Origin of the sequence: Stenotrophomonas sp. (genome assembly GCF_032056425.1) — a bacterium.
Lineage (GTDB): Bacteria > Pseudomonadota > Gammaproteobacteria > Xanthomonadales > Xanthomonadaceae > Stenotrophomonas.
In genome coordinates, this window is record NZ_DAMBCN010000008.1 from 57,672 (window position 1) to 115,060 (window position 57,389).

A 57,389-nucleotide genomic window follows, 5' to 3' on the forward strand; every position below is an offset into this window, starting at 1 on the left:
AGGGGCCCGGCGGCAGGCGCGACAGCGTGCGCTGGCCGTCACCGCCCTGCTCCACCCAGTTCTGGTCATACCCCCCCACGCGGAATCGATACCGGTTGCCGAGCGGGTTGGCGTAGGACAGCAGCCGTGCATCGATCTGCAGGTCGCGGTCGTCAGGGCCCAGCAGCAGCTCGCCGCTGGTCGGCAGCGGCTGCCAGCCACGCGCGTCATCACGGCGCACGCGCACCTGCGCGATCACCAGCTGCGATGGCGGCAGCGCGACATCGGCGGCATTCGGATCGAACCCCACCATGCCGGTCTGGGTAACGGCCAGCACACGGCCGTCCGCCCCGACCGCGGGCGGCCGCCCAGTAAATTCGGCGTCGGGCAGGCCGTCACGTTCATTGATCTGCTGCAGGCGCCGCTGCTTCGGGTCCCAGCGCAGCAGCCCGCGCGGCGATGTGGCCCACACACGACCATCCTTGGCCAGCGCCAGCCCGCCCATGCTGACCGGCGGCATGCCGTGGCTGCCATCCACACGCTGGACCAGGCGCAGGGTCAATCCGTCCCACTGGTAGCGCTCGAAGGCACCCTGGCGGGCAAGCCACAGCTGCTGGGGATCGATCCACGCCAGATCATAGATCGGCCCGCTGGATACGCCGGGCACGGCTTCGAAGCGGTCGGCCTGCTCGCGCCACAGGCCCATTTCGCCCATCACCCACACCCGCCCCCGGGCATCGAAGCGGATCTGTTCGATCGGCACATCCGATGCGCCGTGCAGGGCCGACAGCGGAACGGTGCGCAGCAGCCGACCGTCAGCGGCACGGTGCTGCAGCCCCAGGTTCATCACCGAAATCCATACCGAGCCGTCGTCGGCCTGCCGCATCAGATCGATGCGCTGGCGCAGATCGGCGCCGCCGCCGATCGGCCAGTCGCGCAGTGCACGGGTGGCAGGATCGTAGACGCTCAGGCGTCCGGCCCGCCCCAGCCACAGCTGGCCCTGCGGGCGCGGCAATACCGACCACACCGCCCCGCTGCCCAGCTCTTTGTCGCTGGCCAGCAGACTCAGCGTGCCCTGCGCGTCGATGCGATAGACCCCGTGGGCCGACCCCACGAAGTAGTTCTGCCCATCGCTGGCTGCACTCAGCAGATACTGGCTGTCCAGCGGCTTGCCATCGAGCTGGTACCAGGTGGAGAAGCGCCGCCAGTCCGGCGGCAGGTAGGCCAGGCCCTGGGTCAACAGGCCAACCCACAACCCGCCTTCGTGGTCCTGCAACAGATCCAGCACGCCGCTGTGGCCGGTCAGGAAGCCGCTGCCGCGATCCCCCTCCAGACGCCGCAGTGCATCGGCATCACCCCGCAGCAGTCCGTCGGCGGTGCCGGCCCAGTACCCCCCCTGGCGGTCGGGCACGATCAGAGCCGCGCGCAGTGCCGGGCTGTCGGGCCATGCGGGGCGGCTGACCGCGTCGTCGTTGCCGATCCGGTAGAGCCCATCATTCTGTGTACCGACCCAGATCGCGCCATCGGCGTCGCGGCCCAGCCGCAGCACGCTCACATGACCGAGCAGATGTGCTGCGATGGCCTCGAAACGGGATCCATTCCAGCGCGCCACACCTGCCTCGGTGCCGATCCAGAGGCGCCCCTGCCCATCCACCAGGCTGCTGTAGATCGTATCGCTGGGCAGGCCGGACGCGTCTGACGGGTCATGCTGGAACACCTGCAGCCGACCTGCTTCATCCAGCCGGCAGACGCCATGGGTACTGGTGCCGATCCACAGCGCATCACCGGCGTAGGCCAGTGTCCAGAACTGCCCCTGGCACTGCGCGTCAATGCCGTCGAAGGTACGGAAACGCACGCGATCGGCATCCAACCGCGCCAATCCCTTGCCGTTGATGCCCACCCAGACGCGGTCGCGCGGGTCGATCAACAGGGTTTCGATCTCGTTGCCGGGCAACGACCCGGCCTGTTCGGGGTCGTGCTGCCAGACGCGCAGCATGCTGCCGTCGTAACGCGCCAACCCGCCATCGGTGGCGGCCCAGATGTGCCCCTGGCGATCTTCCGCAAGCGCCACCACCATCCGCGACGGCAAGCCTTCGGCCGCACCGAAGCGGCGCAGCCGCGGCGTCTCCCCCGCCATGTCCTGTGGTGTGGCAGCCGTCGCGAACGACATCATCAGCAGCACGCTTGCTGCCAGGCCACGGCACCACCTGTGCCAACCGGTCGTCATCCTGAACCCCCTGTCCTGGCGCCGATTGTCACACAGCACTGGCAGCGCCGCTGCAACAGCGTGTTGCCAGCGGCATTGCCACCACGAACTGTTGCAGCCGTGCACACATCACGGCGGCAGCGCTGTGCGTATGATCGAGGCCTCTTTCAACCGAGTCCGCGCCGGATGCGCCCACTACTGGCCCTGCTGCCCCTGCTGCTTGCGGTCACGCCCGCCCGGGCCGCACCCGACGCCTGGCGCATCGATCCGGTGCACACCCGCGTGCTGTTCGCCATCGACCACGCCGGCTACTCGCAGGCGCTGGGCACCATCTCCGGCAGCCAAGGCATCGTGCAGTTCGATGGCGACAGTTGGCGCGAGGCCACGCTCGAGGTCGAGATTCCCGTCGCGCGGCTGGACCTGGGCGACGCGAAGTGGAACCAGGCCACGCTGGCCAGCAGCCTGCTGGACGGCGAGCGCTTTCCCAGCGCGCGCTTCGTATCCACCCGGGTGGAGCCGATCGATGCCACGCATGCACGCGTCGTGGGCACCCTGACCCTGCGCGGGGTCAGCCAGGAAGTGGTGCTGGAGGTGACCCTCAACGCCGTCAAGCGCTACCCGCTGCCGCCGTTCCGCCGTACCGCCGGCTTCTCGGCCACCACCACGCTCAGCCGCCGCGCGTTCGGCATCACTGCCTGGCCGGGTGTGATCGGTGACAGCGTACAGATCAGGATCGAAGCCGAAGCCGCGCTGGACCGCAGCGCGCGCCCGGGAACTCCTGCCCCCGACAGCCACTCCGACAGCCCGACGGCCCCGAAGGACACGCCATGACCGCCAAGAACACGCCCGCCGCCTGGGGCAGCGTCAGCCAGACCCTGCACTGGCTGATCGCCCTGCTGATCCTTGCCTTGGGCATCGTCGGCCTGACCATGGGCGAGCTGCCGAAGACACCGAAGTACTTCTGGGTCTACACCGCGCACAAATCCATCGGCATCACGGTGCTGGCGCTGGTGGTGCTGCGCCTGGTCTGGCGCCTGTATGCCGGCGCCCCCAAGCCGGTGCCGGGCACGCCCAGCTGGCAGGAACGCATTGCCAACGCCACCCACGTGCTGCTGTACGTGCTGATGTTCGCCATTCCGCTGTCCGGCTGGCTGTACGACTCGGCCAGCGGCCTGCGTCCGTTCCGCTGGTTCGGCCTGGTGGATGTGCCCAAGCTGAGCGGTCCCGACCCGCAGGTGGTGGCCGTGTCCCACGCCCTGCACGAATACGGTTTCTGGCTGTTGATCGCGGTGGTGCTGGCCCATGCCGGTGCCGCCTTCTACCACCACCTGTTCCAGCGTGATGCCACGTTGTCGCGGATGTTGCCGCGCGGCTGGCTCGCCTCCCCCCAGAAGGACTGACCGATGACCCTGAAACTGACCACTCCGGCCGCCGTGGCCGCAGCCCTGGCCGGCGTGCTGGCCACTGCCCCGGCGATGGCCGCCGATTACACCCAGGCCGCCGGCGCCGGCTCCATCCTGGTGTTTGCCAGCAAGTACGACGATGAAGTGTTCACCGGCAGCTTCCCCGGTTTCAGCACCCGGCTCAGCTTCGACCCGGCCAATCCGGCCGCCGGTTCGCTGGACGTGACCATTCCGCTGGCCGGGGCCAAGAGCGGCAACAGCGACCGTGATTCCACGCTGCAGGGTGCGGACTTCTTCAACGTCGGCAAATTCGCCACCGCCCACTTCACCGCCAAGGGCTTCCGCGCCCTCGGCAACGACCAGTTCGCCGCCGATGGCACCCTGGAACTGCGCGGGGTGAGCAAGCCGGTCACCTTCACCTTCAGCTGGAAGCCGGGCACCCAGCCGGTGCTGACCGGCAAGGCCACCGTCAAGCGCCTGGACTTCGGCGTGGGCGGCGGCGATTGGGCCGATACCAAGACCATCCCCGACGAAACCGCGATCAGCACCATCGTCAAGTTCGACGCGAAATAATGTTGGACCGCCGCCGGGCATGGCCCGGCGCTACCGTGGAACGGAGGCACAGGGTAGCGCCGGGCCATGGCCGGCGGATTCAACCTGCCGCCAGCCAGGCCTGCACGGTGGCGGCATCGAACGGCCAGTCCAGTTCGCGGCCGCTGCCCTCATCGCGCAGCACAGGCACCCGCGCGCCGTAGCGGCTTTCCAGCGCCGGGTGGTCATCCAGGAACACCGAATCGAACTCCGGCGCCCGCGCCTTGGCCAGTTCGGACAAGGCCAGGTCGCACAGGTGGCAATCGTCACGCTGGAACAGGGTCAACACGGTTCAGGCTCCGAAGGCGGAAATGCTGCGCCGCAGCCATGGCCGCGCAGCACGAACGGCTAGAATAGCGGCCTCTTCCGGTACCCGCAGTACGGCAACCATGGCTGTCAGCACGTTCGACGTTTTCAAGATCGGCATTGGCCCGAGCTCCTCCCACACCGTCGGGCCGATGAAGGCCGCCGAACGCTTCATCCACCGCTGGCTGCTGGACCCGGGCCGCCTGCACGAAGTGGCGCGCATCCGCGCCGATGTCTACGGCTCGCTGGCCCTGACCGGGCGCGGCCACGGCACCGACAAGGCCATCCTGCTCGGCCTGGAAGGCCAGCGCCCGAACCTGATCGATCCGGACATCATTCCCGCCACCCTGGAACGCATCCGCAGCACCAAGCGCATCGTGCTGATGGGCCAGCACGAGATCGCCTTCGACGAGAAGCGCGACCTGGGCATGAACAAGCGGCAGAAACTGCCCTACCACACCAACGGCATGCGCTTCACCGCCTACAACGCCGACGATGAAGTGATCGCCACCCGCGACTACTACTCGGTGGGTGGCGGCTTCGTGGTCAACCAGGACGATGCTGCCGACGACCGCATCGTGCCCGACGAGACCCCGCTGCCCTACCCGTTCAAGAGCGGTGACGAACTGTTGGCGCAGACCGCGCGCAGCGGGCTGAGCATTGCCCAGCTGATGTTCGAGAACGAGAAGTGCTGGCGCAGCGAAGAGGAGATCCGCGAGAAGCTGCGCGAGATCTGGAGCGCGATGCAATCGTGCGTGGCGCGCGGCATCCGCGAGGAAGGCGTACTGCCCGGTGGCCTGAAGGTCGGCCGTCGCGCACCGGCGCTGTACCGCGAACTGTCGTCCAAGCCCGAAGCGGCCATGCGCGATCCGCTGACCACGCTGGACTGGGTGAATCTATACGCGCTGGCCGTGAACGAAGAGAACGCGGCCGGTGGCCGCGTAGTGACCGCGCCGACCAACGGTGCCGCCGGCGTGCTGCCGGCCGTGCTGCATTACTTCGACCGCTTCTGCCCCGGCGCCAACGAACAGCGCGTGTTCGACTTCCTGCTGACCTCGGCGGCGATCGGCATCCTGTACAAGGAAAACGCCTCGATTTCCGGAGCCGAAGTGGGCTGCCAAGGTGAAGTGGGCGTGGCCTGCTCGATGGCCGCCGGCGGTCTGGTCGCTGCGTTGGGCGGCAACCCCAGCCAGATCGAGAACGCCGCGGAAATCGGCATGGAGCACAACCTGGGGCTGACCTGCGACCCGATCGGCGGTCTGGTGCAGATTCCGTGCATTGAACGCAATGCGATGGGCGCGGTGAAGGCGATCAACGCCTCGCGCATGGCCATGCGTGGTGACGGCAAGCACAAGGTGTCGCTGGACAAAGTGATCAAGACCATGCGCGATACCGGCCGTGACATGCAGGACAAGTACAAGGAAACCAGCCGCGGCGGGCTGGCGGTGAACGTGATCGAGTGTTGATCGCGGCTGCAACGTTTTGCGGTTAGGCTCGGTCTTCCCCACTCCGGAGAACCCCATGCGACTGGTCGCTGCTGCCCTGCTTGCCTGTCTGCCCCTGTCCGCGCTGGCCGCGCCGCCGCCCACCTACGGCGCGCGGCTGGAAGGCTTCGACTACGGTTACCCGGTAAAGACCTTCACCCTGGAATCGCAGCAGCAGACGCTGGAAATGGCCTACCTGGACATCGCGCCGAAGAAGAAGCCGATCGGTGTGGTGGTGCTGCTGCATGGCAAGAACTTCTGCGCCGCCACCTGGAAAGAAACGATCAAGCCGCTGGTGGCCGCGGGCTACCGGGTCATCGCCCCGGACCAGGTGGGCTTCTGCAAGTCCAGCAAGCCTGAGCGCTACCAGTACTCGTTCGGGCAGTTGGCGGCCAACACCCATGCGCTGCTGCAGCACCTGCAGCTGGGCGACCTGCCGGTGCACCTGGTCGGCCATTCCATGGGCGGCATGATGGGCGTGCGCTACGCACTCACCTACCCGCAGGACCTGCGCAGCCTTTCGCTGGTCAACCCGATCGGGCTGGAAGACTGGAAGGCGCTGGGCGTACCGTGGCGCAGCGTCGATGCCTGGTTTGCCGGTGAGATGAACATCAGCTACGACAGCATCCGCCGCTACCAGCTGGACGTCTACTACGACGGCAAGTGGAAGCCGGCCTATGAAACCTGGGCACGCATGCAGTCGGGCATGTATGCAGGCCCCGGCAAGCAGGCGGTGGCCTGGAGCCAGGCGCTCACCTCGGACATGGTGTTCAACCAGCCGGTGGTCTACGAGCTGAAAAATCTGCAGGTTCCCACCACGCTGTTCATCGGGCAGAAGGACCGCACCGCGATCGGCCGCGACCAGGCACCGGCGGAACTGAAGGCCACCCTGGGCAACTACCCGGCGCTGGGCAAGGCCGCCGCAGCGGCCATTCCGGGCGCAACGCTGGTCGAATTCGCCGCATTGGGGCACTCGCCGCAGGTGCAGGATCCGAAGCAGTTCAACGCGGCGTTGCTGAAGGCATTGAAGGCGCGTTGATGGCGTTCCGCCGGGCATGGCCCGGCGCTACCGTTGCGAGATCCGGGTAGCGCCGGGCCATGCCCGGCGATCCTTCAACCTGCTATACGCAGCACATCGTCCAGCAGGGCAGCGGCCGTCACTTCGGCGCCCGCGCCCGGCCCCTGGATCAGCAGGGGTTGCTGGCGATAGCGGTCGCTATGGATGGCCACGCGGTTGTCGGTGCCAGCGCCCTGCGCCAACGGATGATCGGCAGCCAGCTCGCGCAGGCCCACCTGCGCCCCCTGTGCATCCACGCGGCCGACAAAGCGCAGCACGCGGCCCTGCGCCTGCGCCTGCTGCCAGCGCGCCTGCAGCGGCGCATCCAGCTGCTGCAGTGCAGCCAGTGCCTGTTCCAACGGCAGCTCTGCCAACGCGGCAGGCACCAGGGAGTCCACCTGCACCTGTGCGGCGTCCAGCGCCAGACCGCTGCTGCGCGCCAGGATCAACAACTTGCGCCGCACATCCTCACCAGACAGGTCCACCCGCGGGTCCGGCTCGGTGTAGCCCGCCGCCAGCGCTTCGCGTACCGCGGCCGAGAACGGCGATTGGCCATCATAGCGATGGAACAGCCAGGCCAGGGAACCAGACAGCACGCCTTCGATGGCGTGGATGTGATCGCCGCCAGCCACCAGTGCGCGCAGGCTGCTGAGCAGCGGCAGGCCCGCGCCCACCGTGGCACTGTCGCCGTAGCGTGCGCCACTGTCGGCGCAACTGCTGGCAATGGCCTGCGCACGCGCCAACTGCGCGCCACGGCCCAGCTTGTTGGCGGTGACCACATGCACACCCCGCGCAAGCCACTGCACGTGGCGTGCTGCCACCTCTTCACTGGCGGTGGCGTCGACCACCACATCGCCCCGCTCCAGCCCTTCGGTACCGGCCCAGCGCGGCGCGCCCTGGCCATCGCGTGGGGCACGCCGTGCCAGTTCCAGCGGCACCGCCAGGTCACGATCGATCGCCAGTGCGGTGCGCGAATTGGCCAGCCACTGCACGCCGGGCAGCAGCAGTCCACGCGCCTGCAGCGCCTGGTAGCGCTGCACGAAGGCCGTGCCAACCGTGCCGGTACCGAGCAGTGCCAACCGACCCGCGCCGAAGGCGGGCACTTCAGCGGCGACTGCGCTCATGCATCCACCACCTGTTTGCGGCGCGCGGCATGGTCGATCACAGCGGCCGCGCGCTGCAGCGCTGCGTCCAGATCCGCCAGCAGGTCACGCTCGGCCTCGATACCCACCGACAGACGCAGCAGGCCCTCGCTGATACCCGCCGCTGCACGGGCCTCGGCGGTCATGGCGGCATGGGTCATGGTGGCCGGGTGCGCGACCAGGCTTTCCACGCCGCCCAGCGATTCGGCCAGGGTGAAGCAGCGCAGGCCATCGACGAACGCACGCACGGCCGCATGCGGATCATCGCCTTCGCAGCCGGCCAGTTCGAACGACAGCATCGCGCCGAAACCGCTCTGCTGGCGGGCGGCGATGGCGTGGCCGGGGTGATCGGCCAGGCCGGGGTAGTAGACCTGCGCCACGGCCGGATGCGCATCCAGCAGACCAACGATGGAAACGGTGTTTTCCTGGTGCACGCGCAGGCGCGCATCCAGCGTGCGCAGGCCGCGCAGGGTCAGGAACGCATCGAACGGCGATCCGGTCAGGCCCAGCGCGTTGCCCCACCACACCAGCTGCTCGTGCACGGCCGCATCGCGTGCGATCACCGCGCCGCCGACCACATCACTGTGGCCATTGATGTACTTGGTGGTGGAATGCAGCACCAGATCGGCACCAAAGGCCAGTGGCTGCTGCAGCGCCGGCGACAGGAAGGTGTTGTCCACTACCACCAATGCGCCTGCCTTGTGCGCGGCATCGATCACGAAGCGCAGGTCGGTGATGCGCAGCAGCGGGTTGGACGGGGTTTCGATCAGCACCAGCTTCGGCTGGGTGGCCAGGGCCTGGGCCAGCGCGCGCGGATCGGTCAGGTCGGCGGTGACCAACTCGAAGTGACCCTTCTTCGCCAGCGCGTTGAACAGGCGCCAGCTGCCGCCGTAGGCATCGTGCGGCACCACCAGGGTATCGCCCGGCTGCAGCAGCGCGTTCAACACCAGGTTGATCGCGCCCATGCCGGTGGCGGTGACCACACCGCCCACGCCGCCTTCCAGTTCGGCCAGCGCCTCACCCAGCAGGTCGCGGGTCGGATTGCCGCTGCGCGTGTAGTCATACTGGCGCTTGTTGCCGAAGCCTTCGAAACTGAAGTTCGACGACAGAACGATCGGCGGGGTCACGGCACCGTGGGCGGTATCGCGATCAATGCCGGCGCGGACCGCGGCGGTGGTGCGACTACAGGACGGCTCGTTGGCGTGCAGGCTCATGCGGACTCTCCAGAAGTGCGGAAGGCGGTAGCGAGGATCGCGTCGATGCGATCGGTTTCTTTCAGGAAGGCATCGTGGCCATAGGGCGAGCGCAGCACGCGCAGGCTGCCGCGCGGGCCCAGGCCCTCGACCAGGCTGACCAGATCGGCCAGCGGCACCAGGCGGTCGCCTTCCACGGCCACCACCACGGTGGGCAGCAGGAGGGCGGCGGGGTCCACCCGGTGCAGGTCGATCGATTCGGACAGGCGCAGATAGGCGGTCACCGGCGTGCGCGCCACGTACTGCGCACCGGCGGCATCCAGATAGTCTTCGGCGGCCACCCGTACGCGCCCATTGATCACTTCCGGCGCGGCGTCGAAACGTTCGCCGAATTCCTCCGGGGTGCGGTAGCTGAGCATCGCGAACTGGCGGGCCAGGGCCAGGCCATGGTCTTCGCCGCATTGCAGCTGGCCCAGTGCAACCGCACGGCGCTGCAGCGCGCGCCACGCGGCGGCATAGGGATGCGGGCGATGTGCACCGCTGGCCAGCACCAGCTGGCGCACCCGCGCACGGTGGCGTACCGCGAACTGCTGGCCGACCAGCGCGCCATACGAGTAACCCACGAACGCCTTCAGCGTGCGCACTCCCAGATGGTCCAGCAGCAGCGCCAGCGCGTCGGCCTGGTCGGCGGTGTCGATGGGCACGTCCAGCGCGCCATCGGCACCGATGAAATCGAAGGCCAGCACGCGCAGCTGCTGCGGGTCCAGCGCGCGCCCGGCGCCAACCAGGCCTTCGGCCCAGCCCTTTTCACTGAACTGCGGGTTGCTGGCTACGTGGCGGTGCGCGGAAATGCCGCCGGCCAGCACCACCACCGGCGCGTTGGCCGGGCCCACCCATTCATAGCGCAGGCGCACCGGGCAGGGGCCGGCGTGGCGCATCGACAGCACAGCGGCGAACTCGCCGCGCTCGGCGTGCACGCGGTGGTCGACCGGCACGCTGACGGGGGCAAAGGGTTCGGGGCGGAGCACGGTGCTGGGGGCGAAGCTCATGGCGGGATCCAGTTGGGAATCGGCCATCGAGCCTTCGCGGGGCTCGCGTTCAAGATGCACGGCGGTGCACGCTCGAACCATCTTTCGGTGGACGCCACGGTCCCCGCAGGATTTGGCACCTACGCCGGCATTTGCATGCCTGCGGGCTGCCCCGGCTTCAAAGGGCCTGTCCCTCTGCCGGTCTCGATGGTGGAACCACGATGCCAGCGGATTCCGGGCATGTCAATCCCTTCATGCGGATAAAGCGATGAATGAACCCAGGCACCGAACCGGGAAGCAGTACCGTCGCCTCTGTTCAGGATCGGCTACAGTCCCGCCGCCCCTCTGCCGCTGGAACCGCTGATGCCACGCCCGGCCCTGTGCTGCCTGATGCTTGCCCTGCTGCCCCCCCCAATCGCCGACGCCAGCGACTGGCGGCAGGGCTGGGGTCTGGTGCCGGCGGGCCCGACCCGCGCAGCACCCGCAGCGGCGCCCTCGGCCGCGCCACTGGCGCAGTTGCGCCTGCAGCCCGTTGGCGAGCACTGGCAGGCACGCATCGACAATCCGCTGGCCGGCCCGCTGCAGATCGAACTGCGCGCCGCGCCCGGCCAGTCCATCGACGGGCTGCCAGTGCAGTCGCTGGTGCAGGGTGGCGGCACGCTGGTGGTCGGCCACCTCGCCGCCCCGACCGATGGACGCGCCCTGGAAGTGCGCATGAACGCCGTGCCGGGCGCGCCGTCGGCGCAGGCCGAGGATGTGGCCTATCGCCTGCCCTTCGAAGCGGCGCACCTGCGCGTGGACCAGGCGCCGAACGGGCGCTTCAGCCACCAGGACGAAGAGAACCGCGATGCGGTCGATTTCGCACTGGCCGAAGGCACCCTGGTCATGGCCGCGCGCGAGGGCACGGTGATGCAGGTGCAGGACGGCTTCCAGGCCAATGGCCAGGACCGCCAGCGCGATGGCGGCCGGGCCAACTTCATCCGCGTGCTGCACAGCGACGGCAGCATGGCGCTGTACGCGCACCTGCAGGCAGGGGGCATGCGCGTGCGGGCCGGCCAGGCGGTGCAGGCCGGGCAGCCGCTCGGGTTGTCGGGCAACAGCGGCTTCAGTACCGCCCCGCACCTGCACTTCGTGGTCCAGGTGAACCGGGGCATGGGCCTGCGCTCGGTGCCGGTGCGCATTTTCACCGCGCGGGGGCAGCTTCAGTTCGCCCGCGAAGGCCACAGCGACGGCAGCGCCGGGCGCTGAGCGGCGGCGGCCGGTATAATCGGGCGCTTATCTCTTTGAAAAGCGCCCCGGGCGGGCGCCACTGCCATGTCCGAAGTCGCCAACGAAGCGTCGCGCCGCCGCACCTTCGCCATCATTTCCCACCCTGACGCCGGCAAGACCACGCTGACCGAAAAGCTGCTGCTGTTCGGGGGCGCGATCCAGATGGCCGGTTCGGTGAAGGGCCGCAAGGCCGCCCGCCATGCCACGTCCGACTGGATGGCGCTGGAAAAGGAGCGCGGCATCTCCGTCACCTCCTCGGTGATGCAGTTCCCGTACGAAGGCAAGATCGTCAACCTGCTCGACACCCCCGGCCACGCCGACTTCGGCGAGGACACCTACCGCGTGCTGACCGCGGTGGACTCGGCGCTGATGGTGATCGACGTGGCCAAGGGCGTGGAAGAGCGCACCATCAAGCTGATGGAAGTATGCCGCCTGCGTGACACCCCCATCATGACCTTCATCAACAAGCTCGACCGCGAGGGCAAGGACCCGATCGAGCTGCTGGATGAAGTGGAAACCGTGTTGGGCATCCAGTGCGCCCCGGTCACCTGGCCGATCGGCATGGGCCAGCGCCTGAAGGGCGTGGTGCACCTGCTGACCGGCGAAGTGCACCTGTACGAACCGGGCCGCAATTTCACCCGCCAGGATTCGACCATCTTCCCGTCCATCGATTCACCCGGCCTGGCTGAAAAGATCGGTGCGCAGATGCTGGCCGAGCTGCGCGACGAACTGGAACTGGTGCAGGGCGCAAGCCACCCGTTCGACCTGGATGCCTACCGCGCCGGCAAGCAGACCCCGGTGTTCTTCGGCTCGGGCGTGAACAATTTCGGCGTGCAGCCGCTGCTGGATTTCTTCGTCGAGCACGCCCCGGCCCCGCAGGCGCGCGCTACCACCGGCCGCGAGATCGCCCCGCAGGAAAACAAGCTGACCGGCTTCGTGTTCAAGATCCAGGCCAACATGGACCCGCAGCACCGCGACCGCGTGGCCTTCATGCGCATCTGCTCGGGCCGTTTCAACGCCGGCATGAAGACCTTCCACGTGCGCACCGGCAAGGAAATGAAGCTGGCCAACGCGCTGACCTTCATGGCCAGCGACCGTGAAATCGCCGCCGAAGCCTGGCCCGGCGATGTGATCGGCATTCACAACCACGGCACCATCTCCATCGGCGACACCTTTACCGAAGGCGAAGCGGTCACCTTCACCGGCATTCCGAACTTCGCCCCGGAACTGTTCCGCCGTGCACGCCTGCGCGATCCGCTCAAGCTCAAGCAGCTGCAGAAGGGCCTGGCCCAGCTGTCCGAAGAAGGCGCGACCCAGTTCTTCCGCCCGCTCACCAGCAACGACCTGATCCTGGGCGCGGTGGGTGTGCTGCAGTTCGACGTGGCCGCCTACCGCCTGAAGGACGAGTACGGCGTGGAAGCCACCTTCGAGCCGGTCAGCGTGACCACTGCGCGCTGGGTCACCTGCAGCAACGAGAAAAAGCTGGAAGAGTTCCGCGAGAAGAACGCGCTGAACCTGGCCCTGGATGCGGCCGGCCAGCTGGTCTACCTGGCCCCGACCCGGGTGAACCTGCAGCTGGCGCAGGAACGTGCGCCGGACGTGCGCTTCTCCTCCACCCGCGAGGCCGCCCACACCGTCTCGGTGGCCTGATGCCCCGGGGTCGGATCGGCGCCCGGTAGATCCACGCCATGCGTGGATGGGCGCCGGTTCACCCACCATACGGCGACGGGGGTGCAAGCAACCGCCATCGCGGCGATGATAGGGGGGCTGCGGGTCCCCCCTCCCCGCGAACCCCCTCATCGCCATGTCCTCCACGACTGTTGCTTCCATCCGTGAAGAAATTGCCAGCGCCCTGACCCACGGGCTGGGCGCCGTGTTCGCATTGGCCGCCGGCGCCGTGCTGATCACCCTGGCCGCCATCTACGGCGACGGCTGGCAGCTGGCCAGCGCCATCGTGTTCGGCATCGCGCTGCTGCTGCTGTACACCGCCTCCACGCTTTACCACGCCATCCAGCACCCCACGGCCAAGGGCCGCCTGAAGGTGTTCGACCACTGCGCGATCTACGTGCTGATTGCCGGAACCTACACCCCGTTCACCCTGATCGGCCTGCGCGGCCCCTGGGGATGGGGCCTGTTCGCGGCCATCTGGGCGCTGGCCCTGGGTGGCGTGGTGTTCAAGCTGTTCTATACCGGCCGCTTCAAGGCACTGTCCACCGGCATCTACATCGCCATGGGCTGGCTGGTGATCGTGGCGATCAAGCCGATGTGGGCCTCCATCGACGGCAGCACCCTGGCCTGGCTGTTCGCCGGCGGCCTGTCCTACACGCTGGGCACCTATTTCTACCATCGCGAATCGATCCCCTATTCGCATGCGATCTGGCACCTGTTCGTGATCGGCGGCAGCGTCTGCCACTTCGTGGCCGTGACCATGCAGGTGCTGTAAGCGCACCCAGTGCCGGGCTGCCCTGTGCACACGATGCACATGGGCGCTTCGCGCCCTGTCCACGATGACAGGGCAACCATGGGCGCGTGAACACCGCCCCTGCCCCCGCCGCGCCTTCCCGCCGTCGCTGGCGCCTGCGCCGCCCCGGCCGTCGCGGCCAGCGTTGGCTGGCCGCGCTGCTGTTCCTGCTGACCGCCCTGCTGATCCTGCTGGCCCTGTGGGACTGGAACTGGTTCAAAGGGCCGGTGGAGCGCGCGGTGCAGGCCCGCACCGGGCGCGCCCTGCATATCGGCAATCTGGATGTGGACCTGGGCCGCGTCACCACCGTTCGCGCCGACACAATCTCCTTCGCCAATGCGGCCTGGGCCAGGCAGCCGAACATGGCCAGCGCCGATCGTGTGGAGATCGACGTGCGGGTCTGGCCCCTGCTGAGGGGCAGCGTGCAACTGCCCGAAGTGCGCCTGACCCGCCCCGATGTGCTGCTGCAGACCGCACCGGGCCAAGGGGATCCCGGCAACTGGGTTTTCCTCGGTGACAGCCGCGGTGGCACGCCGCCGCAGTTGCAGCGCCTGTTCATCGATGATGGACGCCTGCAGTTTTCCGACGTGCGGGGCCGCACCGATATCCGCCTGAACGTGCGCAGCGGTCAGCCGCGCCAGAGCGATGCGGCACCGCCGCTGCTGGTGTCCGGCAAGGGGCGCTGGCAGGGCAATGCATTCACCCTCAGCGGTGGCACCGAATCGCCCCTGCAGCTGACCGACAGCGCCCATCCCTTCCGCATCCATCTGGATGGCCGTGCCGGTGCCACCCACGCCGTGGCCAGCGGCACACTGACCAACCCGTTCGCCCTGCAGGTGTTTGACCTGCAGTTCGCCCTCAGTGGCCAGGACCTGGCCGATCTGTACCCGCTGCTCGGCATCGCCATTCCTCCCTCGCCCCCGTATGCGTTGAATGGCCGCCTGCAGCGCGACCACAACATCTGGCGCTACCAGCGCTTCACCGGCAAGGTGGGTGACAGCGACCTGGGCGGCAACCTGCAGTTCGAAGTGGGCCGGGAGCGGCCGCGACTGACCGCCACGCTGGAATCGCGCCGCCTGGATTTCGATGATCTGGCCGGCTTCGTCGGCGCTCCGCCCAAGACCGGCAGCGGCGAGACCGCCAATGCCGAGCAGAAAGCCGAAGCAGCGCAGGTGGCGGCCAGCAGCCGCGTGCTGCCGGACACGCCTTACAACCTTGGAAAACTGCGCGCGATGGACGCCGACGTGCGCTGGAAGGCGCACCGCATCAACGCGCCGTCACTGCCGCTGGATGACATGGACGCGCACCTGTTGCTGGACGACGGCGTACTGCGGCTAGACCCGCTGAACTTCGGTGTAGCCGGCGGCGATATCCGCAGCACGATCCGCATGGATGCGCGCCAGCCGCAGATTGCCACCTCGCTCAAGGCCAGCGTTCGTGGCGTGCAGCTGGGGCAACTGTTCCCCGATGCGAAACTGGCCGAGCAGGCCAAGGGTGGCATCAGCGGCCAGATCGACCTGAGCGGCCGCGGCAATTCCATCGCCGCGATGCTGGGGGGCAGCAGCGGCGACGTGGGCGTGGCGATGGGCCGCGGCCACGTCGGCAACCTGGTGATGGAGCTGGCTGGCCTGGACATCACCGAATCGGTGAAATTCCTGTTCACCGGTGACCGGCAGATTCCGCTGCGCTGTGCCTTCGCCGATTTCGGCGTGCGCGATGGGCTGATGACCAGCCGCGCGCTTGCGGTGGACACCACCGACACCATCGTCATTGGCGAGGGCACCGTAAGCCTGCGCGATGAATCGCTGGACCTGCTGCTGCGGCCGCGGCCGAAAGACAAGAGCATCCTGGTGCTGCGCTCGCCGCTGCGCATCGGCGGCACCTTCAAGGATCCATCGTTCCGCCCGGACTTCAAGGCACTGGGCCTGCGCGGTGCAGTGGCGTTGGCGCTGGGCAGCATTGCCCCGCCCGCCGCGCTGCTGGCAACGATCGAGACCGGCCCGGGCAAGGACGCCAACTGCGGTGGGCAGTACGCGAAGTAAAAGCGGTGGTTCGCGGCGCGTGCTCTTTCATGGGGTGAGGCGGAGGGCTACCGCAGTCAGGACACGCGGTGAATACATCCATGTAGCTCGTAGGCGCCGTCCTTGGCGCCTACGGTCCTGCCTGCGGTAGCCCTCCGCCTCCGGACAGTTTCCTGCGCGCGCGGAACGAGAGCGGAAATTCAAAATCAAAATCAAAATCAAAAGCTGTGCCAACCAAGGTTGGCACCTACCGGAAGCGGATGATCGGCAGAAGCGGGGCGTCGGCAGAAGCGGATGATCGGCACTGAAATTCACCGCGCTCGCAGGAACGTGTCCAGAGGCGGAGGGCATGGCCGTGCAGGACCGTAGGCGCCAAGGACGGCGCCTACGAGCTACATGGACGTATTTACCGCGTGTCCTGCACGGCCATGCCCTCCGCCTCCCCACGCATCAGCAAGGCGCTGCTCTTGCGCTCTGGCTCTGGCTCTGGCTCGAAAAGCGGGCCGGCGGGCTGCAAGCCCGCCAGCGAAAAACTCACCCGGCCACGATGTACTGCTGCAGATGATCCAGCTCGCGCCGCTGCGCATCGATCACCGACTTCACCAGATCGCCGATGGAAATCACCCCCAGCACCTGCCCGCCTTCAACCACCGGCAGATGACGGATGCGGTAATCGGTCACCAGCTGCAGGCAATGCTCCACCTGCTCGCCCGGCGAAACAGTCACCACCTGCGCGGTCATGATCTCCGCCACCGCGGTATCGCGCGAGGAGCGGTCACGCAGCACGATCTTGCGTGCATAGTCGCGTTCGGAAAGGATGCCGACCAGTCGCGGGCCATCCATGACCAGCACCGCACCGATGCCTTTGTCGGCCATCAGCCGGATCGCATCGATCACCGCCGCGCCAGGCGCGACTGCATGTACTTCAGGGGACTTGCCGTCCAACAGTTGCCGTACCGACGTCATCTGCCTGCCCTCCCAGGGTGGGTTGCAGCGCCGATTCTGCCACGCCCGGCGCCAACCACGCGTCAACCAGATACAGCGGCCGCTGCTTGGACTCCTCGTACAGCCGCCCCAGGTATTCGCCGATCAGCCCCAGGGCGATCAACTGCACCCCGCCCAGGAACAGGATCACCGCCATCATCGTCGGCCAGCCGGCCACGCGGTCACCGTACAGGGCCGCCTTGACGATCACCCACAGGCCGAACACGAACGCCACCGCCGCCGTCGCCAGCCCCAGGTAGGTAGCCGCACGCAACGGTACGGTGGAAAAACCGGTGATGCCTTCCAACGCGAAGTTCCACAAGCGCCACAGGCTGAACTTGCTGGTGCCGGCCAGGCGCGCATGCCGGTGGTAGGGCACGGCCACGCGGCGGAAGCCCACCCAGCTGAAAAGCCCCTTCATGAACCGATGGCGTTCGCGCAGTTCGCGCAATGCGCCCAGCGCGCGCGGCGACAGCAGGCGGAAGTCACCGGTGTCGGCCGGAATCGGCGTGGGCGACAGGCGCCCGATCACGCGGTAGAACAGCGCCGCCGTGGTCCGCTTGCTCCAGCTTTCACCGTCGCGCACCAGCCGGGTGCCGTAGACATTGTCGAACCCTTCGCGCCAGCGCGCCACGAACTGCGGCACCAGCTCCGGCGGGTCCTGGCCATCGGCATCCAGGATCATCGCGGCGCCTTCGCGCACCTGGTCCAGGCCGGCGGTCAGCGCCGCCTCCTTGCCGAAGTTGCGCGACAGGCGCAGTGCCGACACCCGCGCATCCACGGCAGCCAGCCCGCTGATCACCGCCCAGGTGTCATCGCTGCTGCCATCGTCCACGTACAGCACGTGACCGTCGATGTCGGCCAGGCCATCGAGCACCGCACACAGGCGCGGGTGCAGCTGCGGCAACGCAAGCGCTTCGTTGTGGGCGGCAATGACGAACGTCAGGCGGTCACGATTCATGCCCGGATTGTACGTCGCAGGCACGCCTGCGGCCCGCCGCTGCACTACTCCTGCAGATACCCTGCCCCGCCCAGCTGCCGGGCCTGGCGCTGGATCCACGCCGCGCGCCGCTGCACATAGGGGCCCGGCTTGCCCGCGTTGTAACGGCGCGGTGCCGGCAGCACGGCCGCCAGGCGGGCACTTTCAGCCGGGCTCAAGCGCGCGGCGTCCTTGCGCCAGAAGGTCTGCGCCGCCGCCTGTGCGCCATAGACGCCATCACCGAACTCGGCGATGTTGGCGTACATCTCCAGAATGCGCTGCTTGGGCCAGAACGCTTCGATCAGCACCGTGTACCAGACCTCCAGGCCCTTGCGTACCCAGCTGCGGCCCTGCCACAGGAACAGGTTCTTGGCCACCTGCTGGCTGATCGTGCTGGCGCCGCGCAGGCGCCCACCGCGCGCGTTGTGGTCACGCGCCTTCTCGATGGCCTGCAGGTCGAAGCCATTGTGGTCGGGGAAGCGCTGGTCTTCGGCAGCCACCAGCGAAATGGGCAGGCTGGGGGCCATCTGGTCCAGGTCACGCCATTGGTAATGCAGCCGGTAGGACCAGTCAGCCTGGCCCAGGGCTTCGCCGTAGCGCCACAGCATGACCGTGGACAGCGGCGGGTCGATGAAACGCAACACCAGCACCTGCAGGCAGCTGAACCCCACAAACAGCACCGGCAGCCACAGCAGCTGCCGCCAGCGCCAGCGCCGCCGCCGTGCGACCGGAGCGGCCGCCACCTTGTCCTGCTCTCCCCCTGCCCCCATTACTGGTGCATCCTTCTTCTATCTGGTTGTCGGCGCATTATCCGGCAACCACCCCTGTTTCCGCGCGATGTGAGCCGATGACCGCCCAATCCGATTCCCTGATCCGTTTCCTGCTGCCCGACGCCGGCGTCCGCGGCGTGCACGTGCGCCTGCACGCCACCTGGCAGCAGATCCTGTCCCACGCGGTCTATCCGGACAACGCCGCTGAACTGCTGGGCCAGGCCGCCGTGGCTTCGGCGCTGTTCACCGGCCATACCAAGGTTGACGGCCGCCTGTCGATCCAGCTGCGCAGCAACACCGCCCTGCGCGCCCTGTTCGCCGAATGCACCGCCGCCGGCACCCTGCGCGGCATCGCCCAGCTGGCCGAAGGGGGCGACGCGCCACGCGACCTGTCCACCCTCGGCGAGGGCGCGCTGCTGGCCATCACCATTGAAAACCCGGGCCTGGACCCGCGCGAACCGCAACGCTACCAGAGCCTGGTCGGTCTGAGCGCGGCCGAGCTGGACGAGGCCTTCGAAGATTACTTCCAGCAGTCCGAGCAGCTGCCGACCCGCCTGCTGCTGTCAGCCGACCGCGAGGGCGCCAGCGGCCTGCTGCTGCAGAAGCTGCCCGGTGACGAAGGCGACGATGATGGCTGGGCGCGCACCAGCGCGCTGTTCGAGACGCTGGGCAAGGCCGAGCTGCTGGCCACCCCCGCCGAAGACCTGCTGCACCGCTTGTTCCACGAAGAGAAGCCGGTGCTGGTGGGCGAAAAGCCGTTGTCGTTCGCCTGCTCCTGCTCGCGCGAACGGGTCGCGGCCATGCTCGAATCGCTGGGCGAGGAGGAAGCCCGTGCGGCCGCCGAGGACACCGGCGCCGTGGAAGTGCGTTGCGAGTTCTGCGGACAGGAGTATCACTTTCCGTTGACGGAGTTCGGCATACTGTTCCACGGTGCCGAGGGGAACATACCGGCGCCTGAACGGCTTCAGTGAAACAGGCAGGTCTTGTGTTCTGGGGAGGATCAAGGCTTGTTAAGAATTCATAAACGCCCTAGGATCGAGTTCCCGCCCCAGCGGGAACTTCCGTTGTCCGCCCCTGTCTGAACTGGTCCGATGCGTACCTACCTGCGTCTACCGCTGGCCCTGCTGATCGCCCTTGGCGCGATCACGGGCGCGCATGCGCAGAGCAAGGACACCCGCACCGTCATTCCGGTCTGGAACAAGGGCAGTGGCAAGGTCGAGGCCCTGCTGTACCTGGAGCCCACCGGTGAACAGGCGGCAGGCGCACGCTGGCACTTCGGCCGCAATTCGCTGGATGCCGCCTTCGGTCTGTCCTCGGGCGATTCGCTGGGCCTGCTCTGCAACAGCAGCAGTGGCACCAGCATCAGCGGTCTGGCCAGTCATTGCATGCTGGCCAGCCTTGGCGATGAAGACGACGCGATCGGCGCCAACAACCGCCGTTTCACCGGCACGGCCGCACTGAACCGCGGCAGCAACCGTCTGGGCATCACCGCCGGTACCGGCCGTGAGACCCTGCCGGCATGGCTGGCTTCGCCGAACAAGACACCGTCCCTGCGCGCCGAACAGAACGACCTGACCGTGTTCGCCCAGCGCAATATCGGCCGTGAGGGCTTCGTGTCGATCGCCGGTACCTACGCCAAGGCACGCCTGGTGCCGCTGGCCGATGCCGCGCCGGCCATCGTCGACCGCTGGGACAGCAAGAGCCTGAGCCTGGGCGCCGGCTACGGCAATTTCAGCGGCAGCATCATCGGCCGTGTGGTCGACGTTCCCGGCAAGCCGGGCAAGTGGGAAGGCCTGGGCATCGGCCTGACCTGGCGTACCCCGTGGTCGGGCCAGCTGACCGTCGGCGCCGAGAACGTGATCAGCCGCGGCAAGAATCCGTTCTCGCCCCGCAATGAAAGCAACGACGACGGCACCGTGCCGTACGTCCGCTACGAACAGGATCTCTGATCCCTGCAGGGCCGGACGATCCGGCCACGCCATCGACTTCAGGGAAAGGGGCACCGCACGGTGCCCCTTTCTGTTTCTGCGTGCGTCACTGCCGAGCCCCCGTCCCGTGCGGGTTACAGATGGATACATGACGACATGTATCAATTGAAAATTTTTTTTCACGTGAATGCGACGGCGCGCACCTGCCTCACCCTCAGCGCAGCGCAAGCCACTGAAATTGCTACGTATATTTCTCTTCCGCGGGTAACCGAGACAATTCTTAACACAGCTTTAATTTTCCTTGGAGGCTCGTTACTATCGGTTCAGCCTTGCGTTTTTTGGTGCCCGTTTTTGGGAGCCGTCGCACAGGCATTACCCCAGCCAAGATTTCCTTGGAGAGAGAGAGCCAATGAATTTCAAGTCCAACAAGCTGCGCGATGCGGTTGTCATCGCGCTGGTCGCCGGTGCTTCCGTCGCGACCGCCCACGCCCAGGAGGCCACCGGTGCAACCAACCTGGATCGCATCCAGGTCACCGGTTCGCGCATCCGTTCGGTTGACCTGGAAACCCAGCAGCCGGTCCTGACCCTGTCGCGTGAAACGATCCAGCAGACCGGTCGTACCAACGTGGCCGAAGTGCTGCAGCAGATCGCCACCAACGGCGCGGCGATCAACACCCAGTTCAACAACGGTGGTGACGGCTCGGCCGGCGTCGACCTGCGCAACCTGGGTTCCTCGCGCACCCTGGTGCTGGTCAACGGCCGTCGCTGGGTACAGGCGCTGGATGGCACCGTCGACCTGAACTCCATCCCGACCGCCATCGTCGAGCGCATCGAAGTCCTGAAGGATGGCGCGTCCTCGATCTACGGTTCGGATGCGATCGCCGGCGTGGTCAACATCATCACCCGCGACAACTTCAACGGTGGCGAAGCGCACGTCTACTACGGCCAGTTCAGCAAGGGTGACGGCGAACGCCAGGCCCTGGACCTGACCCTGGGCAGCAGCAATGACCGCAGCAGCCTGGTGTTCGGCGCCAGCTACGTGAAGGAAAAGGCCGTGATGGCCGGCGCGCGCAAGATCTCGCGCGACCCGGTGTACGGCCTGGGCGCTTCGCAGTACAGCGGCCAGACCGCTTCGGGCGGCTACTGGGACCTGACCATCGATGACGTCGGCACCGACGATTACGATGCATGGAGCGAACTGGCCGGTAGCGAAGACGAAGCCACCGCCGCGCGCGCCGGCATCAACCGCCGCGTGGTCAATGATGGCGCCGCAGGAAACGTACTCGGCAATTACCACGACTTCACCAGCGCCGACGCTTACAACTACGCCAAGGACAACTACCTGCGCACGCCGCAGGAGCGCAAGTCGATCTACATCCAGGGCCGCTACGACCTGACCGATTCGATCGCCCTGCGCACCGACGCGCTGTACAACCAGCGTCTGTCGGCCCAGCAGCTGGCCGGTTACCCGCTGAGCGCGGGCAGCTACCTGGGCGGTGACCAGGGTCTGTCGGCTGACAGCTACTACAACCCGACCCGCCTGAGCGACAACCCGCGCGAGCTGAACTGGAACCGCCGCCTGGTCGAGCAGGATCGTTACTACGAACAGGACGTCAAGACCTTCCATTGGTATGGCGGTCTGGAAGGCTCGTTCGAATTCGCTGGCCGTTACTTCAACTGGGATGCAGGCGCCGCCTACAACGTCACCGACCAGGTCGACACCCAGGTGGGTGACGTGAACATGGGGAACATGCGCCTGGCGACCGGCGCGTCCTTCCTGGACACCGACGGCGTGGTCAAGTGCGGTGCGCCCGGTGCCGTCATCGCCGGCTGCGTGCCGTTCAACCCCTTCAGCAGCGCCGGCAACATGCCGCAGGAGCAGCTGGACTACATCCTGTTCAACGCCAAGGACAAGTACCAGAACAAGTCCAAGTCGTTCACCGCCAACCTGTCCGGCGACATCGTCGAACTGCCGGGCGGCATGATGGGCTTCGCCGCCGGCGTCGAAAAGCGCAAGGAATCGGGCTACGACATGCCGGACGCCTTCGTCTCGGCCGGCCTGAGCTCGGGCAATGGCCGCCAGCCGACCTCCGGTTCGTATGACCTGACCGACGTCTACCTGGAACTGGCCGTGCCGCTGCTGAAGGACCTGCCGGGCGCCAAGTCGCTGGAATTCAGCGCGGCCACCCGCCGTTCGGATTACAGCAACTTCGGTTCGACGCTGAACAGCAAGTTCGGCTTCAAGTGGAAGCCGATCGACGACGTGATGATCCGCGGCAACTGGGCCGAGGGCTTCCGCGCACCGTCCATCTCCAACCTGTTCGGTGGTGCTGGCGAGTCCTACGACAGCTACGGTGATCCGTGCTCGATCGGCAGCCCGTACATCGGCAATGCCGCCGTTGCCGCCCGTTGCGCCGCCGCAGGTATTCCGGCCAGCTACGAGCAGCGCGAAGGCTACGGCGGCCAGACCGCATGGCCGTTCGAGTGGAAGTCGAACCAGGAGCTGAACCCGGAGACCTCGACCTCCAAGAGCCTGGGCATCGTCTACAGCCCGAGCTTCGTGCGCGGCTTCGACGTGTCGCTGGACTGGTGGAAGATCAACATCAAGGACGTGATCAGCCGCCCGACCGCCGACTACATGCTCGAGCAGTGCTACGTGCAGGGCAACAACGGCTGGTGTGACGTGCTCGGCAACTCGGGTCTGACCCGCAACGCGCTGGGCCAGATCACCTACATGGCCCGTTACCTGCAGAACCTGGGTGAGCTGGAAGTGGAAGGCTTCGACCTGACCATGCGTTACCAGCTGCCGGATACGCGCTTCGGCTCGTTCTCCTTCGTGTGGGACAGCGTCTACATGAGCAACTACCGCCAGAAGGCCACGCCGGAATCGGATTGGGATCCGTCGGAAGTCGGCAGCTACACCCGTGACACTCCGGTGTGGCGCATCCGCTCGAACCTGACCACCAACTGGACCTATGGTGATTTCGGCGTGAGCTGGACCGTGCGTTACTTCTCGGGCCTGAACGAGAACTGCAAGTTCGCCGACGTGGCCGAGCTGTGCAGCAACCCGAACAAGATCGGCCTGGAAGGCCGTGCGGATCCGGAAAACCACCTGGCCGCTACCACCTACCACGACCTGCAGGTGCGCTACAACCTGCCGTGGAACGGTACCGTCTCGGTCGGTCTGACCAACGTATTCGACAAGCAGCCGCCGGTGGCCACCCAGGCCTTCGCCAACTCCTTCGACTACCAGTACGACACCCCGGGGCGCTACATGTACATGGAGTACCGTCAGCGCTTCTGATCGAGGCCTGTTCGCAGCGTAAAACACCAGGACGGGGCCCTTCGGGGCCCCGTTTCTGTTTCTGTGCCGTGCAGCGCGCGACGCATCCCGCGTGCAACGAAAAAGGCCGTGGCACTGCCACGGCCTTTGGCCAGCGCGCGTCGTTGCTTTCGCGATCAGCCGTTCGGGATCAGCGTCTCGATCAGATGCTCGACATAGGCCTCGAAATCTTCGCGCGCCTGCTTGGGCTGCTGCAGCTGCAACGACAGCTGCAGGAAACCGACATAGGCGGCGTAGGCCAGCCGCGCGCGATGGCGGGCATCGGTGGAACTCAGCCCGGCCTGGCGGAACGAGGCGATCAGGTAGTCCAGCCGACGCTGCGAAACGCGGTCGATCACCGGCCGCACCATCGGGTGGTCCAGGGCCTTCAGCAGCTCGCTGTAGATGATGTGCGGCTGCACTTCATGGGCCACCATCTGGAACAGCTGGCGCAGGCGTGCACGCGGGTCGGGCACATCTTCCAGGCTGCCAAACACCTGTTCCTGCTCGAACAACTCCCACCGTTCCAGCGCCGCCTGCAACAGCGCGTCGCGCGAGGGGAAGTGCCAGTAGAAGCTGCCCTTGGTGACACCCAGGCGGCGTGCCAGAGGCTCCACCGCGACGGCACCCACACCTTGTTCAGCAATCAGGTCGAGGGCCGCCTGGGCCCAGTCTTCGGCACTCAGGCGGCTGTTGCGGCCGGCACGCGGTTCGCCGGCGGAAGGGTCAGGTTGATTCATGGGCTGATTTAACCATACGCCGGGGTTCGTTGCAGTATGCCGTTGCGCCAGCAACCGTCTTTCCCCCGGCTACGGCTGTTCCGCAGCGCACCATACCCAGCAGTATTGACTTCCGCCACGGCCAATCCATACTATCAAGTATGGTCACACCTTCTGCCGCTGCCGCGTTCACCGATCTGCGCCTGGAGGCCGCCCACGGCGCCCATCTGGCTGCCATCGCCAATACCAGCGGACGGCGTGGTCGGGTGCTGTTCGCGCACGGCTTCGGCCAGACCCGCCACGCCTGGAACGCGACCGCCCGCGCATTGTCGGCTGCCGGCCTGCAGACCCTGGCCTACGATGCGCGCGGCCATGGCGATTCGGACTGGAATGCCGCCGACCTGCCCTACCACGGCGAACAGTTCGCCGACGACCTGATCGTGCTGGCCGGCGAACAGGCGCGCCCGCCGGTACTGGTGGCCGCCTCGATGGGCGGTCTGTTCGGCCTGCTTGCCGAAGCGCGCTGGCCGGGCCTGTTCTCGGCCATGGTGCTGGTGGACATCACCCCACGCTGGGACACCGCCGGTGTCGAGCGCATCCTCGCCTTCATGACCGCCCATCCCGATGGCTTCGCCTCGCTGGCCCAGGCCGCGGACGTGATCTGCGCCTACCTGCCGCACCGCCCGCGCAAATCCGAGCAGTCGCTGCGTGCGCTGCTGCGCGAGGATGGGCACGGCCGCTGGCGCTGGCACTGGGATCCGCGCCTGGTGGCCGAACTGGCGCGCGACAGCGAGCAGCACCAGGATGCACTGGCCGAGGCCGCGCGCCAGGTGAAGTGCCCGCTGCTGCTGGTCAGTGGTGGTCGCAGCGACCTGGTCACGCCGCAGACCGTCGCCGAATTCCTGGCATTGGCGCCGCACGCGCGCCACGTACAGTTGCCGCAGGCCACGCACATGGTCGCCGGTGATGACAACGACGCCTTTACCGCTACTGTGTTGGACTATCTGGACGTGTTGCCCGCAGCGGATGCTGCAGCTTCGTCCGCCACAAACGAGCACGTCACCGGAGCACGCTCATGAGCATCGTTCTTCCCTTCCTCGCCCTGCTGCTGGCAGGCGCGTTCGTCGCCTACCACCGCATGCGCCTGCTGACCTGGACGCTGATCAGCCTGGCCCTGCTAGCCGTCTGCTGGTTCGTGCCGTACGTCAACCAGACCGCCACGATCGTTGCTGCCGCCGTGCTGGCGGTGATCGCCGTGCCGCTGCTGCTGCCGTTCATCCGCAAGCCGCTGCTGACCGGCCCGATGATGAAGGTGTTCCGCAAGGTGCTGCCGCCGCTGTCGCAGACCGAACGCATCGCGCTGGAAACCGGTTCGGTCGGTTTCGAAGGCGAGCTGTTCACCGGTGATCCGGACTGGAACATCCTGCTGAACTACCCAAAGCCGCAGCTGACCGCTGAAGAACAGGCCTTCCTGGATGGCCCCGTGGAAGAACTGTGCACGATGGTCAACGACTGGGAAATCACCCATGTCCACGCTGACCTGCCGCCGGAACTGTGGGCCTTCATCAAGAAGAACAAGTTCTTCGGCATGATCATCCCGAAGGAATATGGCGGCCTGGGCTTCTCCGCGCTGGCCCACCACAAGGTGATCCAGAAGCTGGCCTCGGTGTCGTCGGTGGTCAGCTCCACCGTGGGCGTGCCGAACTCGCTCGGCCCGGGTGAACTGCTGGTGCATTACGGCACCCAGGAACAGAAGGACCAGTACCTGCCGCGCCTGGCCGATGGCCGCGAAGTGCCCTGCTTCGGCCTGACCGGTCCGTTCGCCGGCTCCGACGCCACCTCCATTCCCGACTACGGCATCGTCTGCAAGGGCGAGTGGAACGGTGAGCAGGTGCTGGGCGTCAAGCTGACCTTCGACAAGCGCTACATCACCCTGGCCCCGGTCGCGTCGCTGATCGGCCTGGCCTTCCGCATGTACGACCCGGACGGGCTGATTGGCGATACCCGCGATATCGGCATCACCCTGGGCCTGCTGCCGCGCGACACCGCCGGTGTTGAAATCGGTCGTCGCCATTTCCCGCTGAACTCGACCTTCCAGAACGGTCCGATCAAGGGCAAGGATGTGTTCATCCCGCTGACCCAGCTGATCGGTGGCGCGGCCATGGCCGGCAAGGGCTGGAACATGCTCAACGAGTGCCTGGCCGTGGGCCGCTCGATCACCCTGCCCTCCACCGCCAGCGGCGGCGCCAAGGCAGGCGCGGCCGTCACCGGCGCGTACGCACGAATCCGCAAGCAGTTCGGCCTGTCGGTCGGCCGCTTCGAGGGCGTGGAAGAAGCGCTGGCCCGCATCGGCGGCAAGGCCTACAAGATCAGCGCGCTGTCGCAGGCCACCGCTGCCGCGGTGGACCGTGGCGACGTGCCGTCGGTGCCGTCGGCCATTGCCAAGTACCACTGCACCAGCATGAGCCGTGAAGTGATCTCGGACATGATGGATGTGATCGGCGGCAAGGGCATCATCCTGGGGCCGCGCAACTTCGCCGGCCGCAGCTGGCAGGCCGCGCCGATCGCGATCACCGTGGAAGGCGCCAACATCATGACCCGCAGCCTGCTGATCTTCGGCCAGGGTGCGATCCTCTGCCACCCGTGGGTGCTGAAGGAAATGAAGGCCGCGCAGGATCCGGACACCCGTGCCGGCCTGCAGGACTTCGACCGCAGCCTGTTCGGCCACATCCGCTATGGCATCTCCAATGCGGTGCGTTCGTTCTGGTTCGGCCTGACCGGTGCGCGTTTCGGCGCCGCCCCCGGCGATGCCTACACCCGCCGCTACTTCCGCAAGCTGGACCGCTACTCGGCAAACCTGGCGCTGATGGCTGACATCTCGATGATGACCCTCGGCGGCAAGCTGAAGTTCAAGGAATCGCTGTCCGGCCGCCTGGGCGACGTGCTGAGCCATGTCTACATGACCAGCGCCATGCTCAAGCGCTACCACGACGAAGGCGCACCGCAGGCCGACCAGCCGCTGCTGGCCTGGGCCTTCCATGACAGCGTGCACAAGATCGAGGAATCGCTGTCGGCCGCCCTGCGCAACTTCCCGATCCGTCCGATCGGCTGGCTGATGTGGGCCCTGATCTTCCCGCTGGGCCGTCGTGCCGAAGCCCCCGGCGACCGTCTGAGCCGTCGCGTGGCTGCCCTGCTGATGGCCCCGAATGAAGCCCGCGACCGTCTGGCCAGTGGCGTGTTCCTGACCCCCTGCGAGAACAACCCGGGTGGCCGCATCAACAGCTACCTGAGCAAGGCGATCATGGCCGAGCCGGTGGAGCGCAAGTTCCTGAAGGCGCTGAAGAGCAAGGGCATCGAGGCGCTGGACTTCAAGAGCCAGCTGGACGAGGCCGTGGCCGAAGGCGTGATCACCCAGGACGAGCGCAGCCTGCTGGAAGAACTGCGCACGCTGACCCTGGACACCATCACCGTGGACGACTTCGACACCCACGAACTGCGCGCGGCCAGCTACTACGACCGCCAGCACAAGGACCCGCATTCGCAGGCGGCCTGATCGCCTGCGTCATGCGCACACGGAAACGGCGGGCCTCGGCCCGCCGTTTTTGTTTGCATGTTGCGGAGCCACGCATGGCGTAGCACTGCTACCGCAGTAGAGCCACCCCATGGGTGGATGCGCGCAGCGCCAACAGACGATTACGCCGGCACGAACCACCAGGCCACAGCAGCCAGCACCGCCGGCACCGCCTGGATGAAGAAGATCCGCTTGTTCACGCTCCACGCGCCATAGCAGCCGGCCACGATCACGCAGCCCAGCGAGAAGTTCACCAGCATCGGCAGGTGGTCGAACAGCCCCCAGAACAGCCCGGCAGCCAGGAAGCCGTTGTACAGCCCCTGGTTGGCCGCCAGCACGCGGGTGATCTCGGCCTTCTCCGGCGTGTTGCGGAAGGTCTTCAGGCCCAGCGGGCGGGTCCACAGGAACATCTCCAGCACCAGGAAGTAGACGTGCAGCAGGGCGACCAGCAGGGTCAGGGCGAGTGCGATCCAGTACATGGACAATTCCTTGGATGGATGGATGGGGTGATGGGGTCAGATCCCTTTCCCTGCGGGAAAGGGATCTGACCCCGCAACATCAGCGGTCGCGCGGCAGCTTCTTCTCTTCGCGCAGCACACCGAACGCGGCGGCGGTCATGCAGGCCGCTGCCAGGATGCCGCCCACGAATACCACGTGTGAACCAAGCAGCGACAGCGCCTTGTGCACCCAGGTGAAGCTGAGGTCGGCGCCGCGGTACACCACCGTGTCGATGGCCGCGCCGGCTTTGTAGCGCCACTGCCGGTCCACGCGGGTATAGATCGTCTCGCGGGCGGGCTTGAACAGGGAAAATTCACTGGCGCGTGTCAGCACCTGCACCACCGCCACCATCAGCGGCAGCGGCGAGGCCGCCAGCACCGAAAACCCGATCAGGATCGCGAACGCGGGAATCAGCAGCGCCGGTGCGATGCCATGGCGCGACAGCAGCCAGCGGGTCAGGCTGAGCTGCAGCAGCAGCGTCAGCGCATTCACCGCCAGGTCGATGCGCGAGAAGAACGCAGTGCTGGCAGCCGGATCGGTGAAGGCTGCACGCACGATGCTGGCCTGCTGGTTATACAGCAGCGTGCCCACGCCCACGCCGAACACCACCAGCACGGCCAGCCAGCGCAGCAGCGGTTCGCGCACGATCAGCTTCAGCCCGTCCAGCACGCTGCCACCCATCGGCGTTTCACCGGACACCAGCTGCTGCTCGCGCTCGCGCAGCACCGCCCAGTGCCGCAGCCGCCAGATGCAGAACAGGCACACCACCAGGAAGCCGGCCGAGACCAGCATCAGGTTGGCGATGCCTACCCGCTGCGCCAGCGCACTGGTGATGATCGGCCCCAGAAACGCGCCCACGGTGCCGGCCGCACCGATGTAGCCGTACCAGGCACGTGCCTGAACGTTGCTGAACACATCGGCCATGAAGCTCCAGAACACCGCCACCGCGAACAGGTTGAACACCATCACCCACAGAAAAAAGGCCATGCCCCGCCCCGGCACGCCACTATCGAACAGCGCGTAGAAACCCAGCAGGGTGACGATGAAGAAGCCATACACCACCGGCAGGAACACCCGCCGCGGGAAACGGCTGACCAGCCAGCCATAGACCGGTTGCAGCACCAGCATGATCAGGAACACGCAGGTGAACAGGAACTGCAGGACGAAGTCCTTCAGGGCGATGCCGTGGCTGGCGAACCAGCCGATCAGCAGCGGCGGGAACACCGTTTCCAGATCGGCCGAGGCAGCCATCGCCTCGCGCACCGGGCGCAGCACGTAGTAGCCGCTGAGCAGGCAGAAGAAATACAGGAATGACCACCACAGCGCGGGCGATTCGCGCAGGGCCGCGACCAGACCGCGCAGGGCACCAGTGTTGCCGGCTGCGGTCACGCGGTTCCCCTCCCCTGCGAACGGCGGTTGGACAGCAGCATGGCAGGCTCCGGGGCGATGGAGCGCGTACGTTAGCCAATGCACTGCAACATCGCCAGCCGGCGGCCGCGCAGCCTGCGGAACCAAGCGTTGCAGCCCCCTCGCCGGCGCCCGTGGCAACGCACGAAAAGCGCATCAAAAATCCAACTTTTTCAACGAGATGCGCATTCATCTTCGCTTTGTTTGTGCACAGGCGAAAAGCGGCGCTAGAATCAACCACAGCAGTCGCGCACGGGTCACCTCGATGAAAAAGAACAGCCTGCGTCGTCCGATCCGATCGGCGACCACTGGTTTGCTGGGCATGCTCATGCCTGTTGCCTTGTCCACCACTGCGCAGACTCCGCCGCCGCTGCCACCGCTGCCGGCCAACATTGAAGGCCACAGCGTCGCCCACACCCAGCCGGCCGCGTACCGCACCGGGCTGGTGCCGCAGGTGCAGTTGCCCGCCGCCGGTTTCAACGTAGCCAACATCGAATCGATGGCACAGCAGCTGACCTATGGCGAGCGCGTGCCGGGCATGGCCGTGGCCATCGTGCAGGGTGGCCGGGTGATCAGCGCGCGCGGTTACGGCGTGACCGATGTCAACAATCCCCTGCCGGTCGATGCGCACACCGTGTTCCGCCTGGCCTCGCTGTCCAAGGCCTTCGCCGGCACCATGGCCGGCCTGCTGGTGAACGATGGCACCCTGCGCTGGGACAGCAAGGTGACCGATTACGTGCCCGGCTTCCGGCTCAATTCGCCCGAAGCGACCGACCGCCTGACCGTGGCCGATGTGCTGAGCCACCGCGTGGGCCTGCCCTACAACGCCTACGACCGGGATATTGAAGGCAACGCCGAGTACTACACGCTGACCCAGAAGCTGGCCAACACCAGCCTGAAGTGCCTGCCGGGTGACTGCTACGCCTACCAGAACGTGGCCTTCAGCCTGATTGGCGACGTGGTCTATGCCGCCTCTGGCAGCTTCTATGAACAATCCGTGGAGCGCCGCATCTTCAAACCGCTGGGCATGAACGATGCCAGCATGGGCCTGGCCGGCATCCAGGCCAGCTCGCGCTGGGCGCGTCCGCATGTGCGCAGCCGCAACGGCTGGGTATCGCTGACGCCGAAGCCGACCTACTACCGTGTGGCCCCGGCGGCAGGCGTGAACGCCAGCGCCAGCGACATGGCGCAGTGGCTGCTGGCCCACACCGGCCACCGCCCCGACGTGCTGCCGGCGCCGCTGCTGGCCACGCTGCATTCGAGCCTGATCAACACCCCCGGCGAGATGCGTTCGGGCTGGCGCCGCGAGCGCCTGCATTCGGCCGGCTACGCGCTGGGCTGGCGCACGTTCGACTACGCCGGCCACGACGTGGTGTTCCATGCCGGCGCCGTGCAGGGTTACCGCGGCCTGGTGGCCTTGGTGCCCGAACGCGACCTGGGCATTGCGATCATGTGGAATGGCGAAAGCAGCCTGCCCAGCGGCCTGCTGCCGACCGTGCTCGATTCGGCGTTGGGTCTGCCCACGCAGCGCTGGCTGGACGTGGATACCGACTTCGGCAGCGACAGCCTGATGGCCGAGGGCGCCGCCCCGGCGCAGGACAAGCGCAAGGGCAAGGGTGCGTCGAGCAACCGTGCGGTGGCCTCGCCGCGCTGATCAGACACGCTGCTGCATGTATGCAGAGGGCGGCCTGCGGGCCGCCCTTTTTGCTTTCGTAGCGTCGAGCTTGCTCGACTGACCAGCAAAGCAGTCGAGCAAGCTCGACTCTACAAAAGCGGTGAAGCAGTCGAGCAAGCTCGACTCTACAAAGGCGAGGCGGCGGTCGCGGGCATAAAAAAACCCCCTCCCTGCTGGGCAACAGGGAAGGGGTTTCAGGGTACGGCGATCGGGATAGTACTTAGATCAGCGGTGCCGGGGTGGCCGGCAGAGCGACCGGAGCGGCCTTCTTCTTGCGGGCGGCCGGCTTGCGCTTGGCAACCTTCTTCACCGCCTTCTTCGGGGCGGCCTTCTTGGTGGCCTTCTTCGCGGTCTTCTTCACTGCCTTCTTGGCCGTCTTCTTGACGGCCTTCTTCACTGCCTTCTTGGCGACCTTCTTGGCCGGCTTGCGGGCAGTGGTCTTCTTGGCAGCCTTCTTGGCAGTCTTCTTCACTGCCTTCTTGGCGACCTTCTTGACGGCCTTCTTCGCGGTCTTCTTCGCAGGCTTCTTGGCTACCTTCTTCGCCGCCTTCTTCACTGCCTTCTTCGCAGAGGTCTTCTTGGCGACCTTCTTGGCGACCTTCTTCACCGCCTTCTTTGCCGTTGCCTTCTTCGCGACCTTCTTCACTGCCTTCTTGGCAGCGGCCTTCTTCGCGACCTTCTTCACCGCTTTCTTGGCGGCGGGCTTCTTCTTCGCAGCTTTCTTGGTTGCCATGGGATGGCTCCTCGTCAGTGATAGGGAGTTGAAACGCCCAGGTGGATCAAACCCGCAAATGCTGCGTGCGGGGACCGCCGGCGCGTCAGGCGCGCCGTTACGGATGCGGCAATGTCGGCCTCGATCGGCGGGGCGGACATCGGAAAGGAAGGTGCCTTGCGTTTCTCCGGGGGAAGCGGGGCCCTGTCCACCGTCATGACGAACGCGGTGGTCGGGAAGGGATTGCTTCGCATCGGACGATTGATTCTGCGCACTCGGTTGGGCAGGCAAGGTCTGCTGAGGCGAAACCTAATCACGGTTTTTTTTACTGTCAACAACCCCCGCGAAAAATTTTCACATCGCCGTGCCCTGCCGACGCGCCCGCTGCCGGTTCTGCAGCACCCGCCACATGCCCGTTCGAGCGCTGCAACGCGCTGCGACGGCACGCGCGTCGACCGACACGTTGAATAAAAAACACTTGAAATAAGCACTCTGCGTTGATAGGCGGCGGCTGGCGCAGCATGTGCGCATGGTCGTCGTTGCGACCGCGCAATGGCCGAAGACGCTCTCGAAACAGACCCGCAACGGGGGCGAAAACTTTTCACATCCCGGTGCAGCTTCGCGGGGGTGGAAACACGGATTTGCGCAAAACTGCGCAAGCCCGAACGCGTCCGTCGAGACCGCCACGCGCACCCGGCACACGCACCTTCGGTCCTGGTCGACACAGGTGCAGAAACAAGAACGGCCACCCGAGGGTGGCCGTTCTTGTCTGCGGAAAACCAGGACTCAGTGGTCCTCGTCTTCCAGCGCTTCGGCGTAGGCGTCCGGATCCAGCAGCTCGTTGAGCTCCTCGGCGTTGGACAGCTCGACCACGAACATCCAGCCTTCGCCGTAGGCATCTTCATTGATGGTTTCCGGCTTGTCGGCCAGTGCCGAGTTCACCTCGACCACCTTGCCGCTGATCGGGCTGTAGACGTCCGAAGCCGCCTTCACCGATTCGACCACGGCGATCTGCTCGCCGGCCTTGGCGTCGGCGCCGACTTCGGGCAGTTCGACATAGACCAGGTCACCCAGCAGGCCCTGGGCGTGGTCGGAAATACCAACGGTGACGCGGCCATTGCCTTCGACGCGGGCCCACTCGTGGGACTTGAGGAACTTGAGGTCGCCGGGGATCTCGCTCATGGAACTGCTCCAGGAATACAGGGGTGTGGAAAGAACGGGGCTAGTGTAACCAACCGGCCGCCACTGCTGTCAGTGACGACCGGCACGTTCGCATCACGCGTCGACCAGCACGCCCGGTTGGGCCTGGCCTTCGCGCACGAACGGGAACTTGACCACGCGCACCGGCACCTGGCGGCCGCGGATGTCCACGGTCACCTGGCCCAGTTCACCGGCCGGCACGCGGGCGAACGCGATGCCCTTGGCCAGGGTCGGTGAGAAGGTGCCGGACAGGATTTCGCCCTGGCCGCTGGCGGTGGTGACGGACTGGCCGTGGCGCAGCACGCCCTTCTCGTCCATCACCAGACCGATCATCTGCCGCGCATCGCCGCGGGCCTTCTGCGCCTCCAGCACATCGCGACCGATGAAGTCGCGACCTTCATCCAACGACACGGTCCAGGCCAGTGCGGCCTCGTACGGGCTGATCTCCTCGTCCATGTCCTGGCCGTAGAGGTTCATGCCCGCTTCCAGCCGCAGCGTGTCGCGCGCGCCCAGACCGGCCGGCTTCACCCCGGCGTCGATCAGGCGGTTCCAGAAAGCGACCACCGCGTCCTGCGGCAGCAGGATCTCGAAGCCGTCCTCGCCGGTGTAGCCGGTGCGGGCCAGGAACAGGTCAACGCCATTGTCGGCCTGCACCTGCTGTGCTGCGAAGCGGCCCAGCTTGGCCACTGCAGCGCGGTCGGCCTCGGCCACCAGGCCGCTGACCCGGTCGCGGGCCTGCGGGCCCTGCACGGCCAGGATGGCCAGGTCGGGGCGCTGTTCGACGCTGACGCCGAACGCGGCGGCCTGCTCGCGCAGCCAGGCCAGGTCCTTTTCGCGGGTGGAGGCGTTGACCACCATGCGGAAGAAGTCGTCGGCCAGGTAGTAGACGATCAGATCGTCGATCACGCCACCGCGGGCGTTGAGCATGCACGAGTAGAGCGCCTTGCCCGGTGCCTTCAGCTTGTCGATGGAGTTGGCCAGCAGGCGGCGCAGGAACGGCTTGACCTGTTCACCACGCAGATCGACCACGGTCATGTGGCTGACGTCGAAGACGCCGGCTTCGCGGCGCACCAGATGGTGTTCGTCCAGCTGCGAGCCGTAGTGGATGGGCATGTCCCAACCCCCGAAATCGACCATCTTGGCGCCGAGGGCGCGGTGGGTATCGTTGAGCAGCGTCTTCTGGGTCATGACCGGGTCCGGCAGCAGAGGAAACAAGAACGCGCATTATCCCAGATCGGTCGACAGCAGGCGTGCCGCAGCGCAGCGGGGGGCTGTGTGTGTTGGGCCGGCCTGCGGCCGGCAGCGCTTTCTACACGCCAGAGCGCAGAGCCAAAGCCAGAGCACTTCGGCTCTGGGTTGATTCGGCTTGGGCGGGGCGGTGTGGGGTGGCGGGACACGCCGTAAACCCGTCCATGGGGGCTCGTAGGCGCCTTGCTCGTGTGCGCAATCCTGCGCACACGGCAAGACCGGGGTTGGGCGTCCTGCCCAACCCGCCCGAGGCATGCCTCGGGCCCATGGCGCCTGCGGTCCCGCCACCCCACACCACCCCACCCTTCCGGGTTCACCGGTGACGGACGGCAAAGGCAGGAGCAAGAGCGGAATGGGATGTCGATATATGTATGGAGAGGGGTCGGAGCCCTTTCCTGCGGAAAGGGATCCGACCCCGGGCGAGCGCTTTTGCTTTTTGCTTTTTATTTCTTTTCCGTGGGCTGGACGCGCACGGAAACTGTCGGGGGTCGGGCGGGTGGGCTGTGCAGGGGCGTGAGCCGCATGGATGCGGCGACCGAGCTTACATGGACGTACTTGCAGCGCCCCCTGCACAGCCCACCCGCCCGACCCAAACAAATGAACTGCGTTCGACGACCACCCCACGAGGGGCTGCGCCGTTGGCTGGAAACCCCTCAGATGCGCGTGGTGGCCAGGAACCGTTCGCGGTCCTGCTGGGTGCGGCGGCGGATTTCTTCCAGGGCCTGGCTTTCGGTTGCTGCCAGCATGGCTTCGAACAGGCGCTGGAAGTGATGACGCATGGCATTGCGGGCGGCCACCGGATCGCGGCTGCGCAGTGCTTCGAAAATGGCCATGTGCTCGTCGGCGCGGCTGGCGCCGTCGTCATGGCAGACCCGCGCGTAGACCTCGGTGACCCGCGGCAGCTCGCTGCGCATGCGCCAGATCTGCTGCACGAAGTACTCCACCACCGGATTGCCCGACAGCCGCGCAATGGTCAGGTGGAAACGGCGGTCGAAGTCGCCCGCCTCGGCATCGGTCAAATCCCGCCGGCACAGCGCTTCGGCCAGCACCTGCAGCTCGGCGATACCGGCATCATCGATGTTGCTGGCCGCCAACGCGGCCGCCTCGGCCTCGAACACAGCGCGCGCCGCGGTAAGGTCGAATGCACTGACATCGGGCAGGCCGCCGGCGGCCTGCGCCGGTCGTGGCTTCACATACACGCCCGAGCCGATGCGGATGGCGATCCACCCCTGCGCTTCCAGCGCGATCTCGGCTTCGCGGATGGTCACCCGGCTGACGCCGAAACGCTCGGCCAGCTCACGCTCGCCCGGCAGGCGTGAACCCGGCGGGAACTCTCCCCCCTCGATCAACGAGCGGAGCTTGGCAGCGATGGTCTGGTAGAGGCGGTTGGCGGACATGCGGCTGACCCTTGGCGGTTCCCTCCGGGCCCGTCCCGGGCCACCGTGCGCGGTGCGGGTCCGGTTGGAGCGACGGCGCGACCTGTAGCCGCGCCGCCCTGTTCAGAACTTGTATCGTACACCGAAATACGCACGCCGCCCGTAGGTCACCACTTCACGGAAGTTGCCGTAAAGCGGCTGGTAGGCCACGCGCGGTTCGTTGGTCAGGTTCATCAGTTCCAACGACAACGACAGTTGTTTGCTGACGCGGTAACGCATGCGCAGGTCCACGCTGGTGTTGTCATCGTAGTAGCGGTTCTGCTGCGCAGTGTTGCCAGTGAAATCCTGGTAGTAGTGCGAGCGGAACTTGCCGATGGCCTGGATGTTGAAGCGGCCGACATCCCAATAGATCGAGCCGGACAGCACGTGCCGCGAGAAGCCGCTCAGGCCGGCCGGCGGCACGATGGCGGGAATGATGCTGCCATCGGCGGCCAGCTGCTCGCCCAGGCGCGAATCCTGGGTCTGGTAATCGGCATCGGCATAGTTGTAGCTGACCTTGAAGCCCAGCCCGTCGAACGGCTTGGGCAGGTAGGACAGGCGGTGGGTGGCGGTCAGTTCGAAGCCGGTCAGCGTGCTGTCCTCATCGGTGGTGACCTGCTGCCGCACCGGCACGGTCACCGTCTGCCCGTTGAGGGTGTAGGTTTCCGGTACCAGCGCGGTGGCGGTGCCGCCGTTGAACTGCTTCCAGTACACCGCGCCGGCCAGCATCGTGTCCGGGTTGGGGTACCACTCCAGCGACAGATCGCCGTTCCAGGACATCAACGGCTGCGCGGCCGGGTTGCCGCTGGCACTGATGTCGTCCAGCGCGTCGGCCAGGTTGCCGTAGGTGGCATCGCTGCTGACATTGATGGTGCGCCCGGCGCCCAGTGCGGCGATATCCGGGCGCGACATGGCCCGGTACGCACCCACGCGCAGCAGCAGGTCCGGCTTCAGTTCGAAGGCGGCGTTCAGGCTGGGCAGCAGCTTGTCATTGCCGGCCTTGAAGACCTGGGTGGTGTAGTTGCCGGTGGGCTGCAGGCGGATCGTGCCGTCGCCGTTGTCCAGCACCTGCAGGTCAGTGCGCACGCCTTCGGAACGCACATCGGTCTTCACCCAGCGCAGGCCGACGTTGCCGGTCACCGGCAGGCCCAGCAGCGTGCTGCTGAATTCGCCCATCAGGTACAGCGCGCGGGTCTTTTCAGTGACATCGACGTTGTTGGGATCCTGGAAGGCCGGATCCAGGCCGCTGGCCAGGCTGCCGCGGAACGACTGGTACAGGCAGTCCGGATCGAAGTACGCCCAGGACGAGATCGTGTTGCCGCTGGCCGCGTCCATGAAATCATCCTGCGGGAACGGCGCCCGGCAGGCTTTGTTTGCGGCGATGATCTTCGCCTTGTCGGCGGCTACGCGCGGGTCGTAGTCGGTGACCAGGGTGTTGTCGCGCAGGCGGTAGTCGGCCTGGCTGGCGCGCAGCCCGCCCTTGATGCGGGTGAAGAAGCCCGATTCGGGCATGAAGCTGGCATCGAAACGCCCGGCCTTGATCTTGTGATCGTTCTCAGTGGCGCTGGAGGTGACCCGCGCCGCACCGGAATATGCGTCCCAGTTGTTTACATCGAAGTTCGGCGCCAGCGCGATGCTGGGGACCTCGCCGTGCCAATCCCAGTCGTAGTCCACGTAGCCGGTGGCGCCGCTGCTGATGCCCGGCACCACGGCATTGTTGACGTCGCGCTGGTTGGCGCGCAGGCGGGTCATACGCTCGCTGTCCAGGCGATTGGTGTGCGAATAGGAAAGATCGGTGGACAGTTCCCAGGCCGCACTGGGCCGCAGGATCAGGTTCAAGCCGCCACCGGTGTATTCCTCGCCGCGCCAGTAGCGGTTGGACGTGGAATCGATGGAGGTGCTGCCGTGCAGGTGGCGCACGATGCCGTTCTCATCCACCTCGCGCTGGGTGATGCCGCGACGCGCGTTGGACAGGCTGAGGTCGCTGCGGTTTTCATACCAGTTGCGGTCGGTGTGCTCGAAATCGACGTTCAGTTCGACCACGTCGTTGGGCCGCCACTGGATCGCGGCGAACTCGCTCTGCCGGTCGTTGCGTTCCTGCTTCAGGCGGTAGATGCGGCTGCTGGGCACCAGGTAGTAAGGCGCGCCGTTGGCGATGGCCTGTGCGCTCACTTCGTTGCAGTTGGCATTGCCCACGTTCTGCGCACCGTTGCAGGCGTACCAGGTGGAGCCGCTGGTGATGCTTTCTTCCGGGTCGGTGCCGTCCAGCCGCTGGAAGCCCAGCGAGATGCCCAGCTTCTGGCCATCGCCGAACTCGAACTGGTCGATGTAGCTGGCGGTGCCGCGGTAGCCGATGCCATCGTCGTCGCGGTACTTCTTGTCATACTCGGCCCAGCTGCCGCGCAGGTCGATCTGCGCGGCGCGCTTGCCGTATTCCAGCGGGCGCACGGTTTCCAGGCCGATGGTGCCGGCCACGCCGCCCTCGATGATGTCCGCACGCTGGGTCTTGTAGATGGCCACGGTGTTGACCAGCTCGGCCGGGAACATATTGAAGTTCACCGAACGATCGCCGCTGCCGTTGGTGATCTCGCGGCCATTGAAGTTGGTGCTGCTGAGGAAGGCGCCGAGCCCGCGGATCGATATTTCCGAGGCGCCGGTCTTGTCACGGGTGGATGCCGCGCCGGTGAGGGTTTCGATCGCATCGGCCAACGACGGTGCCGGCAGGTCGCCGATGTCATCGGCCGACAGCACATCGGCAATGACGGTGTCGTCGCGCTTCTTGTTGATCGAACTCTGCATCGATTCGCGGATGCCGGTGACCTGCACCTGGTCCAGGGTGGTCGCGTCCTGGCCCTGCGCGGCCGACTGCGCCTGTACGGTGGGCACGGCCGCCAGCGCTGCCAGCAGTGCCACGATCAGTGGCGTGGGGCACAACGAGGTGTTGCGTACAGATCCGGCGGTTCGCCGCATGGTCTCCTCCTCCCAAAGGATCGCCTGGATGGCAGGCGTGGGACGCAGCTTCGGCACGCCGATGGCAAGTTGTCAACCAATTGGACTGGGTTTTTCTTAATACCTTTGTTTCAGACCAATTCGCAGGCAACTTATGTGCTCATGCAGCATGACTTTGCGCGAAAGCTGGCTTACAAAAGGCCTCGAAGTGGTATACAAAGCCGCCCCGCAACGATGTTCCCACCGTCCCAGGAAGGTTCGCATGCGCATCGCAACGCTTTCGCACCGACGCTCCACACGATTTCCGGTTTCGTGCCTGGCCACTGGACTGGCAATGTGCCTGTCCACTTTTTCGGCGCAGGCGGCCAGCTGGCTGGTGCACGAGGCCGCCGAGTTCAGCACCGCGGCCGCCGCGCTGCAGCCGGGTGATGAAATCGTGCTGGCCAATGGCACCTGGACCGATACCCGCTTGCTGCTGAAGGGACAGGGGACGGCAGCAGCGCCGATCGTGCTGCGCGCGCAGACCCCGGGCAAGGTGATCCTGAGCGGCCGCTCCGATCTGCGCCTGGCGGGCAGCTACCTGCAGGTGTCCAACCTGGTATTCCGCGACGGCTACGCGCCCGGCGATGCGGTGGTGGCCTTCCGCGAATCGAGCAAGGCCGTGGCCACCCACAGCCGGGTGACCGGGCTGGTGATCGACGATTACAGCAACCCCGATGCCAGCGACCAGGACTACTGGGTGTCGCTGTACGGCAGCCACAACCGCCTGGACCACAGCCAGCTGCGCGGCAAGACCAACGCCGGGCCGACGGTGGTGGTGGTACGCGATACCACCCACGGCCTGGACAACCAGCACCGCATCGACCACACCTGGTTCGGTCCGCGCCCGGCGCTGGGCGCGAACGGCGGCGAGACGATACGCGTGGGCACCAGCGATACCTCGCTGAGCGATTCCAACAGCACCGTGGAAAACAATTGGTTCGAGGGCTGCGACGGCGAGACCGAGATCATCAGCAACAAGTCCGGCGGCAACACATACCGCGGCAATGTCTTCTATCGCTCGGCCGGTGCGCTCACCCTGCGCCATGGCAACGGCAACCGCGTGCTGGACAACGTGTTCCTGGGCGGTGACAAGGCCGGTACCGGCGGCGTGCGCGTGATCAACGCCGACCAGACCGTCAGCAACAATTACTTCGAACGCCTGGCCGGTTCCAGCAACCGCGCCGCGCTGGCAGTGATGGACGCGCAGGCCAACCCGCCACTGTCCGGCTACGCGCCGGTAGTGAACGCCACGATCAGCCGCAACACCTTCGTCGATGTGGCCAAAATCAGCTTCGGCGTCGGCCACGATCCGGCCAAGGGTATCGAGGTGGCCGCCAGCAACAGCCGCTTCAGCGCCAACCTGATCGTCAACCGCAGCAGCAAGAATCCGCCCACCGCCGCCAGTTCGCTCGCCGGCATCACCTTCGTCGGCAACGTGCAGTCTCCGCAGGCCAGCACGGTGTTTCCTGGCGGCGTGGCCAGCAGCACCGTCACCCTGCAGCAGGCTGCCAGCCAACTGTGGGTGCCCAGCCCTGCCCTGCCGTCCGTGGGCGCCGATCCGGCACTGACGATGACCGCACGTGAAGCCACGGGGGTGGACTGGTACCCCAAGGTGGGCGAGGTTGCCCTGTCACGCACCAACACCGGAGTTGATCGATGAGGTTGCAGCCGCTGTTCGTTTCCCTGGCCCTGGCCCTGCCCGCTACCGTGTTGCCGGCCCTGCCGCTGCAGGCGGCACCGGCAGCCGCCGCGCGCCAATCCGACACCGCACCGGTGCTGGTGACCGCCGCGCAATGGCAGCAGATGGCCAGCGAGGGCAGCCGCTACCCCTGGTTCGCCAAAGAGCAGGCGCGCGCGGAAAAATCGCTGAAGAAGATGATGAAGGCCGGCATCGACGTGCCGGTGCCCAAGGACAAGGGCGGCGGCCGTACCCATGAACAGCACAAGCGCAATTACCAAGCGCTGCTGGCCGCCGGCACGCTGTACCGGCTGACCGGTGACAAGGCCTATGTCGACTACGCGCGCGACATGCTGCTGCAGTACGCCAAGCTCTACCCCACCCTGGGCCCGCACCCGGAAGGCCGCGGGCAGATTCCCGGCCGCGTGTTCTGGCAGGTGCTGAATGATTCGGTGTGGCTGGTCAACGCGATCCAGGGCTACGACGCGATCCGCGATGCACTGCCGGCTGCCGACCGGCAGACCATCGAATCCCAGGTGTTCCGGCCGATGGCCGAGTTCCTGGTGAGCGAACCGAAGAACTACGACCAGATCCACAACCACGCCACCTGGGCGGTCGCGGCCACCGGCATGACCGGTTACGTGCTGCGCGACCAGGAACTGGTGGAAAAATCGCTGCGCGGCAGCCAGAAGGATGACCAGTTCGGTTTCCTGCGGCAGATCGACCTGCTGTTCTCGCCCGACGGCTATTACGAGGAAGGCCCGTACTACCAGCGCTACGCACTGGCACCGTTCCTGCTGTTCGCCAACGCGGTGGAACGCAATGAGCCGCAGCGGAAAATCTTCCAGCGCCGTGATGGCGTGCTGCTGAAGGCGGTGGATGTGCTGGTGCAGACCAGCTATGACGGCCTGTTCTTCCCGATCAACGATGCGATCCTGGACAAGGGCATCGACACCGAGGAACTGGTGGCCGGCATCGGCATTGCCTATGCCCGCAGCGGCGATGATCGTCTGCTGTCGGTGGCACAGAAACAGAAACGGCTGCTGCTTTCGCCCGAAGGCCTGCAGGTGGCGCAGGCATTGGCCGCCAACAAGGCCAAGCCGTTCGACTTCCGCCCCATGCTGCTGCGCGATGGCCCGGCCGGTGACCGCGGCGCCCTGGCGATCCTGCGCATGAATGGCGAACGCGGCCAGGCGCTGGTGCAGAAGGACACCATGCAGGGCATGGGCCATGGGCATTTCGACAAGCTCAACTGGCTGTTCTATGACAACGGCAACCCGGTGGTGACCGACTACGGCGCGGCCCGCTTCCTGAACGTGGAAGCCAAGCGCGGCGGCATCTACCTGGCGGAAAACCGCAGCTGGGCCAAGCAGACCGTGGCCCACAACACCCTGGTGGTGAACGAGACCAGCCACTTCAAGGGCGACTGGAAGCGCGGTGAGGAACATGCGCCGCAGGTGCGCTTCTTCCAGGCCGACGCCGATACCCAGGTGGCCTCGGCCACCATGCGTGATGCCTACCCCGGCGTGGTGTTCACCCGCACCCAGGCGCTGCTGCGCCACCCCGAACTGGGCCTGCCGGTGGTGCTGGACCTGCTGCAGGTGCGCGGCGACAAGGCGGCGCGCTACGACCTGCCGCTGCACTTCAACGGGCACATCGTCACCACCGGTTTCGAGGCCGAGCACTTCCCGGCGCAGCGCCCGGTGCTGGGCAGCGACAACGGCTACCAGCACCTGTGGCTGGACGCACGCAGCAAGCCCGGCAGCGAGCCGCGCACGCTGGCCTGGCTGCTGGATGGGCGCTTCTACACCTATCGCTTCGGCAGCAGCGCGCCGGCACAGGCCCTGCTGGTGGAAAGCGGCGCCAACGACCCGGAGTTCAACCTGCGCCGCGAGCCGGCCCTGCTGCAACGCGTGGAAGGCCAGAAGGATGTGACCTTCTACAGCGTGCTGGAGCCGCATGGCGAGTACAACGGCACCGCCGAGTACGTGCACGGCGCCGACAGCCGCATCAAGGACATCGTGCGCAGCCGCGGCGGCGATGCCGAGGTGATCGAGCTGCGCCTGGCCAGCGGTGCGCGCATCGCGCTGGGCGTGGCCGACGACAGCACCGCCAAAGGCGAGCACAGCGTGACCGTCGATGGCCACGTTTACCGCTGGAGCGGCAGCCACGCACGCATGGACCGCAGCAAGGGTGGCGCACGATGAACGGCCCGGCGGTGGTGTCCCGCCTGCGGAAGGTGCCGGTGCGTTCGGCGGTGCGCTGGCTGATCGTCGGCCTGATTGCCGTGGCCACGGTGATCAACTACATCGACCGCAATGCACTGGCGGTGATGTGGCCGGAGATCGCCAAGGAAGTGGGCGCGACCAAGGATGACTACGCCCTGCTGGTGACCGTGTTCATGCTGTTCTACGCCGCCGGACAGTTCCTGTTCGGACGCTTGTTCGACATGATCGGTACGCGGCTGGGCTTCGCCCTCTCAATCAGCGTGTGGTCGATCTCCATCGCCCTGCATGCGGTCACCCATTCGATCCTGTCCTTCAGCCTGGTGCGCGCGATGCTGGGCATCAGCGAGGCCGGCGCATGGCCAGGCGCGGTGAAGGCCAATGCGGAATGGTTCCCGGCGCGCGAACGGGCGCTGGCGCAGGGCGTGTTCAACGCTGGTGCGTCGGTCGGCGCCATCGTCTCGGCACCGGCCATCGCCGGGCTGTACCTGTGGCTGGGCTGGCGCGGCACCTTCGTGCTGGTCGGTGCCATCGGCTTCCTGTGGCTGCTGCCCTGGCTGTTCGTTTACCGCGCCGGCCCGGACAAACACCCGTGGGTGAGCGATGCCGAGCGACGCCTGATCCAGGAAGACCAGGCCGGTCAGCAGGCGGTGGCGGCACCGAAAGTGAGCGTGCGTGCACTGCTGGCGCACCGGCAGAGCTGGGGCATGCTCGCCTGCCGGTTCCTGCTGGACCCGATCTGGTGGCTGTTCGTTTCGTGGCTGCCGATCTACCTGGCCGAAACGTTCGGTTTTGACATCAAGCAGATCGGCCTGTTCGCCTGGGTGCCGTTCGTGGGCGCCATGCTGGGCAGCCTGAGCGGCGGTTGGCTGTCGGGCCGCCTGATCCGCGCCGGGCACAGCGTGGACCGCGCACGCAAGCTGTCCATCACCCTGGGTTGCGTGATCATGGCCCCCGCTCTGCTGGGCGCGGTGCTGGCCAACCAGCCGCTGCTGGCAGTGCTGGCCATTGCCGCGGTGCTGTTCGGCTTCCAGGTAGCGATCGGCAACATCCAGACCCTGCCCGGTGATCTGTTCGATGGCCGTTCGGTGGGCACCCTGGCCGGCCTGGGTGGGCTGGCGGCCGTGGCCGGCACCCTGATCACCACCTGGCTGGTGCCGGTGCTGACCCGCCATTCCTACGCACCCATTTTCATTCTTGTCGCCGCCCTGGTGCCGCTGTCGCTGGCCGCGCTGTGGTGGTGGACCGGACCGATCCACAAGCTGGACCGCCCCGGCCGCTGAGCCCTCTTTTCCCATTCCCCCGCAAACCAAGGAGTTTCCCGCATGTCGTTCAAGGACAAGGTGGCCATCGTCACCGGCGGTGGCCGTGATATCGGCCGCGCCGTCTCGATCAAGCTGGCCGCCGCCGGTGCACGCGTGTGCATCAACTACGCCAACGACGAAGCCAGCGCGCAGGACACGCTGGCCGCCATCCAGGCCGCCGGTGGCCAGGCCATCGTGCACCGCGCCGACGTCACCGACGCGGCCGCCGTGGCCGGCCTTGTCGCCGCAACCCAGGCCGCGTTCGGCGAGCGCATCGACCTGCTGGTGAACGTGGCCGGCGGCATGGTGCAGCGCCGCCCGCTGGCCGAGATCGACCCGGCGTTCTTCCACACCGTGATGGATCTCAACCTGACCTCGACCTATCTGACCACCCATGCGGTGGTGCCGCACATGGGCGAAGGCGCGGCCATCGTCAATTTCGCTTCGCAGGCCGGCCGCGATGGCGGTGGCCCCGGCGCGTCGATCTACGCCACCGCCAAGGCCGCGGTGATGACCTTCACCCGCGCCATGGCCAAGGAACTGGGGCCGAAGGGCATCCGCGTGAACGCGCTGTGCTGCGGCATGATCGCCACCCGCTTCCATGACGAATTCACCAAGCCGGAAGTGCGCACCGCCGTCGCCGGCAACACCCCGCTGCGCCGCCAGGGCGTGCCGGACGAAGCCGCCGATGCGGCGGTGTTCCTGGCCTCCGATGCAGCGGCGTTCATCACCGGTGCGAACCTGGACGTCAACGGCGGCACCTACTTCTCCTGACCTGAGCGGACACTTGCCATGCAGCGCTGGATCACCCTGCTTTCGCTGGCCATCGGCGCTGCCGTGGCCGCCCCCGTCGCCCAGGCCGCACCGGTCTGGGTGACCGCCTGGACCGCTTCACCGGCACCGGATCGCAAGGACGGCACCGCCGATGCTCCGGTGCAGTTTGCCGCGCAGACCGTGCGCCAGGACGTGCGCGTGGGCAGTCGCGGCGATGCGCTGCGGCTGCGCATCAGCAATGAACTGGGCACCACGCCGTTGCACGTGGAGGATGTGCGCGTGCAGGTGAAGGGGGGCAAAGGGGCCGCGCTGCCGTTGACCGTGGATGGACGCAACGCGATCGACGTTCCGGTGGGTGCGGCCGTGCTGAGCGATCCTCTGCCATTGCAGGTGGGCGCACTGCAGGAGATCAGCGTGACCGCCTGGTTCCCGCAGCCGACACGGCCGGCCGTGCGCCGCACGGTGGTGCGGGTGGTGGATGGCCAGCAGGCCAGCGTGGCCGACGCGGTGAAGGTGAGCTACCAGCAGAACGTGTTTTCGGCGGTGCTGGTGCAACGTGCCGACCGCCCGCAGGTGATCGTCGCGCTGGGCGATTCGATCACCGAAGGCGCCACCGCCCGGCGCGGCTCGTTCAACCAGTGGCCCGAACGGCTGGGCGAACGCCTGCAGCAGGCCTGCCCGGATCGTTTCGTGGTGCTCAACCAGGGCATCAGCGGCAACAAACTGCTGGACCACGGCCGCAGCCACAGTGCGCTGTCACGCCTGGATCGCGATGTGATTGCCGTGGCCGATGCCGATCAGGTGATCCTGTTCGAAGGCATCAATGACATCCGCAACGGCGGGGGCGCCAAGCCACTGCCGGGGCGCAACGCAGCGGACATGCTGCTGGGCTACCGGCAGGTGGCGGCGCGGCTGCAGGCGCATGGCATCCGCGCCTGGCTGGGCACGCTGACCCCGTTTGGTGGTTCCGAGCGCTACGAGCCGGTATCGGCTGCGACCCGCACCACCATCAACCAGTGGGCGCGCGGCAAGGACACCGGTTTCGAGGGCGTGGTGGATTTCGATGCGGCGCTGCGTGATCCGGCGGCGCCGGAAGCGTTGCCGGCCAACATTACCCGCGACCACCTGCACCCCAATGATGAGGGCTACCGGCGGATGGCCGAAGCGATCGACCTGGGCATGCTGGGCTGCAAGGCGCCGCGCTGACCGCTGTTGCCTGCTCGACTGCTTCGACGCTTCGGTAGAGTCGAGCTTGCTCGACTGATTCCAGCAAGAGCAGTCGAGCAAGCTCGACTCTACGGAAAAGCAAAAAACAGTCGAGCAAGCTCGACTCTACGGAAGAGCAGAAGCGTCCGAGCAGGGATCGACGCCGCAGCAGAAAACAGCCGAGCATGGCTCGGCTCTACAGTTCACGGGGCGGTGGCGCGCGGGCCGAACATGATCACGGCCATGCCGGCCAGGCACAGGGCGGCACCGAGCAGATCCCAACGGCTGGGGCGGATGCCGTCGACCAGCCACAGCCAGAACAGCGCGGTGCCGATGTAGACGCCACCGTAGGCGGCATACACGCGCCCGCTGGCCGTGGGATGCAGGGTCAGCAGCCACGCGAACAACGCCAGGCTGGCCGCCGCCGGCAGCAGCAGCCACACGCTGCCGCCCTTGCGCAGCCACAGCCACGGCAGATAGCAGCCGACAATCTCGGCCAGCGCGGTCAGCAGGAACAGGCCCAGCGTCTTCACGATTTCTCTGCAGCCTTGGCGCGTTGCCAGAGGGCTTCCTGCGCATCCAGGTCCAATCCGGCCAGCACTTCACCCTGCGCCTCGGCCTGCGCTTCCATGGCGCGGAAGCGGCGCTCGAACTTGTGATTGGCCCCGCGCAGTGCCGCGCCCAGGTCGATATCGGCATGGCGGGCCAGGTTGGCGCATACGAACAACAGGTCGCCCAGTTCCTCCTGCAGCCGTGCCTTGTTGCCGGCAACATCACCGCGCTCGAATTCCTCGCGCAGTTCCTGCAGTTCTTCGGCGGCCTTGTCCAGCACCGGCAACGGGCCCGGCCAATCGAAGCCGACCCGTGCAGCGCGTGCCTGCAGTTTCACCGCACGCTGCCATTCGGGCAGGCCGCGCGAGACGCCGGCCAGGGCCGAGCCATCCTGGTCACCCTTGGCCGCACGTTCGGCACGCTTGATCGCGTCCCAGTTGCGCATCACGCCATCGGCGTCTTCCACGTTCACATCAGCGAACACGTGCGGGTGGCGGCGCTGCATCTTGTCACTGATCGCGCGGGCGACATCGGCGAAGGCGAAGCTGCCCTGCTCTTCGGCCATGCGCGCATGGAACACCACCTGCAGCAGCAGGTCACCCAGTTCATCGCACAGGTCATCGAAGTCGCCGCGGTCGATGGCATCGGCCACTTCGTACGCTTCTTCGATGGTGTAAGGGGCAATCGTGCTGAAATCCTGCTGCAGATCCCACGGGCAGCCGCCCTGCGGGTCGCGCAGGCGGGCCATGATCGCCAGCAGGCGCTCCAGTTCAGCGCTGGCGGCACTGCCGGCGGTGGGGGTGTCGCTCATGCAGCCTCCAGGTTCAATCGGTCAACCAGTCGCGCCACGGCAGGCTGGTGTCACCCAGGGCGATGAAATCGCCATTGAGCAGCGTGCTGCGGCGGTTGTAGCGGAACGGCTTGCCGGTGCGTGCGGACAGCACCGCACCGCCCGCGGCATGCAGCACGCACTGGCCGGCGGCGGTGTCCCATTCCGAAGTAGGGCCCAGCCGTGGATAGACATCCAGGCCACCCTCGGCGATCCGGCAGAATTTCAGCGACGAGCCCTGCACCACCGTTTCAATGTCGCCCATGCGCTGCAGCAGCGCGATGGTTTCCGGCGAGCGGTGCGAGCGACTGGCCGCCACCCGCAACGGCGTGGTGGCCGGCGTGCGGGTGCGCAGCACGGTGTCATGCAGGCCCTGGCGGCGGTAGGCCAGTTCGCCGCGCATGGCGTGCCAGACGATACCGGTCACCGGCGACTGCACCACGCCGAACGCCGGTGCGCCCTGGTAGATCAGCGCGATGTTGACGCTGAACTCGCCGTTGCGCTTGACGAAATCGCGGGTGCCGTCCAGCGGGTCCACCAGCCAGTAAGCGCCCCAGTGCTGCCGCTGCTCCCACGGCACCAGCGCCGATTCTTCGGAAAGAATCGGCAGGTCCGGGGTGAGCTGGCGCAGGCCCTGCTGGATGACGCGGTCGGCAGCCAGGTCGGCCGCGGTGACCGGGCTGTCGTCGGCCTTCAGGGTGACGTCGAAACCGCTGCTGTAGACCTGCATGATCGCCTGTCCGGCCTGCTGGGCAATGGCGATGGCGGTCTCGCGCAGTTCGGTGGTCAGCTTGATCATCGTGCCGCCTGCAGCCATTGCCGCGCGATGAACAGCGCGGCCAGCGAACGACCTTCGGAGAAGTCTTCGCGCAGCATCAGCTGGTCCAGCTCGGCCAGCTTCCACGGCACCACTTCCAGTTCCTCGGGCTCATCGCCGGCCAGCTTTTCCGGGTACAGATCGCGTGCCACCACCAGCCACGACTGGTGGCTCATGTAGGTCGGCGCCAGGGTCATGGCGCGCAGTACATCCACCCGCCGCGCACCGTAACCGGCTTCTTCCTTCAGCTCGCGGTCGGCGGCCTGTTCCGGGGTTTCGCCGGCGTCGATACGGCCCTTCACCAGGCCCAGCTCATAGCGGTGCACGCCGGCGGCGTACTCACGCACCAGCAGAACGGTCTCTTCGTCCAGCATCGGCACCACCACCACGGCGCCATGACCGCGGCTGACCAGGCGCTCGAAGCGCCGGTGTTCGCCGTTGGAAAACTCCAGATCCAGATGCTGGCGCTGGAACGGGCCGTTCTCCTCGTCGGTGATCCGATGGATGATCGGCAGGCGACGGCTGGCGCGGTCATCGGTCATACGGACTCTCCACGGCGGGCGGCGCGCGCACCGGGGCCGATAGAATGGGCAGGCAGCAACATGTTCATGAGCCCGAAATGCTAGCAGACCCAACCCCTTCCCCGCTGGCCCAGCAGTGGCGGCAACGCGACCTGCAGGTGCTGTGGCACCCCTGCACGCAGATGCGCGAGCACCCGCACACCCTGCCGCTGGTGCCGATCGCGCGGGGACAGGGCGCTTGGCTGATCGATCACGATGGCAACCGCTACCTGGATGCGGTCAGCAGCTGGTGGACAAACCTGTTCGGCCATGCTGAACCGCGCATTGGCGGCGCCATTGCCGCCCAGGCCGGGCAACTGGAGCAGGTGATGCTGGCCGGGTTCAGCCATGAACCGGCGATCACCCTGGCCGAGCGTCTGCTGGCGCTGGTACCGCGCCAGGCGGGGCGCGATCCGCTGGCCAAGGTGTTCTTTGCCGACAACGGCTCGGCCGGGGTGGAAGTAGCGCTGAAGATGGCCTTCCAATACTTCCAGAACCGCGGCGAGACCCGGCGCACGCGCTTCATCGCGCTGGAGAACGGCTACCACGGCGAAACCCTGGGCGCATTGGCGCTGGGCGATATTCCGCTGTACCGCCGCGTGTATGCGCCGCTGCTGGCCGAAGGTCTGTTCGCGCCGTCGCCCGATGCCTACCTGTCCGAGCCCGGGCAGAGCGCCGCTGAGCGCGCCCTGCAGGCCGCCGACGGCCTGGCCACGCTGTTCGACCAGCACCCGGGTGAAATCTGCGCGGTGATCCTGGAACCGCGCCTGCAGTGCGCCGGCGGCATGCGCATGTACGACCCGGTGTATCTGAAGCGGGTGCGCGAGCTGTGCGACGCGCACGGTGCGTTCATGATCGCCGATGAGATCGCCACCGGCTTTGGCCGTACCGGCACGCTGTTCGCCTGCGAACAGGCCGCGGTAATGCCCGACCTGATGTGCCTGTCCAAGGGCCTGACCGGCGGCTTCCTGCCGCTGGCTGCAGTGCTGACCACACAGGCGCTGTATGACGCGTTCCTCGACGATTCGCGTGAGCGCGCCTTCCTGCATTCGCACAGCTATACCGGCAATCCGCTGGCCTGCGCGGCCGCCCTGGCCACGCTGGATATCTTCCGCGACGACGACGTGATCGCGCGCAACCGCGGCATCGCCTCGGTGATGGCAACCCTTGCGGCACCACTGTCCGACCATGCGCATGTGGCCGATGTACGCCAGGCCGGCATGGTGGTGGCCTTCGAGCTGTCGCGCGACGGAAACCGGCGCACCCCGTTCAACCCGGCGCTGCGGCTTGGCCTGCACGCCTACAAGGCCGCGCTGAAGCGCGGCGTGGTGCTGCGCCCGCTGGGCGATGTGCTGTACTGGATGCCACCGTATTGTGTGGACGACGAACAACTGGAACTGCTGGCCCATACCACGCTGGCAGCCATCGACGAGGCAATTGCATGCGCGTGACCCGCTGTCCCATCGACCTGCCGCTGCACAGCGGCCAGACCCTGACGCTTCCGGAAGAGACGGCCAACCATCTGGTGCGGGTGATGCGCCTGCGCGAAGGCGATCACTGCGTACTGTTCAATGGCGATGGCCACGACTACAGCGCCGTGCTGACCCTGGCCGGCAAGCGCGAGGTGCAGGTACGCATCGAGACGGCGCAGCCGATCAGCAACGAATCGCCGCTGGCCATCACCCTGCTGCAGGGCGTTGCGCGCGGCGAGAAGATGGACCTGATCCTGCAGAAGGCCACCGAGCTGGGCGTGGCCGCGATCGTGCCGGTGAATGCCGAACGCACCGAGGTGAAGCTGGATGCCGCCCGTGCGGAGAAGCGCGTGGCGCACTGGAACAATGTGGTGACCTCGGCCTGCGGCCAGTCCGGGCGCGCGCGCATTCCGGCGGTCGGCGCGCCGCTGTCGCTGGCACAGGCGGCAGCGACGCTGCCGGCCGATACGCTGCGGCTGACGCTGGACCCGCAGGGGGCACACCGGTTGTCGACGCTGGACGCCGCACCGGCGGGGGGCGTGGTCATCGCGATCGGTCCGGAAGGTGGCTGGTCGCCGCGTGACCGTGACCAGCTGGCCGCTGCGGGCTTCCAGGGCCTGCAGCTGGGGCCGCGCATCCTGCGTACGGAAACCGCCGGGCTGGCCGCGATCGCGGCCGTGCAGGCGCGGTTGGGGGATCTGGGGTAAGAGGAAGGTCCCGCAAGCGAAGTGCCGACCAAGGGCGGCACCTACCAAGGGCGGCGAAGCAGTGCCGACCAAGGTCGGCACCTACCGAGCGCGCGCGTGGGCGCCGGGTCAGGCGGCCAGCGAATCCAGCGCGCTTTCCAGCGCGTCCAGGTTCGGCAACAGGGCGCTCTTTTCGCCCAGCAGCACGCGCATGTGCACGATGTCGGGCAGGGTTTCCTCTGACGCGTCGGCCAGCAGGCCATCGCGGGGCACCGAGATCAGCTGCGGGAAGTTCTGGGTCAGCAGGGCGTAGTAAGGGCGCTGGGCGTTGCCGCTGAGCGCCTTCAGCACCACCACTTTGTTGTGCCCGCCCACCGTCTCGTCGCCGAGGCCGGTCAGGCGCGCAAACGACAGCAGCGGTACCTGCCAGCCGTGCCAGGCGATCTGGCCCAGCAGCCAGCGCGGCGCGTCGGCAATCGGCTCGATCGCTACGCGCGACATCATTTCAGCCACGGTGGCGTTGGGCAGCAGCACGCGCTCGCCACCGGCCTGGATCAGGACCCCGCGGATCTCGTCATTGCTGGCGTAACTCATGCTGCGTCTCCGTCATCGTCGTGCTGGGCCCAGCGGGCGACAATCGCCTGCGCCAGTTCCTGCGGTTCACCGGCGACCATGCCGGCGGCAACCACGGCCGTCGCAGCGGCCGGGTCGTAGCATCCCTCACCAACCTGTCCGGCCACCCACGCGCCTGCGGCGGCGAGGTCCAGTGCCGGCCCCACATGGGCCAGGTCGGCGCCACTGAGCAGGACCACGGCAGTGTGCGCCGGCGGCAGGGCGTCGATCGCGATGCCCTGCGCACGGGTCTGGAAGTACAACCCATCTGCGGCCCCCTGCACCCCCATGTCGTCGGCCAGTACATGCACCTCACCCGGCGTGGCGCGTTGGCCCGGTTCGGCCAGCTGCACCGGCAACGGCGAGATGCGCGCCATCTGCTTGACCAGGTTGCCGTAGCGACCGCCATCCAGGCGCATGTGCACCAGCACCGGCACGCGCAGGCCTGCCGGCAGTGCGGCCAGCAGGCGTCGCAGCGCATCGGGTCCGCCAATACCGGCCAAGACCAGCAGCGCACCGGCGTTGGCACCGGCCGGTGCGGCCGCATCCAGATCGACCAGGCTCAAGTGGCCGGTCTCGAAGCTGGCCGTCGGTGCGGAGGTACTGGCCCGGGCAATCGGTGCCGCTTCTACAGCTGGCTCATCCACCAGTGACCAGGCGGTGTGGTCGCCCAACGTGAGCGCCGGCACCGCGGGCGGCTCCACCGCCGGGCCCGGCGACTCCAGCGGCGCATCGAGCTCGGCGGGCGCCTCGGGCAGCACCGGTTGCAGCGCAGCCAGCGCCTGTTCCAGCGCGATGGGTTCATGCAGGTCCACCGGCGGCACATACAGGCTGTCGGCAGGCACGTTGTCGGCCCACGACAACGCCTGGTCCAGATGGGACTGCAGCGCGGTCTCCTGCGGCTGTGGCGGGGTCAGCGTCAGCCCCGGTTCCAGCTGCAGGCTGGGCTCGTCTTCGGCGCCGGGCGGCAGCACCTGCTGGTGGCCATGCAGCTTGGCAGCCAGATGGCGGCCCCAGCGCTGGGCCTCCCAGCCATCGCGGCGCGCGGCCAGCTCGGCCTCATCGAACACCAGCGTCAGCCCCGGCGCGGACAAGGCCGGCTCCAGACGCTCCAGGGCGTCCTCGATGGCCGCTTCCAGCGCAATGACCACGAACTGCGGATGGGCGTCGGCCAGCGACTGCGGCTCCAGCGTGGTCGGGTCGTCTTCCAGCACGATCTGCACATCGGCATGGGCCAGCGCTTCACGCAGGCGCTCGCGCGCCGCGCCCGGGCGGGCCAGCAGGGCAACGGCCGGAACCGGATTGACGTCACTCACGGACACGGGCGATCCCCAGCAGGTCATACACATTGCGCATCAGGTCCAGCTCCTGGTAGGGCTTGCCCAGGTAGCGCTGCACGCCGATCTCGAAGGCGCGCTGGCGATGCTTGTCGCCACTGCGCGAGGTGATCATCACGATCGGTACGTCCTTGTAGCGCGGGTCGGCACGCATTGCCGTGGCCAGCTCGTAGCCATCCATGCGCGGCATTTCGATATCCAGCAGCATCAGGTCGGGCACGCGCTCTTCCAGCTGCTCCAGCGCTTCCACGCCGTCGCGCGCCACGCTCACTTCGAAGTTGTGGCGTTCCAGGATGCGGCTGGTCACCTTGCGCATGGTCAGCGAGTCGTCGACCACCATCACCAGCGGCACCTGCCGTTCCTGGCGCGGTGCATTGTCCTGCACCGGCACGATCGGGTTGGCCAGGTAGCGGCGCACCAGCGGGGCCACGTCCAGGATGACCACCACGCGGCCATCGCCGGTGATGGTGGCGCCGTAGATGCCCGGCACCGATGCAATCTGCAGGCCCACCGGCTTGACCACGATTTCCCGGTTGCCCAGTACCTGGTCGATGGCCACGGCCGCGCGCAGGTCGCCGGCGCGCACCAGCAGCAGCGGCACCTGCTCCTGGCCGTCGGCCCGTGCCGGGGCCTGGCCGACCAGACTGCCCAGGTCGTACAGCGGGAAATCTTCGCCGCTGTAGCGGTAGCTGCTGTCGGCCGCTTCGAAACGATCGCGCGACAGGCGGCCGATACCGCTGACCGAGGCCACCGGCACGGCAAAGGTGGTTTCTCCGATCTGCACGAACACGGCCTGGGTGACGGCCAGCGTCTGCGGCAGGCGCAAGGTGAAACGCACGCCCTGGCCACGCACCGACTGGATGTCGACCGAGCCGCCGAGCTGGCGCACTTCATTGCGCACCACGTCCATGCCCACGCCGCGGCCGGCCAGCTGGCTGACCTGGTCGGCGGTGGAGAAGCCGGAGGCAAAGATCAGGTTGTCCAGTTCCTGCTCGTTCGGCTGCGCATCGGCGCCCAGCAGGCCACGGTCGATGGCGCGGCGGCGGATCGCCTCGCGGTCAAGGCCGGCGCCGTCGTCGGCCACTTCCAGCACGATTTCCGAGCCTTCGCGGTGCAGGCGGATGGCAACCTCGCCCTCCTCCGGCTTGCCAGCGCTGCGGCGTTGTTCGGGCGCTTCCAGGCCATGGGCCACCGAATTGCGCAGCATGTGTTCCAGCGGCGCGACCATGCGGTCGAGCACGTTGCGGTCCAGTTCGCCGTGGGTGCCTTCCAGAGTCAGGTGCACCTGCTTGCCAGTATCGATACCGGCCTGGCGGACGACACGGCGCAGGCGTGGCACCAGGCCGTCGAACGGCACCATGCGCGCGCGCATCAGGCCGTCCTGCAGTTCCGAGCTGACGCGGGACTGCTGCTGCAGCAGCGAATCGTACTGGCGCGACAGATCGTCCAGCACGCCCTGCAGGCCGCCAAGGTCGGCCGCCGATTCGTTCAGCGCGCGGCTGAGCTGCTGCAGGGTCGAGAAGCGGTCCAGCTCCAGCGGATCGAACTTCTGGTCGGCCTGGTCCTGCTCGCGCTGGTAACGGGCGACGATCTGCGCTTCGGTTTCCAGATCCAGTCGGCGCAACTGGTCGCGCAGTCGCGCATTGGTGCGCTCCAGCTCGCCCATCGCGCCGCGGAAGGCGCCGAGCTGCTGCTCCAGGCGCGAGCGGTAGATGGCCACTTCACCGGCATGGTTGACCAGGCGGTCCAGCAGATCGGCGCGCACACGCACCTGCTCCTGCTGCGGACGGGCCAGCGGATCTTCATCCGGGGCGCCTTCCATCGGCAGCGGTGCCGACAGCGGCGCATCGGCCAGCGCCTGTGGCGCGGCGGGTACCGCAGGTGTTTCGACATCCTTGCTGGAAGCCACGGCGGTGCTGGTCGAACCCACGTGGGTGCGTGCTTCGAACGCTTCCAGCAGGTCCTGCGCCGGTTCCACTGCACGGTGCTCGCCGGTGCGGGTCAGCAGCTGGTGCAGACGGTCGAAGCCACGTTCCAGCAGGTGGACGTCGCGGCGTTCAATGTCGGTGCGACCGGCAGCCACGGCTTCCAGCAGCGACTCGATGCTGTGCCCCAGATCGCCGATGGCATTGATGCCGGCCATGCGCGCACCGCCCTTGAGCGTGTGCAGATCGCGCTGCAGGCCCGCCAGGGCTTCGCGATCATCAGGCGCATCGCGCAGTTCGCTGATCAGGCCATCGCAATGGTCGAGCAGGTCGTTGCCTTCTTCCACGAAGATGTCGACCAGCTCGCGGTCGTAGACGCTGAAGTCGAGCAGGTCGCTCGGTGCCTCATCTTCGTCGCCGGTTGCGATGGCCGTGTCAGCCACGTCGACCGCGTCGACTGCATCAGTGTCGACGGTATCGACGATCGCTGCGGTCATGTGCGCGGCCTGGCCCGGAGCGTCTTCCAGTTCGAACAACGGAACCGGCGGGGTCGCAACCGGCTCAGGTGCGGGCTCGGGCTCGTCCACCGTCGCCGGGGACGGCAGGTCGGCGCTCTCTCCTTCACCGACCGCCGTTTCCCCGTCGACGTCCGCAGCCTCGGCAAAGGCATCTGCCTCGCCGGGCGCGAGTTCGCTGGCCTGCAGGCCGAGCACCGGCCAATCGGCCTGCTCGTCCAGCACCTGCTCCGGCTCGATCACGTGCAGGCCTGCATCCAGCGCAGCCTCCAGAGTGACCGGCTCGGCAAAGCCCGGCGCAGCCATATCATCGTGCAGGCTCGCCAGCGTGCTGTCGAGCGCCTGTTCATCCTCATCTTCGTACAGCGGGGTCTGGTCCGCGCTGGGCAGCGTTGCAGGCTGGTCGATCACGTCATCCGCAAGCGCCTGCGTCGCATCGTCCAGGTCACTGTCGTCCACGGGCAGCGCACTGGCGTCCAGGTACGGCGACAGGTCATCGGCACCGGTCAGGTCTGCATCGTCGGCGTCTGCGGCCGACAGTGCTTCGCTGGATTCCTCGACGACCATCGCATTCGCATCCGCGTCTGCCGGGGTTGTTTCTTCGGTGGCCAGCAACGCGGCCTCGCGCTCTTCGCTCGCCTGCGGCAGCGACGGCCAGCCGGCATCGAAGAACGGGGACAGGTCTTCACCGCCGGTCAGTTCGACGCGCTCCAGCCCGGATTCCCCCGTCAGCGGCGGCTCATTGCTGGCGGCAAGGTCGATTGCCTCGTCGATGACCGGTTCGGCCACCTCGGCCTCGGCATCGACGCGCATCGCATCGCTGCCCTCGTCCTCCTCATCCATCTCCAGCACAGGCCAACGCGCCTCCGGCAGCGCCTCGGCCAGGGCCTGCAGACGCTGCGCCAGCGCATCGTGCGGCTGGATGCGCGGCTGCTCGGCCTGCAGTGCCGTCATCGTGCCGGCAATGGCCTGGGCGGTGTCCAGCAGCGCCGATACACCTTCCTCGGCAGGCACAGCCTGCGCGGCCAGGGCACGCTTGATGTACGACTCTGCCGTGCCGGTGACCGTGGTGATTTCCGGCACCTCGGTCATCGCGAAGGCGCCGTTCATGGTATGCACCGCACGCAGCAGCGCGTCGGTCACCGCGTGCGGTGCCTGCTGTGCGGCCTGCAGCCAGGCGTGCAACGTGGCCAGGTGCAGTTCCACCTCGGCTTCCAGGATTTCCTGCAGCACGCTGTCGATCTGCGCGGGCGTGCCGATCGGCGCGGCCGCCGGTTCCGGCGCGGACTCGACGACGTCGACGGCGGGCACGTCGACCCGCGCCGCAGCGTCTTCGCT

General features: G+C 67.0%; 46 protein-coding genes and 1 riboswitch (2 of these 47 cut by a window edge). Of the genes, 23 read left to right on the forward strand and 23 right to left on the reverse strand.

Annotated features, from left to right (window positions below; translation table 11 throughout):
• A protein-coding gene (locus RTY46_RS07760; protein ID WP_312707603.1) for an ATP-binding protein crosses the window boundary here: on the reverse strand, nt 1–2,206 show its 5' portion. It extends 1,352 nt beyond the left edge of the window; 2,206 of the gene's 3,558 nt are visible here — the first part of the coding sequence; the start codon lies at nt 2,204–2,206; its stop codon lies beyond the left edge, outside the window.
• 165 nt (nt 2,207–2,371) lie between these two features.
• Here RTY46_RS07760 and RTY46_RS07765 point away from each other — a divergent pair, with 165 nt between their 5' ends.
• The 3 genes from RTY46_RS07765 to RTY46_RS07775 are packed head-to-tail and all read left to right on the forward strand — an operon-like array spanning nt 2,372 to nt 4,161.
• Entirely contained in the window at nt 2,372–3,016 is a 645-nt protein-coding gene (locus tag RTY46_RS07765) for a YceI family protein (RefSeq protein WP_312707605.1), read from the forward strand.
• Nucleotides 3,013–3,585: a cytochrome b gene (locus tag RTY46_RS07770; protein ID WP_312707606.1), complete on the forward strand. Its 573-nt coding sequence runs from the start codon at nt 3,013–3,015 to the stop codon at nt 3,583–3,585. The genes RTY46_RS07765 and RTY46_RS07770 overlap by 4 nt, the downstream gene beginning before the upstream one ends.
• A gap of 3 nt (nt 3,586–3,588) precedes the next feature.
• A complete protein-coding gene (locus tag RTY46_RS07775) occupies nt 3,589–4,161 on the forward strand; it encodes a YceI family protein (RefSeq protein ID WP_312707607.1) in 573 nt (190 codons plus the stop codon).
• Nucleotides 4,162–4,240: 79 nt separating this feature from the next.
• On the opposite strand, the gene RTY46_RS07780 is transcribed toward RTY46_RS07775, so the two are convergent.
• Entirely contained in the window at nt 4,241–4,468 is a 228-nt protein-coding gene (locus tag RTY46_RS07780) for a glutaredoxin family protein (RefSeq protein WP_312707608.1), read from the reverse strand.
• A 100-nt stretch (nt 4,469–4,568) separates the two neighbouring features.
• On the opposite strand from RTY46_RS07780, the gene RTY46_RS07785 reads away from it, so the two are divergent.
• Nucleotides 4,569–5,951, forward strand: coding sequence for an L-serine ammonia-lyase (locus tag RTY46_RS07785; protein ID WP_312707609.1), 1,383 nt, complete (start codon nt 4,569–4,571; stop codon nt 5,949–5,951).
• A gap of 55 nt (nt 5,952–6,006) precedes the next feature.
• Nucleotides 6,007–7,008: an alpha/beta hydrolase gene (locus tag RTY46_RS07790; protein ID WP_312707611.1), complete on the forward strand. Its 1,002-nt coding sequence runs from the start codon at nt 6,007–6,009 to the stop codon at nt 7,006–7,008.
• A gap of 74 nt (nt 7,009–7,082) precedes the next feature.
• On the opposite strand, the gene RTY46_RS07795 is transcribed toward RTY46_RS07790, so the two are convergent.
• Genes RTY46_RS07795 through RTY46_RS07805 form a run of 3 tightly spaced genes read right to left on the reverse strand, consistent with a single transcriptional unit; the run spans nt 7,083 to nt 10,410 of the window.
• Nucleotides 7,083–8,150 carry a homoserine dehydrogenase gene (locus RTY46_RS07795; RefSeq protein WP_312707612.1) on the reverse strand — a complete coding sequence of 356 codons (1,068 nt, stop codon included), beginning with the start codon at nt 8,148–8,150 and terminating at the stop codon, nt 7,083–7,085.
• The gene (locus RTY46_RS07800; protein ID WP_312707613.1) at nt 8,147–9,382 is read right to left on the reverse strand and encodes an O-succinylhomoserine (thiol)-lyase; all 1,236 of its coding nucleotides are present in this window, start codon (nt 9,380–9,382) and stop codon (nt 8,147–8,149) included. The genes RTY46_RS07795 and RTY46_RS07800 overlap by 4 nt, the downstream gene beginning before the upstream one ends.
• Nucleotides 9,379–10,410: a homoserine O-succinyltransferase gene (locus RTY46_RS07805; protein ID WP_312707614.1), complete on the reverse strand. Its 1,032-nt coding sequence runs from the start codon at nt 10,408–10,410 to the stop codon at nt 9,379–9,381. Before RTY46_RS07805 ends, RTY46_RS07800 begins: the two co-directional genes overlap by 4 nt.
• A gap of 74 nt (nt 10,411–10,484) precedes the next feature.
• Nucleotides 10,485–10,603: riboswitch (SAM riboswitch) on the reverse strand.
• A gap of 149 nt (nt 10,604–10,752) precedes the next feature.
• On the opposite strand from RTY46_RS07805, the gene RTY46_RS07810 reads away from it, so the two are divergent.
• The 4 genes from RTY46_RS07810 (at nt 10,753) to RTY46_RS07825 (ending at nt 16,161) form a co-directional block, all read left to right on the forward strand.
• A complete protein-coding gene (locus RTY46_RS07810; RefSeq protein WP_312707615.1) occupies nt 10,753–11,637 on the forward strand; it encodes a M23 family metallopeptidase in 885 nt (294 codons plus the stop codon).
• Between the two features lie 66 nt (nt 11,638–11,703).
• Nucleotides 11,704–13,308, forward strand: coding sequence for a peptide chain release factor 3 (locus RTY46_RS07815; protein WP_312707616.1), 1,605 nt, complete (start codon nt 11,704–11,706; stop codon nt 13,306–13,308).
• A gap of 154 nt (nt 13,309–13,462) precedes the next feature.
• Entirely contained in the window at nt 13,463–14,101 is a 639-nt protein-coding gene (locus RTY46_RS07820; RefSeq protein WP_312707617.1) for a hemolysin III family protein, read from the forward strand.
• A gap of 86 nt (nt 14,102–14,187) precedes the next feature.
• A complete protein-coding gene (locus RTY46_RS07825) occupies nt 14,188–16,161 on the forward strand; it encodes an AsmA family protein (RefSeq protein ID WP_312707618.1) in 1,974 nt (657 codons plus the stop codon).
• A 513-nt stretch (nt 16,162–16,674) separates the two neighbouring features.
• Here the strand turns inward: RTY46_RS07825 and RTY46_RS07830 are convergent.
• Genes RTY46_RS07830 through mtgA form a run of 3 tightly spaced genes read right to left on the reverse strand, consistent with a single transcriptional unit; the run spans nt 16,675 to nt 18,873 of the window.
• Entirely contained in the window at nt 16,675–17,106 is a 432-nt protein-coding gene (locus tag RTY46_RS07830) for a CBS domain-containing protein (protein WP_312707620.1), read from the reverse strand.
• Nucleotides 17,066–18,085, reverse strand: a complete 1,020-nt coding sequence (locus RTY46_RS07835; RefSeq protein WP_312707622.1) for a glycosyltransferase family 2 protein — start codon at nt 18,083–18,085, stop codon at nt 17,066–17,068. Before RTY46_RS07835 ends, RTY46_RS07830 begins: the two co-directional genes overlap by 41 nt.
• 44 nt (nt 18,086–18,129) lie before the next feature.
• Complete coding sequence (gene mtgA, locus RTY46_RS07840) at nt 18,130–18,873, reverse strand: monofunctional biosynthetic peptidoglycan transglycosylase (protein ID WP_312707623.1); 744 nt, start codon at nt 18,871–18,873, stop codon at nt 18,130–18,132.
• 77 nt (nt 18,874–18,950) lie between these two features.
• Between mtgA and RTY46_RS07845 the strand changes: the two genes are divergently transcribed.
• The 3 genes from RTY46_RS07845 to RTY46_RS07855 all read left to right on the forward strand — a co-directional run bounded on the left by RTY46_RS07845 (nt 18,951) and on the right by RTY46_RS07855 (nt 24,105).
• Complete coding sequence (locus RTY46_RS07845) at nt 18,951–19,844, forward strand: Hsp33 family molecular chaperone HslO (RefSeq protein WP_312707624.1); 894 nt, start codon at nt 18,951–18,953, stop codon at nt 19,842–19,844.
• Nucleotides 19,845–19,964: 120 nt separating this feature from the next.
• Nucleotides 19,965–20,822 carry a hypothetical protein gene (locus RTY46_RS07850; protein ID WP_312707625.1) on the forward strand — a complete coding sequence of 286 codons (858 nt, stop codon included), beginning with the start codon at nt 19,965–19,967 and terminating at the stop codon, nt 20,820–20,822.
• Nucleotides 20,823–21,210: 388 nt separating this feature from the next.
• On the forward strand, nt 21,211–24,105 hold the full coding sequence (locus tag RTY46_RS07855; protein WP_312707626.1) for a TonB-dependent receptor: 2,895 nt from the start codon (nt 21,211–21,213) through the stop codon (nt 24,103–24,105).
• Nucleotides 24,106–24,260: 155 nt separating this feature from the next.
• On the opposite strand, the gene RTY46_RS07860 is transcribed toward RTY46_RS07855, so the two are convergent.
• Entirely contained in the window at nt 24,261–24,863 is a 603-nt protein-coding gene (locus RTY46_RS07860; protein ID WP_312707627.1) for a TetR/AcrR family transcriptional regulator, read from the reverse strand.
• A 140-nt stretch (nt 24,864–25,003) separates the two neighbouring features.
• Between RTY46_RS07860 and RTY46_RS07865 the strand changes: the two genes are divergently transcribed.
• Nucleotides 25,004–25,921, forward strand: coding sequence for an alpha/beta hydrolase (locus RTY46_RS07865; protein ID WP_312707629.1), 918 nt, complete (start codon nt 25,004–25,006; stop codon nt 25,919–25,921).
• Nucleotides 25,918–28,395, forward strand: coding sequence for an acyl-CoA dehydrogenase (locus RTY46_RS07870; protein ID WP_312707631.1), 2,478 nt, complete (start codon nt 25,918–25,920; stop codon nt 28,393–28,395). The genes RTY46_RS07865 and RTY46_RS07870 overlap by 4 nt, the downstream gene beginning before the upstream one ends.
• 140 nt (nt 28,396–28,535) lie before the next feature.
• Here the strand turns inward: RTY46_RS07870 and RTY46_RS07875 are convergent, their stop codons facing one another.
• Nucleotides 28,536–28,892 carry a DUF1304 domain-containing protein gene (locus RTY46_RS07875; RefSeq protein WP_108753874.1) on the reverse strand — a complete coding sequence of 119 codons (357 nt, stop codon included), beginning with the start codon at nt 28,890–28,892 and terminating at the stop codon, nt 28,536–28,538.
• 79 nt (nt 28,893–28,971) lie between these two features.
• Nucleotides 28,972–30,300: an MFS transporter gene (locus RTY46_RS07880; protein WP_312707632.1), complete on the reverse strand. Its 1,329-nt coding sequence runs from the start codon at nt 30,298–30,300 to the stop codon at nt 28,972–28,974.
• A gap of 283 nt (nt 30,301–30,583) precedes the next feature.
• Here RTY46_RS07880 and RTY46_RS07885 point away from each other — a divergent pair, with 283 nt between their 5' ends.
• Nucleotides 30,584–31,972 (forward strand): serine hydrolase domain-containing protein, encoded by a 1,389-nt coding sequence (locus RTY46_RS07885; RefSeq protein WP_312707633.1) that lies wholly within the window; start codon nt 30,584–30,586, stop codon nt 31,970–31,972.
• Nucleotides 31,973–32,213: 241 nt separating this feature from the next.
• Here RTY46_RS07885 and RTY46_RS07890 read toward each other — a convergent pair whose 3' ends face one another.
• On the reverse strand, nt 32,214–32,726 hold the full coding sequence (locus tag RTY46_RS07890) for a hypothetical protein (RefSeq protein WP_312707634.1): 513 nt from the start codon (nt 32,724–32,726) through the stop codon (nt 32,214–32,216).
• A gap of 111 nt (nt 32,727–32,837) precedes the next feature.
• Here RTY46_RS07890 and RTY46_RS07895 point away from each other — a divergent pair, with 111 nt between their 5' ends.
• Complete coding sequence (locus RTY46_RS07895) at nt 32,838–33,176, forward strand: hypothetical protein (RefSeq protein WP_312707635.1); 339 nt, start codon at nt 32,838–32,840, stop codon at nt 33,174–33,176.
• A gap of 315 nt (nt 33,177–33,491) precedes the next feature.
• Here the strand turns inward: RTY46_RS07895 and gcvH are convergent, their stop codons facing one another.
• The 4 genes from gcvH to RTY46_RS07915 all read right to left on the reverse strand — a co-directional run bounded on the left by gcvH (nt 33,492) and on the right by RTY46_RS07915 (nt 39,538).
• Complete coding sequence (gcvH, locus tag RTY46_RS07900; RefSeq protein WP_108750797.1) at nt 33,492–33,887, reverse strand: glycine cleavage system protein GcvH; 396 nt, start codon at nt 33,885–33,887, stop codon at nt 33,492–33,494.
• Between the two features lie 93 nt (nt 33,888–33,980).
• Entirely contained in the window at nt 33,981–35,093 is a 1,113-nt protein-coding gene (gene gcvT / locus RTY46_RS07905; RefSeq protein WP_312707636.1) for a glycine cleavage system aminomethyltransferase GcvT, read from the reverse strand.
• Between the two features lie 713 nt (nt 35,094–35,806).
• Nucleotides 35,807–36,550, reverse strand: coding sequence for a FadR/GntR family transcriptional regulator (locus RTY46_RS07910; protein ID WP_312707637.1), 744 nt, complete (start codon nt 36,548–36,550; stop codon nt 35,807–35,809).
• Nucleotides 36,551–36,652: 102 nt separating this feature from the next.
• Nucleotides 36,653–39,538, reverse strand: a complete 2,886-nt coding sequence (locus tag RTY46_RS07915; RefSeq protein ID WP_312707638.1) for a TonB-dependent receptor — start codon at nt 39,536–39,538, stop codon at nt 36,653–36,655.
• A gap of 313 nt (nt 39,539–39,851) precedes the next feature.
• Between RTY46_RS07915 and RTY46_RS07920 the strand changes: the two genes are divergently transcribed.
• Genes RTY46_RS07920 through RTY46_RS07940 form a run of 5 tightly spaced genes read left to right on the forward strand, consistent with a single transcriptional unit; the run spans nt 39,852 to nt 46,746 of the window.
• Nucleotides 39,852–41,219: a polysaccharide lyase 6 family protein gene (locus RTY46_RS07920; RefSeq protein WP_312707640.1), complete on the forward strand. Its 1,368-nt coding sequence runs from the start codon at nt 39,852–39,854 to the stop codon at nt 41,217–41,219.
• Nucleotides 41,216–43,444 (forward strand): oligoalginate lyase, encoded by a 2,229-nt coding sequence (locus RTY46_RS07925; RefSeq protein ID WP_312707641.1) that lies wholly within the window; start codon nt 41,216–41,218, stop codon nt 43,442–43,444. The genes RTY46_RS07920 and RTY46_RS07925 overlap by 4 nt, the downstream gene beginning before the upstream one ends.
• Nucleotides 43,441–44,745 carry an MFS transporter gene (locus RTY46_RS07930; RefSeq protein WP_312707642.1) on the forward strand — a complete coding sequence of 435 codons (1,305 nt, stop codon included), beginning with the start codon at nt 43,441–43,443 and terminating at the stop codon, nt 44,743–44,745. Before RTY46_RS07925 ends, RTY46_RS07930 begins: the two co-directional genes overlap by 4 nt.
• A gap of 42 nt (nt 44,746–44,787) precedes the next feature.
• Complete coding sequence (locus RTY46_RS07935) at nt 44,788–45,540, forward strand: glucose 1-dehydrogenase (RefSeq protein WP_312707643.1); 753 nt, start codon at nt 44,788–44,790, stop codon at nt 45,538–45,540.
• Between the two features lie 18 nt (nt 45,541–45,558).
• On the forward strand, nt 45,559–46,746 hold the full coding sequence (locus tag RTY46_RS07940; RefSeq protein ID WP_312707644.1) for a GDSL-type esterase/lipase family protein: 1,188 nt from the start codon (nt 45,559–45,561) through the stop codon (nt 46,744–46,746).
• 203 nt (nt 46,747–46,949) lie between these two features.
• Here the strand turns inward: RTY46_RS07940 and RTY46_RS07945 are convergent, their stop codons facing one another.
• From RTY46_RS07945 to nudE, 4 genes are read right to left on the reverse strand one after another with little or no spacing between them, the layout of a single operon-like run.
• Complete coding sequence (locus RTY46_RS07945; protein WP_312707645.1) at nt 46,950–47,279, reverse strand: YnfA family protein; 330 nt, start codon at nt 47,277–47,279, stop codon at nt 46,950–46,952.
• On the reverse strand, nt 47,276–48,109 hold the full coding sequence (mazG, locus tag RTY46_RS07950) for a nucleoside triphosphate pyrophosphohydrolase (RefSeq protein ID WP_312707646.1): 834 nt from the start codon (nt 48,107–48,109) through the stop codon (nt 47,276–47,278). Before mazG ends, RTY46_RS07945 begins: the two co-directional genes overlap by 4 nt.
• Before the next feature lie 13 nt (nt 48,110–48,122).
• The gene (gene cysQ / locus RTY46_RS07955; protein ID WP_312707647.1) at nt 48,123–48,926 is read right to left on the reverse strand and encodes a 3'(2'),5'-bisphosphate nucleotidase CysQ; all 804 of its coding nucleotides are present in this window, start codon (nt 48,924–48,926) and stop codon (nt 48,123–48,125) included.
• Nucleotides 48,923–49,486, reverse strand: a complete 564-nt coding sequence (nudE, locus tag RTY46_RS07960; protein ID WP_312707648.1) for an ADP compounds hydrolase NudE — start codon at nt 49,484–49,486, stop codon at nt 48,923–48,925. Before nudE ends, cysQ begins: the two co-directional genes overlap by 4 nt.
• Before the next feature lie 77 nt (nt 49,487–49,563).
• Between nudE and bioA the strand changes: the two genes are divergently transcribed.
• Complete coding sequence (gene bioA, locus RTY46_RS07965; protein ID WP_312707649.1) at nt 49,564–50,955, forward strand: adenosylmethionine--8-amino-7-oxononanoate transaminase; 1,392 nt, start codon at nt 49,564–49,566, stop codon at nt 50,953–50,955.
• Complete coding sequence (locus RTY46_RS07970; RefSeq protein WP_312707650.1) at nt 50,946–51,683, forward strand: 16S rRNA (uracil(1498)-N(3))-methyltransferase; 738 nt, start codon at nt 50,946–50,948, stop codon at nt 51,681–51,683. Before bioA ends, RTY46_RS07970 begins: the two co-directional genes overlap by 10 nt.
• A 108-nt stretch (nt 51,684–51,791) precedes the next feature.
• Here the strand turns inward: RTY46_RS07970 and RTY46_RS07975 are convergent, their stop codons facing one another.
• The 3 genes in view from RTY46_RS07975 to RTY46_RS07985 are tightly spaced (each overlapping or abutting the next) and all read right to left on the reverse strand, a layout consistent with a single transcriptional unit that may run on beyond the window.
• Complete coding sequence (locus RTY46_RS07975; RefSeq protein WP_312707652.1) at nt 51,792–52,256, reverse strand: chemotaxis protein CheW; 465 nt, start codon at nt 52,254–52,256, stop codon at nt 51,792–51,794.
• Nucleotides 52,253–53,596, reverse strand: coding sequence for a chemotaxis protein CheB (locus RTY46_RS07980; protein WP_312707653.1), 1,344 nt, complete (start codon nt 53,594–53,596; stop codon nt 52,253–52,255). The genes RTY46_RS07975 and RTY46_RS07980 overlap by 4 nt, the downstream gene beginning before the upstream one ends.
• A protein-coding gene (locus tag RTY46_RS07985) for an Hpt domain-containing protein (protein WP_312707654.1) crosses the window boundary here: on the reverse strand, nt 53,583–57,389 show its 3' portion. The gene runs 2,793 nt beyond the window's last position; 3,807 of the gene's 6,600 nt are visible here — the last part of the coding sequence; its start codon lies off the right edge, out of view; it ends in the stop codon at nt 53,583–53,585. Before RTY46_RS07985 ends, RTY46_RS07980 begins: the two co-directional genes overlap by 14 nt.

Bases quoted from the DNA above. Each gene is read 5' to 3' on its own strand.
- RTY46_RS07765 (WP_312707605.1), top strand. From the start codon at position 2,372: ATGCGCCCACTACTGGCCCTGCTGCCCCTGCTGCTTGCGGTCACGCCC.
- RTY46_RS07770 (WP_312707606.1), top strand. From the start codon at position 3,013: ATGACCGCCAAGAACACGCCCGCCGCCTGGGGCAGCGTCAGCCAGACC.
- RTY46_RS07775 (WP_312707607.1), top strand. From the start codon at position 3,589: ATGACCCTGAAACTGACCACTCCGGCCGCCGTGGCCGCAGCCCTGGCC.
- RTY46_RS07785 (WP_312707609.1), top strand. From the start codon at position 4,569: ATGGCTGTCAGCACGTTCGACGTTTTCAAGATCGGCATTGGCCCGAGC.
- RTY46_RS07790 (WP_312707611.1), top strand. From the start codon at position 6,007: ATGCGACTGGTCGCTGCTGCCCTGCTTGCCTGTCTGCCCCTGTCCGCG.
- RTY46_RS07795 (WP_312707612.1), bottom strand. From the start codon at position 8,150: ATGAGCGCAGTCGCCGCTGAAGTGCCCGCCTTCGGCGCGGGTCGGTTG.
- RTY46_RS07800 (WP_312707613.1), bottom strand. From the start codon at position 9,382: ATGAGCCTGCACGCCAACGAGCCGTCCTGTAGTCGCACCACCGCCGCG.
- RTY46_RS07805 (WP_312707614.1), bottom strand. From the start codon at position 10,410: ATGAGCTTCGCCCCCAGCACCGTGCTCCGCCCCGAACCCTTTGCCCCC.
- RTY46_RS07810 (WP_312707615.1), top strand. From the start codon at position 10,753: ATGCCACGCCCGGCCCTGTGCTGCCTGATGCTTGCCCTGCTGCCCCCC.
- RTY46_RS07815 (WP_312707616.1), top strand. From the start codon at position 11,704: ATGTCCGAAGTCGCCAACGAAGCGTCGCGCCGCCGCACCTTCGCCATC.
- RTY46_RS07820 (WP_312707617.1), top strand. From the start codon at position 13,463: ATGTCCTCCACGACTGTTGCTTCCATCCGTGAAGAAATTGCCAGCGCC.
- RTY46_RS07830 (WP_312707620.1), bottom strand. From the start codon at position 17,106: ATGACGTCGGTACGGCAACTGTTGGACGGCAAGTCCCCTGAAGTACAT.
- RTY46_RS07835 (WP_312707622.1), bottom strand. From the start codon at position 18,085: ATGAATCGTGACCGCCTGACGTTCGTCATTGCCGCCCACAACGAAGCG.
- mtgA (WP_312707623.1), bottom strand. From the start codon at position 18,873: ATGGGGGCAGGGGGAGAGCAGGACAAGGTGGCGGCCGCTCCGGTCGCA.
- RTY46_RS07845 (WP_312707624.1), top strand. From the start codon at position 18,951: ATGACCGCCCAATCCGATTCCCTGATCCGTTTCCTGCTGCCCGACGCC.
- RTY46_RS07850 (WP_312707625.1), top strand. From the start codon at position 19,965: ATGCGTACCTACCTGCGTCTACCGCTGGCCCTGCTGATCGCCCTTGGC.
- RTY46_RS07855 (WP_312707626.1), top strand. From the start codon at position 21,211: ATGAATTTCAAGTCCAACAAGCTGCGCGATGCGGTTGTCATCGCGCTG.
- RTY46_RS07860 (WP_312707627.1), bottom strand. From the start codon at position 24,863: ATGAATCAACCTGACCCTTCCGCCGGCGAACCGCGTGCCGGCCGCAAC.
- RTY46_RS07865 (WP_312707629.1), top strand. From the start codon at position 25,004: ATGGTCACACCTTCTGCCGCTGCCGCGTTCACCGATCTGCGCCTGGAG.
- RTY46_RS07870 (WP_312707631.1), top strand. From the start codon at position 25,918: ATGAGCATCGTTCTTCCCTTCCTCGCCCTGCTGCTGGCAGGCGCGTTC.
- RTY46_RS07875 (WP_108753874.1), bottom strand. From the start codon at position 28,892: ATGTACTGGATCGCACTCGCCCTGACCCTGCTGGTCGCCCTGCTGCAC.
- RTY46_RS07885 (WP_312707633.1), top strand. From the start codon at position 30,584: ATGAAAAAGAACAGCCTGCGTCGTCCGATCCGATCGGCGACCACTGGT.
- RTY46_RS07890 (WP_312707634.1), bottom strand. From the start codon at position 32,726: ATGGCAACCAAGAAAGCTGCGAAGAAGAAGCCCGCCGCCAAGAAAGCG.
- RTY46_RS07895 (WP_312707635.1), top strand. From the start codon at position 32,838: ATGTCGGCCTCGATCGGCGGGGCGGACATCGGAAAGGAAGGTGCCTTG.
- gcvH (WP_108750797.1), bottom strand. From the start codon at position 33,887: ATGAGCGAGATCCCCGGCGACCTCAAGTTCCTCAAGTCCCACGAGTGG.
- gcvT (WP_312707636.1), bottom strand. From the start codon at position 35,093: ATGACCCAGAAGACGCTGCTCAACGATACCCACCGCGCCCTCGGCGCC.
- RTY46_RS07910 (WP_312707637.1), bottom strand. From the start codon at position 36,550: ATGTCCGCCAACCGCCTCTACCAGACCATCGCTGCCAAGCTCCGCTCG.
- RTY46_RS07915 (WP_312707638.1), bottom strand. From the start codon at position 39,538: ATGCGGCGAACCGCCGGATCTGTACGCAACACCTCGTTGTGCCCCACG.
- RTY46_RS07920 (WP_312707640.1), top strand. From the start codon at position 39,852: ATGTGCCTGTCCACTTTTTCGGCGCAGGCGGCCAGCTGGCTGGTGCAC.
- RTY46_RS07925 (WP_312707641.1), top strand. From the start codon at position 41,216: ATGAGGTTGCAGCCGCTGTTCGTTTCCCTGGCCCTGGCCCTGCCCGCT.
- RTY46_RS07930 (WP_312707642.1), top strand. From the start codon at position 43,441: ATGAACGGCCCGGCGGTGGTGTCCCGCCTGCGGAAGGTGCCGGTGCGT.
- RTY46_RS07935 (WP_312707643.1), top strand. From the start codon at position 44,788: ATGTCGTTCAAGGACAAGGTGGCCATCGTCACCGGCGGTGGCCGTGAT.
- RTY46_RS07940 (WP_312707644.1), top strand. From the start codon at position 45,559: ATGCAGCGCTGGATCACCCTGCTTTCGCTGGCCATCGGCGCTGCCGTG.
- mazG (WP_312707646.1), bottom strand. From the start codon at position 48,109: ATGAGCGACACCCCCACCGCCGGCAGTGCCGCCAGCGCTGAACTGGAG.
- cysQ (WP_312707647.1), bottom strand. From the start codon at position 48,926: ATGATCAAGCTGACCACCGAACTGCGCGAGACCGCCATCGCCATTGCC.
- nudE (WP_312707648.1), bottom strand. From the start codon at position 49,486: ATGACCGATGACCGCGCCAGCCGTCGCCTGCCGATCATCCATCGGATC.
- bioA (WP_312707649.1), top strand. From the start codon at position 49,564: ATGCTAGCAGACCCAACCCCTTCCCCGCTGGCCCAGCAGTGGCGGCAA.
- RTY46_RS07970 (WP_312707650.1), top strand. From the start codon at position 50,946: ATGCGCGTGACCCGCTGTCCCATCGACCTGCCGCTGCACAGCGGCCAG.
- RTY46_RS07975 (WP_312707652.1), bottom strand. From the start codon at position 52,256: ATGAGTTACGCCAGCAATGACGAGATCCGCGGGGTCCTGATCCAGGCC.